A 57,671-nucleotide genomic window follows, 5' to 3' on the forward strand; every position below is an offset into this window, starting at 1 on the left:
ATGCCGCCCTGGACGATGGGATGATCGATGCCGAGCAGATCGGTGAAACGTGTCGAGAGCACGTGGCCTCCTGGTGATCGAGTGTGAAGAAGCAAAGGGACTTTTCGTTAAATCTATAGATATTAGATTAAACCTGTCAACAGCTCCGCCCGACTCGGCCCGGCCTCACTACCCAGGAACTCGTCAGCGACCCGAAAGGGAGCGGTCGTTGTCAAATCTAAAACCTTTAGTCTAATCTGGCGAAGTGCTGGGGCGCAGCGAAGCGCCCACTGACCCGACGGGGGAGAGATGACCGTTTCATCGGCGTACGCCATTGAGCATTGGTCCCGCATCGTTCCTGATCAGCCCGCGATCGACTTCGAGGATGACGTCGTCACCTACAGAGACCTCAACAACTGGGTCGATCGCACCGCGCATCTGCTCAGCGAGCGCGGGGTGGCACGCGGTGACCGGTTGGCGATCGCCGGCGGCAGCTGTCTGGAGTGGGCGGTGCTCAATCTTGCGATCCACCGAGTGGGCGCCATCGTCGTACCCTTCAACATCCGCCTGACGCCCTCGGAGCTGGGTGTCCTTGTCGAAGAATGCACTCCGGCCTTCGTCGCGTGTGATGACGAGCTGCGGCCGAGGCTCGAACAGGTGCATGCGAGCAATCCCACGTTCGAGTTGATCGACTTCGCCGACATCACAGGACTGCGCAGCGGGACCTGCACGGCGTTCCCCCAGGTGGAGGTCGAGTGGGACGATCCCGTGACACTCGTCTTCACCTCGGGAACGACCGGGCGACCGAAGGCCGTCATCTACACCTACACCTCCTTGGCGGCCAGCATGTACGAGGTCTCGCTGCTGCACGACGTCCGCAAAAACGATCACCGTCCTTGGTTGGCGCTGCCCCTGTACACCGCGATCGGGGTCATCTACAGTCTCGAGCGCACGATGCTCCACGGCGGCACTCTGATCCTGGACCGGAGCTTCCACCCCGAGAAGGCATTGCGGCGGATTCAGGACGCACGGGTGACCTTCATCGGGGCGCCCGCGATCGTCTACGACCAGATCGCCGATGCCCCGGACTTCGCTGACGCGGATCTGTCGTCCCTGCGCAACACCGACGTCGGCGGCTCCCGGGTCGAAGGCGACACGATCCAGAAGTGGATGCGCCACGGCGTGGTCATTCGGCAGATGTACGGGCAGACCGAGATCGGCGGCTATGGCACCGTCAACAGCGACTCGCTCGCCGTTTCCCACCCCGAGTACTGCGGAGCCGGCGGAGTCTTCACGCGGATCCGCGTCGTCGATCCCGAGGGCAAGGACTGCGCGCCCGGCGAGATCGGCCAGATCCTGCTCCGTGGCCCCGGGATGACCCCGGGCTACTGGGGGCGACCCGAGGCGACCGCCAGGACGATCATCGACGGCTGGATCCACACCGGAGACCTCGGACGCCTGGATCAGCAGGGCAACCTCACCTTCATCGACCGGATGAAGGACATGATCATCACCGGTGGGTTCAACGTCGCGCCGGTTGAGATCGAGACCGTGATCGAGCAGATCCCGGGCGTCCAGGAAGTGGCTGTGGTCGCGGTCCCGGATCCCAAGTTCCAGGAGACGCCCGCCGCGCTAGTGCGGGCCGACCGCGAACTGAGCCCGGATGAGGTCGTGGCCCACTGCAGCGAGCACCTCGCCGACTACAAGATCCCCCGCTATGTCGTGATGGTCGACTCCCCACTCCCGCGCACCGCGACCGGGAAGCTGGAGAAGAGCGTGCTGCGAGCTGAAGCGTACAGCGTGCCGGAGCTCCATCCGAAGCTGCGCTGAGGCAGCGGCGGTATCAGCGCGGATCTTCCCGGATCTGAACCCAGAGGCCCTGGCACTCGGTCAGCACCGTGCCGTCCAGGCACAGCTCGGAGCTGAGGAAGAGCTTCCTCCCCTCGACCCTCTTCACCCTGGCGAACACCTCGACCTCGGTGTCGACGGGAACTCCGGCTCGATAGTCGATGGTCAGATGCGCAGTCCGGGCGAAGGGCTTGCCGCTGGTCGTGGCCAGTCGCCCCATGATCTCGTCGAAGACCAACGGCAGCGCACCTCCATGCACGGTGCGGACACCGGCGTGGAAGCGGCTGAACGTCACTCGGCCGCGCGCGCTCGTCCCGTCGACGTCGTCGATATACAGCGGAGGGGCCAGCGCCTGCGCTCGTCCCGGCTCGTCCCACAGTCGGCCGGCCAGCTGTTCGCTGTCGGGAACTCCCTCGCCGAGCAGCTCGGCCGCCTCGCTCAGCAGCGCGGCCGCCCGGCGCGCCGCCGACTCCGACGGCCGGCTGCGGGTCACCGCCTCCTGTGCGTCGCGCAGCGCGTCGACCAGGGCGTTGAACGACCGGCGCTCGGCCGGTGACGCGATCGACAGGTCCGCATAGGACGGCAGCAGCCGCGAGTCCGCACTCATCTCAGTTCCATTCCGTTTCTCATCTTCGGTCGCCCGACCGCAGCACCACTGCTCCTGCCGACACAATACGGTTGCCCGCAGGACTGCACGCGAAGATGCGCGAGTCCTGCGGGCAGCGAGTGGTCGGTCGGCGGCGGCCGTCAGCCGGCAGTCGGACGATGCGGGAGGAAGAGCTCCTCGTACACCTTCTCGGAGAAGGGGTCCAGATCAACCGAGTCCGCGTCGAACCACGTGTCGAAGTCGCCCATTCCGCCATCATCGGTGTACCCGAGCTCTTCGGCGACAGCGAACCACCTGTCGTAGGCGTCACTGAGGGCGCCGGGGGCGTCCTCCGGCACCAGGCCGCTCTCCATCTGCTCCTCGATCAGCTTCGTCGACGCGTCGCCCAGATCAGCCTGCAATTCCGGTGACATCTCGTGGAACCCGCCGCCCGCGTCGCGGATCTGGCTGGCGGAATCGGCGAGTGACTGGAAGTCGGCAGAGCGCGAATCCCGGAACTGCTGCCCGGCGGTGTCGAACAGCAGCTGCTTGGCAGCCAGGGGCAGGGTGTCGTAGACCGAGCCGACCGCGATCGTCGAGGGTCCGCGGGCGATGCTCACCTCGGTCGGGTAGTTGATGTGCGGAGCGGCATCGGCGATGCCGGTGAGCGAGATCCCGAGGTAGGGGAACAATGTGCATTCGATCGTGTTCCGCTGGAGAGCTTCGAATACCTCGCTGATGGTCATCGTCGTCGGTGACGCGCCCATCCCTTCGATCTGCGCCATGTGAGTGGCCGAGGATCCCCTGACGAGCGCGCCGTCCCAATCGGACGGCTCGGTGAGCTCCGACTTGCACACCGCCGCCTGCTGTCCGGTGGGTTCGATCGGCAGGATCGGATGCAGGGAGTTCTCCTCCAGCTCCGCCAGGACCTCGGGCGAGTCCCACCACAGCTCGCTCATCGCAGCAGTCGCAGCGAGCTCGCCGACCAGGGGCGTGCCTTCCAGCTGCGTGGTCGTCGTCACCATGGCGTTGTACTTCGGGAACTCGTTGGGGTAGTACACGATCGGCACATTCGCCACGTCGACCCGCCCGTCGACCATCGCGTCGGGCAGCTCCTCGAAGGGGGCCACTGCCTGGCCCCAGACGATGTCGATGGTGATCTTTCCATCGGAGAGCTCCTCGACGGTCTCCGCGAAGGCGGTCTCCCTCTGCGAGGAGGCCTCGTTCGGTGACTGGGCTGCCGGCTGGAAGGTCAGCGTCACCGGCTCCATATCCGCGAAAGCCGCCTTGATCTCCTCATCGGAGGCACCGAATTCATAGCCCGCATCCGTGCCCCCGCCGGAGGGCGCTGCACTGCCTGCGCTTCCGGCGCACCCGGCGGCGATCACTGCCAGTGCGGTGAAGCCGGCAGCTCCGGCGCTGCGTCGGATCGCGCTCGTTCTTCTGCTCTGTCGCATGACCTGTTCTCTCTTCCTTGAGAAGTTCTCGGCCGGTCTCATCCTTGAGAGCGACCTCCCTTCGGCGTCTTCGCCGAAGGAATATGTGGGCTGTCTGCGCCCAGCGGTGGCTGAAAGCCGTGCGGCTTTCGGCCACCGCTCGGTCAGCGCACCTTTTCGAACTGCCCCGGGACATCCGCGTATTCGTCGCGGATTTCGAGCTTGGCGAGCTTTCCGCTGGGCAGCCGCGGCAGCGGCTCGTCGCGGATGATCACATAGCGCGGCAGTTTGTAATCCGCGAGCACCGCCTCGCAGTGAGCGACCACATCGGCCTCGCGCACATCACCATCGACGGTGATGATCGCAGCCGGAGTCTCTCCGAACTTGGCGTCCGGGGCTGCGATCACGACCACTTCGAGGACGCCCGGGATCTCTGCGATGACCTGCTCGATTTCGATCGGAGAGATGTTGATTCCCCCTGAGATGATGATGTCCTTGATCCGGTCGACGAAGGTCAGCCGGCCCTCTTCGTCCCGCACTCCCAGGTCGTTGGTGCACAGCCAGCCGTCCTTGAGGACCTCGGCGGTGGTCTCCGGGTCACCGTAGTAGCCGGGGGTGATGCCGGGTCCGCGCAGCAGGATCTCGCCCTGCTGTCCCGGCGCGCATTCGTCCCCGTTCGCATCGACGACCCGGACATCGGTGAAGACGGAGCCGATGCCGCAGGAATCCGGATGATCGCCGCTCTCCCGAGCGAGGGTGGCGGTCGACACTCCGCCGGCTTCGCTGCATCCGTAGATCTGCCGCAGCCGCACTCCCTTGGCGGCGTACTTCTCCAGCATCGGGATGGGGACAGCCGCACCTCCGACCCAGGCCGTCTTCAGGCTTACCAGCGATGCGCGTTCGAACTCGGGCGCCCGCGACAGCGCTTCCCATAGGAACGGCACACCGAAGAGCGCCGTCACCGCGTGCTCGTCGATCAGCCGGAGTGCCCGCGCGGGGTCGATCGTGCGCTCGATGATCAGCGTCCCGCCGAGCACGGTGGAAGTCAGCAGACCGGTGACCAGCCCGGGGGTGAAAGCGAGCGGCAGCAGCAGGAGCGAGGTCGCGCCGGTGCCGAATCCCGCTTCGGTCAGGGTGGTCTCGAAGACGATGCCCATGAGCGAGCGGTTGGTCAGCATCGCCCCCTTGGGAGTGCCCGTCGAGCCGCTGGTGAAGATGACTGCGACCATGTCCTCCTCGTCCGTCTCCACGACGAAGTCGTCGGGCGCCCCCGAACGCAGCGCAGCCATCTCATCCAGGGTGAAGGTTCGAAGTGCGGGTACCAGGTCGGCGACCTCGGCGAATTCCTCGGCGCTGCTGTCGGCGATCAGAGCCACACTGTCTGCCGAGTCGAGGACCTTGGCGACCTCGGCCGAGGTCAGTCGAGGATTCTGCGGGACGACGACCGCCCCGGCCTTGATGATGCCGAGAGCCGTCACCGCCCAGATGTGGGAGTTCCCTGCCTTGAGAGCCACGCGGTCGCCCTTGGCGACCCCGCCCTCGTGCAGGCGCCTCGCGATGCGCGAGCTCCATGTGTCGACCAGCTGGTAGTTGAGGCGATCGTCCTCGAAGATGAGCGCGTCGCGCTCTCCGGCGGTCTGCGACCACCAGCGCAGAGCCGATTGAACTGTCATTGCCATGAAGTCACACTCCGTCGTGTCCGGGTTCTTGTTGTACAGGTGGAGGCAGCTGGAGCGCTGCGCGCAGTCTTCCGACCAGAAGAGTCAGGTTCGGATCTTAAACCTACACCGAGTAGGTTTTAAATCTATGTGTTGTAGATTAGCGAGCCTGCCGGCTCCGGTCAACGCGATTCTGTGAGGATTTCGATCATTCGTTCAGGATTCAAGCGACGCCGGGCTATCCCGGTCGCAGCGCGAGCGGGGCGGGCACACCGGCGGGCATACTTCGGGCCGGGAAGGGCCCGAGCACAGCCGAACCTCGGGCCCTCCCGACGCCTCGATCAGCCCTGGGCGCTGAGGCTGAAGTGGTCCCGAATGATGCGCCGAGCGATCTTCCCGCTGGCCATCCGCGGCAGCGGCTCACCGGAGATGATGAAGTTCTTCGGTCGCTTGTAGCTGGCGAGCTTCCCTTCGATCGCCTGCGCGAGCATCTCCTCCGTCAGGCCGTCGGACCCGTGCACGATCGCTGTCGGCGTCTCGCCGAAGCGCTCGTCCGGAGTGGCGATCACGCAGACCTCGATGACGCCCGGCACCGCCGCGATCGCGTTCTCGATCTCGGCCGGCGCGATGTTGTATCCCCCCGAGATGATCAGATCCTTGAGCCGATCCACGATCTGCAGATTGCCGGTCTCATCGAGGCGGCCGAGGTCGCCGGAATGGAACCAGCCGTCCCGGAAGGCCTCCCTTGTCGCCTCCTCGTTCTCCCAGTAGCCCGAGATCACCAGCGGCCCTTTGACGAGGATCTCGCCGAGCTCACCAGGATCGCAGTCCGTGCCATCAGGGCGGACCACGCGATGCGTGGTGTACAGGGTGCCGCGGCCGCAGAACTCGGGCTTGTCCATCGCGTCTGCGACCGAGTTCACCGTCGACAGGCCGCTCGCCTCGGTCATACCGTACGACTGACGCAGGGAGACCCCTTTGGCCAGCCACGACTTGAGCACCTCGGGCGAGCAGCGCGCCCCGGCGATCGTCACGTACTGCAGCGCGGACAGGTCCGCCTCGGCGAACTCGGGCTGCGCCATCATCGCCTCGAACAGCAGCGGCACGCCCATCATCATCTCGATCTTGTCGTCGGCGAGGCGTCGCAGCGTGTTCTTCGGATCGAACCCCTTCTCGTAGTAGAGCGTCGCCCCGCGGTTGAGCGCCTGCAGGATATGGAACGGCAGTCCGGGAGCCCCGGACATGCCGAGCACATACAGCCACCGAGTGCCGGGACCGAGCACGGAGTTCGTCCGCGCATTCTCATTGATCATGTTCTGCAGGCTGTCATGGGTGTAGACCGCAGCCTTCGGGCGCGCACTCGTCCCGCTGGTGAAGATCAGGACGGCCGGGGAGGCGGAATCGACTTCCGGTCGCGCGAACTGCTGGTGCCCGTGCAGCCGCGGTCGCAGGTCGTTGAACTCCGCAAGGCGAGCAACCGGCACGCCGGCGAGTGCCCCCGTCTGCTCCGCCTGCTTCACGTGAGAATCGGCATGGAGGATGAGCGAGGCGCTGGTCCTGGTCACCATGTATTCGAGCTCTTGGGCGACGAACCGCTCATTGAGCGGCACGACGACTGCACCGGCCTTCAGCGCACCGACACCGGCGACGACCCACTCCAGGCTGTTGGTGCCGAGGATCCCGACCCGCTGCCCCATCTCCAGACCCAGGCCCCGGAGATGGTGAGCGGCGTTGTCGGTCCATTCGTCGATCTCCCGGAAGCTGACGACGTCCTGTCCGTCGTAGACGATGGCAGGTGCGTCGGGAGTCAGCCGAGTCCACCCGGCCAGCGCGTCGGTGATGAGTGGGTTCATGTGTGTACTCCTCGTTGAGTGTGCTGACCCTTGCAGGGGCCGGGGCCGAACCGGTGTGCTTCCGCCAGACCGCGTGAAGCGCGTACGTCCTCACAATGCGCCCCGGCAGCCTCGCCGATCTCTCGATCCACTTCTGAGTCATCACGAGGCCGAACCGTCCGCCCTCGTTAAACTATGAGCTTTAGATTATGGAGTCGGCCCCCGTCGGTCAAGAACTCTTCACTGCAATTCTCCGCCAGTCCACGGACCGCCTTCCGCCACCGGCCGCCGCTTCACGGACCGCTCGCCGATCATCACTTCCCGGATCACGCGCAACTCCCGGACCACCGCAGCCACCGAGTGGTCCGTCAGCGCCGGGCTCCGCGATTGACTCTGGTGATGCCGAGAGAGCTGATATACGCTCCCCTTAACGTTATCTAACGTCTTTAGATTGGAGAACCGGATGTCTGCAGTGTTCACGCAGGAGAAGTTCCGAGGCGGAATCGCCGCCGATGACAAGTACTGGGAAGCCCTGGCCGACGGCGAGTTCCGGCTGTGCCGGTGCGCCCAGTGCGGCACGTGGATGGTCCCGGCTCACTACCGGTGCGGCGCCTGCGGCTCCTGGGAGCAGGTTTGGCCGCTGGTCGAACCGCTGGGCACGATCTACTCATGGACCCGCACGCGCATGGCCTTCCCCCGGACCGAGGCGCGAGCTGACGACGTGCCCTTCGTCACCGCGCTCGTGGAAGTCGATGGGACAGACGGTGCACGGATCTTCGGGATCGTCGTTGACACCGGCACAGCACCGCACATCGGTGACCGAGTCCGCGGCGAGATCCGACCGGGCACCGAGAAGAGCTTCGGCTACCCCACGATCGAATGGCAGCTGGTCGATGCACCGACCCCAGCACCGGGCGCAGGATCCACCGAGGGGGCACGGGCATGAGCACTCTTCGCGGCAGCACCGCAGTTGCAGGCATCGGCATCACCCCGCACCACAAGCGAGGCACAGGCGGACCCGCTCTCAAGCTCGCCCTCGAGGCGATCGTCGCCGCCGCTGAAGACGCCGGCATCAGCCCCGCCGACATCGACGGCTTCGTCAGCTACGGTTCGGAGCGCAGCGAGGGCCAGAAGATGATGCCGGCCCTGGGGACCAAGGAACTCCGGTTTGCGGCGTTGGCATGGAGTCACGGGGGCGGAATCCCCGGAGCCCTGAACATCGCCGCGAGCGCGATCGCCACAGGGCAGGCCGAAACCGTCGTGGTCTATCGCTCCCTGTCCGAGTACGACGGCGCGCGGTTGCAGGTGGACGTCGCGCAGAACGACACCGCAGCGCAATTCCTGGTCAACGGCCTCGACTCCCCCATCCAGATGTGCGCGATCAACACCACGAGGCTGATCGAGGGCGAAGGAGTGCCGGCCGAGACGCTCAAGGCCATGGCCCAGGCGGGCTACCACCATGCGCAGCAGAACCCCGCTGCCGTCGGTCACGGCGTGCAGCTCACCGCCGAGAAGTACGAGAACTCCCGTTGGATCAGCGAGCCGTATCGTCTGTTCGACAGCTCCCGGGAGAATGACGGGGCGGCGGCGGTGATCCTGATGTCCGCCGAACGGGCCAGGGACCTCACCGAAAAGCCGGCATTCCTGCTCTCCGCACCGCTGGGCACACCTGCCGGCTGGGGCCCGCTCGAGGGCAATCAGAACCCCCTGTGGTCGTCCGGGTTCTCGTCCGTCGCCAAGCGGCTTTGGGCCGAATCGGGCTACGGACCGCAGGACGTCGATGTCGCCCAGATCTATGAGAACACCACCGGGATGGGGGTCGCGGCCATCATCGACCACGGCTTCTGCACGCTGGATGAGGCCGGGGAATTCATCACCTTCGACAATCTCATCGCTCCCGACGGCCGGCTGCCCATCAACACCGCCGGCGGAAACCTCGCCGAGGGCTTCATCCACGGTATGGGGCTGGTCGTCGAAGCAGTCCGGCAGATCCGCGGCACCTCCACCAACCAGGTCCGCGGCTGCTCGTTGTCGCTGATGACCGGAGGTCCCGGCGACGCCGTGGTCTCCTCAGCCCTGCTGGGGACGGAAGAAACGCTCTAGCCATCCAGGCGCCCACCGCAGATTGCGAGAGGACGCCGGTTCTGCGGAGCGCCCGAGGGACTTGCCACGTTAATCTATAGCCGTTAGATTAAGAGGCGAAGCAGCACCATACAGTCACAAGGAAGTGAGGTCGCCATGTCGTTCGACACGATCGAATACAACAAGCGAGTGCGGCGCGCGCTCGAACACGTCCGCAATTCGACCACCGACCATTACCCGGAGATCCGGCGCTTCGAAGCGGAGGATTTCACCGACCCCGCCCGCGCCAAGCTCGAGCGCGATCGCGTTTTCGGAGCAGTCCCCTCGATCGCGTGCCACAGCTCGGAGATCGCGAAGCCCAATGACTTCGTGACCATCCGCATGCCCCGGAACAACATCATCGTGGTGCGGCAGAAGGACGGCTCCGTCAAGTCCTTCGTCAACGCGTGCCGCCACCGCGGCTCACTCGTCGAGGCTCAGCCCTCCGGACGCGCTCGCCTGTTCTCGTGCCCGTACCACAGGTGGTCCTACGACACCGACGGCAAGCTGCGCGAGATCACCAAGGCCAACACCTTCGGAGAGGTCGACCGTGAGAAGCAGGGCCTCATCGAGATCCCGACCGAGGAGCGCCACGGCTTCGTCTGGGTCGTCGACCGCTTCGGCGCCGCGATCGACGTGGCAGCATGGCTCGGCGAAGAAGTGGATCGCATCCTCGCCGGATTCGAGCTCGACAAGCTTCTGAACGTGAAGTCCGGCGCATTCGAGTACGAGATCAACTGGAAGATCACTCAGGACGCCTTCCTCGACGCATACCACATCCAGTACGCCCACCCGAACACCGCCGCGAAGCACGTCCACACCAACGCGATCGCGGTGCAGGATTTCGGCCGCCACGCATCCTCGACGACCGCGCGGAAGACCATCGATCGATGGCTGGAGGAGGATCCGGGAGATATGGACCTCACCCCGTTCGTCACCGAGGCCTACTTCCTGATGCCCAATTCGACTCTTCTGCGCCAGCCCGATCACTTCGAACTGCTGACCTTCCGACCGGATCGGGAGAACCCCGAGCGCTCGACGATGGAGATGCGCGTGCTCGCCCCCAGCCTCGAGGACAGCGGGTGGACCGAGGAACGCTGGAACAAGGTGTGGGACAAGAACTGGAAGATCCTCATCGATGTCATCCAGCAAGAGGACATCCCGATCCTGTCGGGTGCCCAGAAGGCCATGCAGAGCGACGATGCCGGCACAATGCTCCTTGGCCACAACGAGTACATCAATCACGTCTTCCATCGGGAACTCGCCAAGCTGGTGGCGACGGAGCCGAAGGGCATCAAGCGGGCGGAGGATACGTCCGTCTCTGCGACCGCCCAGCCCCAGCCGGTTGCCGGAGGCTGACATGGCGATGATCGAATGGGCATGGTGCAGCGAGCTCTCCCGTGATGCGGACGCCGAGGTCCGGCAGCTCCTCGAGTCCGCCGAGGACTACGACCGCGAGCAGGGATTCTCCGTCGTCGACTACCGGGCGCTGCAGAACGACCTGGCTGATCCGGCCTCGCCCAACAAGGTGATGCTCGTCCACTACATCCCCTCGGAGCAGGCCGAGCGGGAACGCGACGACGTGCAGCGCACGCTCGCCGCAGTGCTCAGGGCCGAGATGTCGGAGGAGGGCGCTGCCCGGGTGTCGTACACGGTCGCACCGCACCTCCGATCCTTGGGAGTGACCACGCTGCTTGTCGAGGAGATCGGTCTGCCCGGTCAGGACGGCAGCGCGTGGAGCGCGGCGGGAATCAGGGAAGTGACTGCCTGGGCGCGCGGCAATCACCCGGCGGCCGACCGGCTGACTTCCCGCTTCGGGATTCCCGCGACGGACGAGGTGTGGCGACTCTTCCGGGAGCTCAAGGAGGAGGACCGCTCGCTTCCTGCGCACGAGTTCACCTTCCGGCCGGCCGCCGGCGACGTTGATCGCGCTTCGGTCCTCGACTACGAGAACCATGTCGAGGACACGCAGCGCCCGGCAATCGGACTGTCCCAGGACGTCAGCCGTCCGGATCGTCGCGTCCTGCTGGTCGAGGACACCGCCGGAGCCATTGTCGGAGCGGCGGCCATCGACCTGCGGACGACTTCCGATCTTGTCATCGGGCGCTGGGCGGACATCACCTATGCGAGCACCGATCCGACCGCGGACGAGCGGCTCATCCTGTGGTTGCTCGACGCCGCGGTGAAGGAGGCCCGCACCCTTCCGATGGACACCCTCATCCTCCACGTCGACCCGGACGACGAGGACCTGGTGCACGCGGTCCGCCTGCTCGGATTCGTCCACGAACGGACCGATGTCGCCTATCGGGCAGGAGTCGGCGCGGATTCGTCACAGGAGGAGCGCCTGCCCTCGCTGCCGACGGTCTGAACCTCACTCCAGATTCGCGGGCGGGGCCGGAATCAGCCGACTCGGAAGAGTTCGCCGGATTCCAGTCCCGCCCGCGCCATCGTTCCCACGATGAAGCTGCGGGCCTGCTCGCGCAGGAAGTCCTCGGAGTCGCGGAAGCTGTGGTCGAGAATCGATCTGAGCGTCGGGTACTTGTCCTCGTCGAGGTGCCCGAACCCGAGGTCGTCGGTGTCGGTGCCGCTCACAGTGCCCATCAAGGCAGAGGCAGTCGCCAAGCTCTCCACCCCGTCCAGCAGGAGCAGCACGAGTTCCTGCGGAATCCCGGCGTTCGACAGGATCGTCGCGCCCTTCTCATACAGGGAGGCGATCAAGCGCCGCGGAGTGTGGGAGACAAGCACGGCGGCGGCGTGGGGATGGGCCATCACGGCACGCCGGTAGCCGATGGCCATCTCCACCATCCAGTTCGCCCAGTCGTCGTCCTGCGCGAAGTTCGGAGGCTCGGCCTGCCTGATGACGGCTCGCGCCACCCCGGACAGGAGCTCAGACTTATCCGTGAAGTGGTAGTAGAGCGAAGCGGTCTTGACGCCCAGCCGCCGGGCGAGAGCCGGCATGCTGAACTTCTCCAGACCACTCTCGTCGATCATCGCCAGCGCCTCATCAACGATGCCCTTGCGCTGCAGAATCGGCGTCGATGGACGTCCCATACCGCTCCTCTCATGGACGGTGGCGAGTTCTGTCTCGTATCGACTGGGGACTTGTTCGTCGACTGCCAGACAGGTCTACAATAACTAAAGTCTATAGATAAAATCTCTGGAAAGCCGCTCATGACTGCTCAGACATTCGAACTTACCATCACCGATCTGCACCGACTCAAGCGGAACGTGCTCTGGGTGACCCTGAGCCCGCGGGAAGGCTTCGAGCTTCCGCACTGGTCCCCGGGCGCGCACATCGGAGTGCACCTGACGGACGACCTCATCCGCCAGTATTCGCTGTGCGGCGACAGCGACGACCAGACCGTCTATCGCATCGCCGTCCAGCTCGAACCGGAGTCACGCGGGGGATCGCAGTTCATCCACGAGAACTGGAAGCTCGGCCAGGCCGTCACGGTGGAGGCACCGCGCAACAACTTCGAGCTGGTCGAGGCCCCCAGCTATCTCTTCATCGCCGGCGGCATCGGCATCACTCCCCTGCTGCCGATGATCAAGAAGGCCGAAGACGAAGGCCGGATATGGGCCCTGAGCTACCGGGGCCGCTCGCGCCAGGACATGCCGTTCGCGAACTCACTCGTCAGGAACCTGGGCGACAACGTCACGATCCTCGCCAGCGACGAGGGCAACCGCCTGTCCGTCAAGGAGATCGTCGGGGAGCCGGTGCCGGGACGCGCAATCTACTGCTGCGGGCCGACAGCAATGCTCGACGACGCCGAGGCACTGGCCCGCAGCAGCAGCCTGGCGCCGGACGAGACGATGCACCTGGAGCGATTCGTCAACGCCCATGCCGTCCCGGATGACGGGGACCACGAGTTCGACGTCGAGCTGGCGCAGTCCGGGCGCACACTCACCGTACCCGCCGACAAGACGGTGATCGACACCCTCGAGGAGGCCGGCGTCGACGTGTCGTACTCATGCCGCGAGGGCACCTGCGGCACGTGCGAGACCGAGGTGCTCGAGGGCGAGGTCGACCACCGCGACTCCATCCTCGACGATGATGAGAAGGCCGCGAACGACTGCATGTTCATCTGCGTCTCGCGGTGCAAGGGGAAGAGGCTCGTGCTCGACCTGTAGGAGCTCGACAAGGAGCGACAGCGCGACCTGCAGCAGCTCGTGCTCGTCTTGGCGGGGAAGAAGAAAACTCGTCTCAGCCATTGCCTCCGACGTCCCCGCCTTCTAATGTCGCCTTATCGATCGTTTGAATGCCGCGAAGATGGGGCCCGCATGCTGCACAGTGAATTGACTTATGCCCGCATCGCCAACAGGGCGGTGCGCTGCTTCGCTCCGCGGACTGCTGTGATCGACGGGGGCTATTCGGCGACGTATGAGCAGCACTTCTCCCGCGTGGCGTCGCTCATCGCTGAGCTCGAAGAGCGCGGCATCCGGCGCTACGGCGTTCTCGCCTACAACGGGCACGAGTTCCTGGAGCTGTGGCACGCCGCCCTGTGCGGCCCGGGAACCATCGCTCCCCTGAACTTCCGCCTGGCTGCCCACGAGCTGCGTCAGATCATCTCCGACTCCGGAATGGACGCCCTGCTCGTCGACAGCTCCTGGCGACAGCTCGGGGCCGAGGCGGCGGAGGGCACGGGAGTCCCCCTCGTCGACATCCGCGAGATCTGCGGGACGGTCGTCCGGGACGGCACGGACGGCACCGCCGCGGGCGAGCCGAAGGGCTCCCCGGTCCGCTTCGACGAGCCCCCTGAGGACGGGATCGCAGCGCTGATGTACACCGGCGGGACCACCGGCACCCCGAAGGCCGCGGTCCTGAGCAACCGCGCGATGGTCCTCAACCTCCACCACATGGACAGGCTGCTCGACACCGGTCCGGACATGCGGTTCCTGCTGCACAGCCCGATGTTCCACGGCGGTCCAGTCTACGGCGTGATGAATCCGCTGGGCGCGGGCGGCTCCGTCGTCCTGATTCCGAAGTTCGACGTCGACGACTTCGGCGACGCGCTGCTGACGACCGGGGCCAACGCCACTCAGATGGGTCCGACCATGCTTCGGATGCTCCTCAATCGCTACTCCGACGACCTCACGCCGCTGCGGTGCCTTCGCACCCTGCTCTACGGCACCGCCCCCATCACCCGCGGTCTGGTCGAGGAGGTGCTCGAGAAGCTGCCCGACCTCCGGCTGAACAACGGCTACGGCATGACGGAGGCCACCTCTGCACTGACGATCCTCACCCACCACCAGCACGTCGCCGACGGCCTCAAGCGCGTCGACTCCGTGGGGCGGCCGTTCCCCGGGGTCGACATCAGGATCGTCGGGCTGGACGGCCGGGAGTGCGCCGCGGACCAGGTCGGGGAGATCCAGGTGCGGGCGGGCAATCTGATGGACGAGTACTGGAACCGTCCGGAGCTCACCGAGAAGGCCTTCGACGGCGGCTGGTACCACTCCGGGGATCTCGGCTTCCTCGACGACGAGGGATTCCTCTACGTCGTCGACCGGCTGGGGGACATGATCATCTCCGGCGGGGAGAACGTCTACTCCGCAGAAGTCGAGAACGTGCTGTCGCGACATCCCGCCGTCAGCCAGGTCGCAGTGATCGGCAGGGCCGACGAAACCTGGGGTGAGCGCGTTCATGCGGTGATCGTCCTCCATCCCGGCGTCGTCGCCACGCCCGAGGAGCTCGACAGCTTCTGCCGACCACATCTTGCCGGCTACAAGATCCCCCGCTCCTGGCAGTTCCGGGACGAGCCGCTGCCGGTCTCCGGCGTCATGAAGATCAACAAACGCGCACTTAAGGAAGAGAGCTCCCTCGATGTCGAGGCCTGACACCCGAAGCACCCGGAGCACCCGGAGCACCACTGATTCGACCGTCACGATGACCGACCTCGGAACCACCGCCCCCGCTGCGTTCGATCTGGAGCAGCACCGGGCCGACGCCGAGGCGATCCGCCGGTTCGCCGCCGATGTCCTCGAGCCGATCGCTGAGTCCGGTGACGCTCCCCAGACCACCGGTCCCATGCTCGCGGCGCTGACGGAGTTCGGGCTCATGGACCGAATCCTGCCGAGGAACGGCCAGACCTACTCGATCGGGTCGGCCCTCGACATCTGCCGCATCCGCAACGCCCTGGCGTACGGCTCGCCGGCGGCCGACTCGGTCTTCACCATGCAGGGCCTGGCCAGCTTCGCCCTGGTCTCGGCCGGCAGCGACGACCAGCGCCGCCGATGGCTCGAACCGGTGCGGACCGGCGCTGCCGTGGCGGCCTTCGCGCTCACCGAACCGGACGTCGGCTCCGATGCCGCGGCCCTCGGCCTCACCGCCACCCGGCAGGGCGACGGATGGGTGCTGCGCGGCACGAAGACCTGGATCACCAACGCGCAGTCGGCCGACGTGTTCATCACCTTCGCCCGGTCTGCCGATGTCCCGGGCAGCAAGGGCGTGTCCGCCTTCCTGGTCCCGGCGGATTCCCCCGGGCTGACCGTCACTCCGATCGAGATGATCAGCCCGCATCCGATCGGACGGGTCGACTTCGCCGACGTCGCGGTCCCGGCCACGGCGCTCATCGGAGAGCCCGAGCGCGGCTTCGCCACGGCGATGAAGACCTTCGACGTGTTCAGGCCCGGTGTCGGCGCCGCAGCCCTCGGCATGGCGCAGCGCGCGTTCGACGAGACCGTGGAACGCGTCAAGACGCGGAAGGCGTTCGGCGGTACCCTCTTCGACAAGCAGGCAGTCCGGCATGCGCTGGCCCGCGCCGCCGTCGACCTCGAAGCCGGCATGCTGCTCGTCGAGGAGGCCGGCCGCAAGTACGACTCCGCCTCCCCCGACCGCACGCAGGCAGCCGCCACGGCCAAGTACTTCGCGACGGAAGCCGCCCAGCGGATCGTGGATGCTGCAGTGCAGTTCCACGGCGCACAGGGGCTGGCACGCGGGCACGTCGTCGAATCCCTGTACCGCGAGGTGCGGGCGACTCGCATCTACGAAGGCGCCAGCGAGGTCCAGCTCGACATCATCAGCAGACGGCTCTGAGCGCCCACTGCTCCCCGCTTCTGCTCTTCAGACCCCGAACCCACAGATGTGTTCGGCCCACCCGGTGAAAGGAACACCATGGGAACATCACGCGTGCGCAGAATCTCTTCGCGCACTCGCACTCGCAGCACTGCCCTGATCGCGACGGCGAGCGCGGCTGTCCTCGGCATGTCGGCCTGTGCCGGCGGCGTCTCCGACGGCTCGGATGCCGACGCCGGGACCGGAGTGGAGGCGCGCGCCGACTTCTCCGCCTACCAGGAGGCGCTGGCCGACATGGAGCCCGTGACCCTGACCTATCAGCCCTCCGCGCAATCGGCCGACGCGATGGATGCCTACCGCGATGTCGACTTCAAGGAGAACGTCGAAGAGGCCTCCGGCGGCAAGATCACGATCGACATCGTCCACGCGCAGGCGATCGCGGGCTACCCCGAGATCCCGGATGCCCTGACCGACGGGCGCATCGACCTCGCCTACACCCTGCCGCTCTACGATCCCTCGCGCTTCCCGGTGAACTCGGCCCTGGTCGCCGGCTCGTCCCTGACCGGAGCCTCGCCGCGGGCCGAGGAGCTCGCCGCCAACGCCGCGATGCTCGATGTCGCGTGGAACACCCCGGAACTGCTCGAGGAGATGGAAGCCAACGGGATCGAGCCGCTCATTCCGTTCAACGCTGACGGCACCGTCTTCTCGATGTGTGCCGAACCGGGGAACTCGGCCGAGGACTGGGACGGACGCCAGGTGCGCATCTCGTCAGCCGCTCAGGAGAAGCAGCTGCCCGCGATGAAGGCCTCACCGGTGTCGCTGGAGTACCTCGAGACGTATGAGGCACTGCAGCGGAAGACGGTCGACTGCACCCTGTCGGCCGCCCTGCCCGCGTACAACGTCGGATTCCTCGAAGTCGCCCCCCACATCTCCTACTCGGAGAAGGCATCATTCGCCCGCGGCGCAGGAGCCATCGTCGCCGGCGCCGGATACCAGGAGCTGCCGCTGGCCGCGCGCCAGCTGATCTTCGATCAGATGGCAGAGGTCTTCATGCACTCCCGGCGGTCCAACATCAACGCCAACGCTGAGGCCGCGAAGGTCGCGCTCGAGAAGGGCGGCGGCTTCGAGAACATCGATGAGCAGACGGAACAGGCGCTGATCGAGGTGTCCAACGGCCTCGCCGTCGAACAGGTCGAAGCAGGCCTGGTGAGCGAGGGATTCGACCAGCAGATCACCGACGCTCTCGACAAGTGGCGTGGCGTCGTCGACGAGATGGGCCTGGCGGACGAGGGCGGATTCGAGGACCTCAGCGAATGGCACGACGACGAATCGGTCGACCTGATGCCCTTCTCGGAGCGCGTCTACGAGGAGGTCATGAAGGAGCACCGTCCGCAGTAGGGGCGCGAACCTGCCGGTCGAGCACGAGCGACAGCGCTGTCGCCCGGCAGACAACCGCAGTGTCTCCCCGGTCCCATTGCCGTCGCCGTCCGGCAATGGGAACCTGGAGACCTCAGGCCAGGGCCACCACCTGAGCCAGTTCGGAAGGACACGTCGATGGCACAGCTCATCTCGACCCTCTTCATCACCGCCGACAACATCCCGGAGATCGACTTCGCCTGGCACATGCCCTACTTCGACGAGCACATGAGCCGTGCCGTCGACGAGGACTACCGCACCAGCGACGTCCTGCTGTTCGGCCGTCACACGTACGACAGCTTCGCCGGCGCATGGCCCGAGCGCGAGGCGGCGGGTGGTGAGGATGCGGCGTTCGCCAAGCGGCTGGGCGACACCCGCAAGGTCGTGGTCTCGCATCAGCCCCTCGAGTTCTCCTGGCGCAACTCCGAGCAGCTGGCAGGCGAGCTGGTCCCGGCGGTCGGCGCGCTCAAGGCCGACCCGAACGTGCGCGGCATTCTCATTCCGGGGTCGATCTCGGTCGTCCATCAGCTGCTGGCAGTGGGGCTGATCGACGAGCTCCGCCTGCTCGTGCATCCGGTCGCGGCGCGCAAGGGCCGCAGGCTGTTCGACGAGGGCGAGCCGCCGTACCACTTCGCCGTCATCAGGGCGGAGGTGTTCCCGAGCGGCGTCATCCGAGTCATCTATTCGCCGACCCCTCCGCCAGTCGTCCGGTGAGCACCGCGCCGTCGGTGTCGACGAGCGTGTGCTGGAGCGGGCGGACCGCCTCGGCAGCGGCAACCAGCCGGCCGTCGACCACCCGGGCGACGGCCTCGGCGAGTTCGGGCGACTGGAAGCGGTCGGGGCCGGGACCCGGCACGGCTGTGCGCAGCTCGGCCACCAGCGCCGAGGTGACCGGCCCCGGCGCCTCCTCGCGCAGGTCCGCGGCACGGGCGGCGGCGCTGTACTCGATGCCGAGCACGCGGGCGAGGCCGGTGACCGACCTCCGCAGCTTGCGCGCGGCGGTCCAACCCATCGAGACGTGGTCCTCCTGCATCGCCGACGACGGGATCGAGTCGACCGAAGCGGGAGTCGCCTGCCGCTTCATCTCGGAGACGATGCCCGCCTGCGAGTAGTGCGCGATCATCAAGCCCGAGTCCACGCCGGGGTCCGCGGCGAGGAACGGCGGCAGGCCCTGGCTCCGAGCAACATCCATGAACCGGTCGGTGCGGCGCTCGGCGATCGAGGCGACATCCGCGGCGACGATCGCCAGGAAGTCCAGGGCATAGGCGAGCGGCGCGCCGTGGAAATTGCCGTTCGAGGACACCGAGCCGTCGTCGAGCACGACCGGATTGTCGATTGCGGCGCGCAGTTCGCGGGCAGCGGTCCGGGCTGCGAAGGCGGCGGTGTCGCGGGCGGCGCCGGTGACCTGTGGGGCGCAGCGCAGCGAGTACGCATCCTGCACCAGGTGCGTGGAGTCCTTGTGCGCAGCGACCATGGGCGAGCCCGCGAGCGCCTCCCGCATGTTCGCCGCGCTGGCGGCCTGCCCCGGATGAGGCCGCAGCGGCTCGTGCAGGTCGGGCATGAACACTCGGTCGGTGCCGCGCTGGGCCTCGACGCTCATCGCCGCGGTGAGGTCGGCGGCGGTGAAGAGGTTCTCGAGGTCGAACAGCGCCAGGATCAGCATGCCGAGCATGCCGTCGGTGCCGTTGACGAGCGCCAGCCCCTCCTTCTCCGCGAGCACTAGTGGCGTGATGTCGGCGGCGGCGAGCGCCTCGGCGGCCGGCATTTCGAACTCCCCTCCCGAGGCGCCCGCGGCAGCGTGGGAAGCGCCGCTTGCAGCGGCGTCGTCTCCCGGGCCCGAGGCGCCTCGCACCAGCACCGGGCCCTCCCCCATCGCGGCGAGCGCGCAGGCCGACAGCGGTGCGAGGTCGCCCGAGCACCCGAGCGATCCGAACTCGTGGACGACCGGGGTGATGCCCGCGTTGAGCATCGCGACATAGGTGTCGAGCACCTCGGCGCGCACGCCCGTCCGCCCGGTGGCCATGGTGCGAGCGCGCAGCAGCATGAGCGCGCGGACGACCTCGCGCTCGACCGGTTCGCCGACGCCTGCCGCGTGGGAGCGGATGAGCGATCTCTGCAGCTGGGTGCGGAGCTCGGCAGGGACCTGACGCTGGGCAAGAGCGCCGAAGCCGGTGGACACGCCATACACCGGTCGATTCGCGTGTGCGAGGGCGTCGACGGCCCGGCGGGAGGCCGCCACCGCCGCACGCACGTCGTCCGGGACGCGGACCCGAGCCTCATGACGGGCGACGGCGACGATGTCGGCGAAGGTCAGGGAATCTGGGCGCAGGTCGATGGGGACGCTCATGATGGGACCTTCTCAGCTCGCAGGTTGATTCGCCGCGATCTGCTCGCCGGCGCGGTACACCTTGGCGATCAGCTGCACCCCGGGCCGATAGGCCAGGTGCCGGTAGGACGGGGCGTCGAGAATGCTGAAGTCAGCCCGGGCGCCGACGGTCAGCCGCCCGATGTCCGCGCGGTCGAGGGCCCTTGCCCCGCCGGCGGTGGCCGCCCACACGGCCTGGTCGACGGTGAAGCGCATGTCGCGGACGGCCACGGCGATGCAGAACGGGATCGAGTTGGTGAAGCAGGACCCGGGATTGCAGTCGCTCGCTATCGCCACCGTGGCCCCGGCCGCGAAGTACCGGCGCGCATCCGGGTACGGCTGCCGGGTGGAGAATTCGACGCCGGGGAGCAGGGTGACGACTGTGCCGGCCGCGGCGAGCGCGGCGAGGTCCTCGTCCGAGGCGAAGGTCGCGTGGTCGGCGCTGACGCAGCCGGTGCGGGCGGCCAGCTGCAGCGCCCCGCCCGCGGTGAGCTGGTTCGCGTGCAGGCGTGGTCGCAGGCCGTGGCCCTTGCCGGCCGTGATGATCCGCTCCGCCTGCTCGACGGTGAATGCGCCTTCCTCGCAGAACACGTCGATCCACTTCGCCTGACCGGCGGCCGCGGGGATGATCTCCTCGATGACGAGGTCGACGTAGCCGTCCGGGTTGTCCAGGTACTCCGGGGGCACCACGTGGGCGGCCATGAGCGTTGACTCCTCGGTGTGACGGTTGATGATCCGCAGCGCGCGCAGCTCGTCGTCGAGGGTGAGCCCGTAACCGGTCTTGATCTCGAAGGTGGTGGTGCCCGAGCGCTCGGCTTCCCCGAGGAGCCGGACGAGGTTGGCCTCGAGCTCCTCCTCGCTCGCCTCCCGGGTAGCGGCCACCGTCGTGGCGATGCCACCTGCGGAATAGGGTTCTCCCGCCACCCGGGCGGCGAACTCCGCGGACCGGTCGCCGGCGAACACGAGGTGGTTGTGGCTGTCGACGAAACCCGGGATCACGGCGCGGCCTCCTGCGGAGATGTGGCGGACGCGAGGGGAGGCCGGATGTCCGGAATCGGCAGACGAGGCCTGGCCGCTGTCAGCCGGGACCGGCGGGACTCCTGGGACACCCGGGACAGCCGGGACAGCCTGAGAGTCGGCGACCGCCTCGGCGGGCAGGCGGGCCATCGGAAGCTCGGTCTGGGGCCCGGCCCAGATGACGCGGCCGCCCTCGATCAGCAGCGCCGCATCCCGGATCACGCCCAGGAGATCGGGTCGCGCGGGATCGTTTGTGACGAGTTCGGCGATCTCGGTGACGAGCAGTCTCATCCGGCTCACACCTCTCACTCCGCCGGCTCCGCGTAGTCGGCCTCGACGTAGTCCGCCTCGACCTCGTCGACATTTCGGACGTCGACTGCCACCTCCCGGTCGGCTGCAGGCCGCACGTCGAGCTCCGGGTCCATCGGGATCCGCACCCCCCGCTCGGCCGCCACCTCCCGCGCCCGGTAGTACCCCGCGTCCACGTGCCGGATGATGCCGGTGCCCGGATCGTTCGTGAGCAGCCGGGCGAGCTTGCGGGCGGCCAGCTCGGAGCCGTCGGCCACCGACACCTGACCGGCGTGGATCGACCGGCCCATCCCCACCCCGCCGCCGTGGTGGATGGACACCCAGGTGGCGCCGGAGGAGGTGCTGACCAGCGCGTTGAGCAGCGGCCAGTCCGCCACCGCGTCGGTGCCGTCGAGCATCCCCTCGGTCTCCCGATACGGACTGGCGACCGAGCCGGAGTCGAGGTGATCGCGGCCGATGACGATCGTCGCCGAGACCTTCCCCTCGGCGACGAGCTGGTTGAACAGCAGTCCCGCCTTCTCCCGCTCGCGGTAGCCCAGCCAGCAGATCCGGGCGGGCAGGCCCTCGAACTCGACGTGCTCCGCCGCCGCGTCGAGCCAGCGGTGCAGGGACTCGTTCTCCGGGAACAGTTCCTTGAGAGCGGCGTCGGTGACCGCGATGTCGGCCGGGTCGCCTGACAGGGCGACCCACCGGAACGGCCCCATGCCCTCGCAGAACAGTGGTCGGACGTAGGCCGGCACGAAGCCGGGGAATTCGAAGGCGCGCTCGTACCCGGCCTTGCGTGCCTCGTCGCGGATCGAATTGCCGTAGTCGAACACCTCGGCACCGCGGTCCTGGAATCCGACCATCGTCGCCACGTGCGTGGCCATCGATTCCTCGGCCCGGAGGGTGAACTTCTCCGGATCCTCCTCCGCCTCGGTCCGCCAGTCCTCGAACGCCACCCCGAGCGGCAGATAGGACAGCGGGTCGTGCGCAGAGGTCTGGTCGGTGACGATGTCGACTTCTGCCGCCTCGGGCCGGCCGAGGAGGGCGGGGAGGACCTCCGCGGCGTTGCCGACGAGCCCCACCGACAGCGGACGCCCTGCCCGCTTGGCCTCGATGACCCGGGCCAGGGCGCGCTCGAGATCATCGGCCACCTCGTCGAGGTAGCGCTTGGCCGCCCGCCGGTCGAGCCGGCGCCTGTCGACGTCCACGATGAGGCAGGTGCCCCCGTTGAGCGTGACCGCGAGCGGCTGCGCCCCGCCCATTCCGCCGCAGCCGGCGGTGACGGTGAGCGTGCCGGCCAGGGTGCCGCTGAAGCGCTTGCGCGCGACGGCGGCGAAGGTCTCATAGGTGCCCTGCAGGATGCCCTGGGTGGCGATGTAGATCCAGGAGCCGGCTGTCATCTGCCCGTACATCATCAGGCCCTCGGCCTCGAGCTTGCGGAAGTGCTCCCAGTTCGCCCAGTCGCCCACCAGGTTCGAGTTGGCGATGAGCACCCGAGGCGCCCACTCGTGGGTGCGCAGCACGCCCACCGGCTTGCCGGACTGGATGAGCAGCGTCTCGTCGTCCTCGAGGTCGTCGAGAGTGCGGACGATCGCGTCGAAGGCCTCCCACGACCGGGCGGCCCGGCCGGTGCCGCCGTAGACGACCAGATCGGCCGGTGATTCGGCGACCTCCGGGTCGAGGTTGTTCATGAGCATCCGCTTGGCGGCTTCGGTCTGCCAGGACTTGGCGGTGATCTCCGTGCCGCGTGGGGCGCGGACGGTACGGTCCGGATCGTGGCGGGTGAAGGACTGCTGGGCGGGCGACGACATCGTCATGGCAGCTCCTGCGCTGGGCCGGCACCTGGGGCGGGGCTCCCCTCGTTGGGCTCCACGCGGTCGGCCGGAAGTGGTAGGGCTCCCATTGTGTCCGACGCAGCGGACGCGGGTCGAGGGCCACGGCGGCTCTCCCGCCGGATCGGAGCCGGCACGAACCCAAGGAGCCGGCAGCAGGCAGCCGCGCAGCACGGTTGCAGGTGGACACCGAAGCCCCGAAGATGGGAAGTCCCGGGCCGATGACGACGTGGAGACCATCCGATGAACCGCAGGACTGCTTGGACCGGCCGCGACGACGGGCCCGGTCCCGCACACCGTCGCTTCTGGTCGACGATCACCGACTCGTCCTCGGATCCCGTCGATGCCGCGCTGATCGGGTTCGCCAGCGAGGAAGGGGTGCTGCGCAATCAGGGTCGAGCCGGTGCCGTCGCCGGTCCCGCGGCAATTCGCGAGGCGCTGGCCTCGTTGGCCGTGCACCGGCCCCTCAGAGTTCTCGACGCGGGCGACGTGCTCGTCGAGAATCACGACCTGGAGGGCGGCCAGGCCGAACTCGGCCGCCGGCTCGCCGAGCTCCGGACTGGTCGCGTTCAGAGGCCCGGCCGGTCACCGGATCCCGGCGCCAGCTCCCCTGATCACCCGCCCGGCGGCCCCCGCCCGCTCACCGGCGTGCTCGGCGGCGGTCACGAGACCGCGTGGGGCAGCTACCTCGGGCTGGCCGGCGAGTTCGCCGATCGTCGCCTGGGCATCCTCAACCTCGATGCCCATTTCGATCTCCGGCAGGCGGTGGCCCCCAGCTCGGGAACGCCGTTCCTGCAGATCGCCCTCGACCGCATGGTCCGCGGCGCGAGCTTCGACTACTCGGTGATCGGCATCAGCGAGCCGAACAACACGACGGCTCTGTTCGACACCGCCCGCCAGCTCCAGGCGACATGGCTGCGCGACATCGACGCGCAGACCGTTCCCGAGGCGGTCGCCCACGTCGACGAGTTCGTCGCCCGGGTCGACGACCTCTACCTGACCATCGACCTCGACGTGATGCCGGCGGCGCAGGCACCGGGCGTGAGCGCGCCGGCAGGACTCGGGGTGCCGGCACATGTGATCCTGGCGGCCGCCTCGGCGGCGGCCCGCTCCGGCAAGCTGCGCCATTTCGACATCGTGGAGCTCAACCCGAGCTGCGACATCGACGGGCGGACGGCGCGGATCGCCGCCCGCCTGGTGAACGAGATCCTGACCACGGCTGCCGGCAGACCAGCCGGACCCTAGACGCAGACCCTCACGCGTCGCGTTCGACGCCTGCGGCCGCCAGCTCCGGGCCGCGCTGCGCTGCCCGGTCCGGGGCCAGCACGCCGAGGACGAACACGCAGACCAGGACCGCTCCGCACACCACGGCAGCCGTCATGCCGCCGACCATCAGCGGGAAGTTCCACAGCGAGATCGCCAGCACGACGGACAGCCCTGCCGCGCCGAGGATCGTCGCCCACCGGACTCCGGCCGACAACGGCACGGCGTGCGGCGAGGCGACCCGTGCCTCGGCGGCGGACCATGCGTCCATGACTCGGACCCCGCGACTGCGCCGGTCAGAGCCGTAGACGAGGACCGCCACGCTGGTCAGCGCCATCATGAGGATCACGCCGACCGCTCCGGCGCCCGAATACCACGTGTAGATCTGGGTCACCGGATCCAGCTGCGCGAGCGCGGACACGACGACCACCCCGGTGGTCACAGCACTGGTCCACAGCGACGCGCGCGAGGGAGCGAGGTGTTCGGGGTGCACCTCGGCGAGGCCGGCCGGCAGCACGCCGCGCTGGCCGAGGGTGAACAGGTATCGGGTGACGATGTTGTGGAACGACAGCATGCAGGCGAACATGCTGGTGACCACGAGCACCTGGACGACGTCGGCGAAGATCGGGGCGACGACGCTGCCGGCGAGCGCGATCACGATGCTGTCAGGGTTCTCGCCGGCCGCGGCGACCGCCTGGTCCTCCCCGATTCCGGCGATGACCAGCCACGACGAGAGGATGTAGAGAACACCCACCGAGGTGACGGCGATGTAGGTCGCGCGGGGCACGGTCCGCTCCGGGTCGCGTGCCTCGTTGCGGAACACCGCCGTCGCCTCGAAGCCGAAGAACCCGAGGAATGCGAACAGCAGCCCGAGTCCCGGCGCTCCCGACAGCGCCTCGGCGGGGTTGAACGGCGCGGCGGTCAGCTCCCGGCCGGACAGCAGCACGCCCACGTCGATGGCGACCACGGCGACCACTTCGAGGACGAGGATGATGCCCAGGACCTTCGCGGACAGGTCGATGCGCCGGCAGCCGAGCAGGCCGACGATGAGCAGCATGATCCCGGAGACCAGCCACCACGGCAGCTGCACGCCGGTGACCAGCTCGAGGAGGTTGCCGGCCTGTACGCCCAGGTAGCAGGTCATCGACACGGTGAGCAGCACATAGGACATGAGCGCGATCGCGGCGGTGCCCCGGCCGGCCCGCCGGCCCAGTCCGCGGTCGACATAGGAGTAGAACGCTCCGGCGTCGGGGACGTGCGGGGTCATCCAGGTGTAGCCGGCCGAGAAGAGCAGCAGGATGACTGTCGCGGCGAGGATCAGCAGCGGGGCGCCCACGGAGCCCGATTCCATCAGGATGATCGGGAAGTTCGCGGCGACGACGGTGATCGGGGCGGCGGCCGCGATCACCATGAAGACGATCCCGGTGACCCCGAGATCGCGCTTGAGAGCGGTGTTCACATGTGTTCCTTAGACGACGGAATGCCGGCAGCCCGGGAGGGCCTCGGCATGACGAAGGAATTGTAGTGCGCCGGAATTCGGGGGATTTCGGCGGGCCTCGCCCGGCTCACCCGTCCCGGCCGCGTTCGGTCACGGCGCCCGGTTCCGTTCGCTCAAGGTGCCCTGCTGAACCGTTCGCCCGTCCGATCGGCCCTTCGCATCGCGACGCCCCCTCCCGGCCGAGGCGAATGCAGGCTAACGTGACACCCAGGACTTCCGTTCACACTGGCCGAGCGACAACACCGGCGGCGACCGCGTGCGGTCCCGGTCAACCCAGCTGAAAGGCACACCTCGTGACTCCACACCGCCGCACCGTCCTCGTCACCGGAGCGACCGGCTACGTGGGTGGGCGCCTGATCCCGCAGCTGCTCGCCGCCGGCCACCGGGTCCGCGCCCTCGTCCGCTCCCCCGAGAAGCTGGCACCGCTCGACTGGGCGGACCGGATCGAGATCGCGAAAGGCAGCCTCGACGACTTCGACACCGTGCGCGGCGCGTGCGAAGGAGTCGACGCCGTCTACTACCTGGTCCATTCGATGAGCGACTCCCGGGACTTCGCCGAACGGGAGAAGTCGATGGCGGAGACGACCGCCCGGGCCGTCGAGGAGGCCGGGGTGCGCCGGATCATCTACCTCGGCGGCCTCCACCCGGATGACGTCGAGCTGTCGGTGCACATGCGCTCGCGTGCCGCTGTCGGCGAGGTGTTCCTCGACTCCACGGTCCCCGCGGCGGTCTTCGAGGCCGGCATCATCATCGGCTCCGGTTCGGCATCCTTCGAGATGATCCGGCACCTCGCCGCGGTGCTGCCGGCCATGCCCGCCCCCAGCTGGGTGACCAATCGGATCGAGCCCCTCTTCATCCGCGACCTGCTCCACTATCTGGTCGCGGCCCTCGACCTGCCGGAGGACATCAATGAGCGCCTCCCGCTGGGGTGCGGGGAGGTCATGACCTACGCCGAGGCGATGAGCCGGGCGTCCACCGAACTCGGCCTGCCGAGGCGCCCCGTCGTCGCGCTGCCGCTGCCGGCCCAGCTGCTGGCCGGGTATTGGGTGAGCCTGGTGACTCCGCTGCCGCACGGGCTCGCGGTGCCGCTGGTCCAGTCCCTCCAGGACGACGCGGTGCGCAGCAGCCACCACGTCGACCAGCTCATCGATCCCCCGCCGGACGGACCCACCGGATACAGCAGAGCGATCGCGCAGGTGCTGGAGGCGGAAAACCGCCTCCTGCCGGACACCGCGATCCCGCTGCCCGACGGCTCTCCCCTCGCCGCCACTCCGACTCCCACTCCCCGGACCACGCATGGCCCCTCGCCCACCGATCCCCCATGGGCGGGGCCCACGGTGTTCCACTCCCAGCGCACACGCGTGGTGCAGGCGGACCAGGGCGAGCTGCGGCAGGCCGCCGAGGCGATCGTCACCGGACTCAAGCGCTGGTCCTTGGAGAAGCGCGAGCCCACCCGGCGGCTGCTGACCCGGCGCCGTGGGGAGCGGTTCGGGTCGGCGTGGCTGGACATCCGCCTCGGCGACGGGAATCCATCGGGTCCCTCGGATGTGCCGCGCGACTCGCATTTCCCGGACAACCCGGATGGGCTGCGCGACTCGGATGCGCCGACCGAGGAGAGGGCGAGTCGCGCCGCAACTCGCCTCACCCAGACGACTGTCTTCGCCCCGCGCGGTCTGCTGGGCGTGATCGCCTGGCACGCGTCCTCACCGGTGCGGGCGCTGAACAGCGCGCGAATGATCAGCAGGGTGCTGAGAAGCGGCACGCCTCGGGGCCGGGTTCAGCTCACTCGAAGACCGTCCGCGGTGCCGGCTGGCCGATCGACGCGACCAGATCGCCGGCCAGTTCCCGCACCTTGATGTTCCGGTTGCTGGCGGCGCGCTGCAGGATGGCGAATGCATCGTCCTGGCTGCAGCGGTTCTGGCTCATCAGGATCCCGACCGCCACGTCGATGACCGTGCGCGACTCCATCGCCCGGCGCCGGTGCTCAGCCTCCTCCGCGAGCTCAGCCACTCGGACCGCGACCCGCAGGGCCTTCGACGCCAAGGCTGCGTACCGCTGGGCCACCTCCACGGCGGCTTCGTCGAAGCATCCGGCGTGGTGGGAGTAGAAGTTGAGCGCGGCGGTGGCCGAACCCTCCAGTTGCAGCGGGACCCCCAGAATGCTGCGCAGACCGCGCTCCCGGACCGCTTCGACGTACACCGGCCAGCGGTGCTCGGATTCGACATCCGACACGCGGGTCACGGTCTGGGTCCGCATGGCATCGACGCAGGGACCTTCGTCGATGCCCGTCTGCAGCTCCTCGAGGCCTCTGGCCTTCTCGTCGCTGCTGCCGACCACGATCATCCGGTCGTTGCGCTGCAGGATGATGCCGGCGACGACGTCATGGCCTAACGAAAGGTGTGCGACCGAGAGCTGAGTGAGCTGATTGAGGAAGCCCGGCATATCGCTTTCGCTGGCCAGCAGCTCATAGAGATGATCTGCGGGCGAAGCGAGATCGTCCGTTGGTTCCACGTTGTCTTCCTTGCGTGAGGGGACCGAATGGCCGGCCGGAAGCCCTGCTTGTCCTCGGTACCATACTGCTTTCCGGACCGCCGTGCCCGACACCGCGGTTGACCAGCCGTTCTCCCGGCGGCTACAGTCGGGGTTCGAGTTCAGAAGCGGCTCCTCACCCTTTCCTATGGGAGTTGTCTTGAGCTCTGCATTTTCCGCGGAACTGCTGTCCGCCGCTTCACCTGAGCCCCTGAGCTTCTTCACACCGGTCGACCGAGGAGGAGCCTGATGGATCGCGACGCCGCTCTCGGCCGGATCCTTCGCTCGCTCCAGGATCTCGCCGAGGTATCCCTCGACATCGACGCTTTCGCGGACTCGCGCTACTCCGAGCTGTTCGAGGAGCACGGGGTCAGCGTTCCCCCGGAAGCCGCCGACGACCTGGGCCAGTGGCAGGAGGTGGCCGTCGGGATCACCCACCTGGCCCAGGAGCTCCGGACCGCGGTCAAGCGCGGAGACAACGACCTGCTCTTCACTCTGGGAGTCACGGCATCGGTCCGCAATCACGAAGTCGCACAGGCCCAAGCCGAGGGCAGAGCCCCCGAGGCGCCCACCGCCGGGGACGATTCCGCTGCCGAGCACGCCGTCTACGCCTGGTACAGCCCCGAGGATCAGTGGTGCTTCCTGGTGCCGGAGCTGGGGATCTGCGAGCGACAGCACCTGCAGCCGGGGGCGATCTCGACCTTCGCCCGGCGCGCTGTCGAAGACGCGACCGGTCACGAGGCACGGGTCGTCGTCCACGAGCTGCCGACCCCGCCGATCGTCGACCGGGACCGCCCCGACGCGCGGTGACCGGCGCGGCCCGGGTCAGGAATCGCTGACCGTGAACCGGGTCTTCACGTGCTGCGGATTCTCGATCTCGTCGAGGATGGCGACCGCCATGGTGCCCGACGTGGTATGTGACGTGCCGTCCGAGGCAAAGATGATCTCGTCGGTGCCAAGCACCGGAGTGCTCGCCTCGCCGGGAGAGAATTCGGCCTGCGGCGACACCCCCACCCAGTCGACCTCTTCCACGCGACGCAGATACTCGAGCTGCTTGAGTTGATTCTCCGGGATGGAAATCCAGGCTTCGGCACCAGGGGCCTGACGGATGTCGTCGACGAAGAGGTGCTTGTCCTCGCCGGTGGTCAGCGAGCCCGCGCCCAGGATGAACACCAGTCGCGGCTTCGACTCGCCTGCGGAATTCACCAGCAGCTGCGTGAGCTCGACGTGCTGGTGGGCCTGGTCAGGACTCGTGCCGAAGGCGTTGACAACCACGTCGAAGTCGGCGAGGTCGTCGGCGGTGAGCTCGAACGCATCCCGCTGGAGCACCTCGGCCGCTGTGCCAAGTTTCTCGGCTGCCTTCTGACGGTTCTGCACGAGCGCGATGACTTCGTGATCACGTCGGACTGCCTCGCGATAGATGTCCGATCCAGCCTTGCCGGTTGCTCCGATGATGCCGATGCGCATGGTGCGACTCCCGTTCCGACCCGCTCAGGCCGAACCGGGACTGAGCGGATCCTCGAACTCTGCAGTTGACGATCGAACAACGCGGGAGAGCGCTCCAGGATTCCCGTATCGGATTCCTACCGGTTCAGAACATCTTCGGCAGGACGAGGGCGCGACCAGCACTCCCGCCTACCGCCCCAGCAGATCGAGGCCGGCCCGAACGATCGACGCCTCGTCGATGCCGTGCAGCTTGTAGGCCTCCTGCACCGAGGACGCCTGCCCGAAGGACGTCACGCCGAGGTTGATGGTCCGGTCGCCGCGGATGCCCGCCAGGAATGCCAGCGTGTGGGGGTGGCCGTCGAGCACCGTGACAAGAGGTGCGGGTGAGTCGGGCGGGAAGAGCGCCTCGGCGATGGCCGACCGCTGTCCTGCCGCGACCCGGTGCCGCTCCTGCACCGACCGGAACAGCAGGTCGGGGCTGGTCAGGCACACCACTCCGGCGCGGATGCCGAAGGATTCGAGCTTCCGGGCCGCGCCGACGACCTCGGTCATCATCGCGCCCACCCCGACGAGGGTGACCTGGTCCTCCGACGCCGGATGGTCGCTGATCCGGTAGCCGCCGGCCACCACCTGCTCGCGGCGCCGCTCCAGCAGCACGGGATCCTCCGGAAGCCCGGCGATCGACTGGTCGACGGGCCGGGTGGACAGCCGGAAGTATGCCGAATGGCCATCGGGGCGGCCGATCGCGCGCATCGCCTCGAGCATCGTCCATTCCAGGTCCTGGGCGAATGCCGGCTCCCAGGACACGAGCTCCGGGACCTCCAGCGTCACCGACGGGGTGTTGAACGACTGATGCGCCCCGCCTTCGGGCGCGAGGCTCACGCCGGACGGGGTACCGATCATGATCGATTGCCCGCCGGCGTACATCCCGAAGTGCCACGGCTCCAGCGCCCGGTTGATGAACGGGTCGTACATCACGCCGATCGGGATCAGCGGCTGACCCCAGCGGCTGAACGTGCTGCCGAGCTCCCCGGCGAGGCTGACGAGGTTGACCTCGGCGATCCCGAGCTCGATGTGCTGGCCGCCGGAGACCTCCTGCCACTTGAGCACCCGCTCGCGGTCGTCGGAGAACCAGTCGTGCCGCCCGGCCAGCGACCACACTCCGGTCTTGTTGATCCAGCCGCCCAGGTTCGTCGACGTCGCCACGTCCGGGCTGACCGTGACCACCCGGTCGGCGATCTCGGGTGCACCGCGTTTGAGGTCGGACAGGAACCGGCCCAACGTGGCCTGCGTGGAGGTGACGGCCTTGTGCGACCAGCCGAGCGCCTCGGGAACCCCCTCGATCCGGGTCTGCTCGATCGGCTGCCGGCGCAGCCGCTCGCGGGTGGCGGCGCACAGCTGACCGGCCGGAGTGTCATCCGGGAACCGCTGCCACGGGTCCTCCAGGGACATGCCGGAGATCTCCGCGAGCTCGTGCATCTGCGATTCGGTGAGCTGGGCGGCGTGGTTGTTCGGGTGACCCTCGGTCGCCAGGCCGCGGCCCTTGATGGTGTAGGCGAAGATCACGGTCGGGCGGGTGTCGTCGATCCGGTCGAACGTCGCCATCAGCTGGGAGATGTCGTGTCCGCCCAGGTCGCGGACCACCTCGGCCAGCTCCCGAGGTGTCAGCGATTCCACGAGTGCGCGCAGTCCCGACTCCTCGGCGTCGGCGACGCCGGCCAGCACGCGCTCGGGCACCTCGTCCGGGTGGGAGCGCAGGATCCGCTGGTACTCCTCATTGGGCATGTCGGTCATCCGCTGCTCGAAGGCCGCGCCGCCGGGCCCGGCGAACAGCTGCTGGATGCGCGCACCCCACTTGCAGGTCAGCACCTGCCAGTCGGCGGCGGCGAACATGCCCTGGAGGCGCGCGATCTGCTTGTCCGGGATGATCCGGTCCAGCGACTGCCGGTTGAGGTCGACGATCCACACCGCCTCGCCGAGCTGGCGGACCTCCGGGTCGATGATCGCCTCCCAGACTGCGCCCTCGTCCATCTCCGCATCACCGAGCAGCGAGTAGAAGCGGCCGGCGTCGGGCGCCTGCGGGAAGTGCTCCTTGAGGTAGCGGTGCGAGAGCGCGGCCCACAGCGGGGCGGTCGCGCCGATGCCGACGGAGCCGGTGGAGAAGTCGACCGTGTCCGGGTCCTTCGACCGCGACGGGTACGGCTGCAGGCCGCCCTTGGAGCGCAGGGTGGTGAGGTACTTCTCGTCGAGGTCGCCGAGCAGGTAGTTGATCGCGTGGAGCGCCGGGGACGCGTGCGGCTTCACCGACACCCGGTCGGCGGCGGTGAGCTGCGAGAACCACAGCGCCGTCATGATGCCGGCCATCGAGGCGCTCGAGGACTGGTGCCCACCGACCTTGACCCCGTCGGGGTTCTCCCGCCCGCGGTTAGCGGCGTCGATGATCGCCGTCGACAGCCACAGCACCCGCTGCGCGATCTGATCGAGCACCGACTCGTCCGGGGAGGCGGTCGCGGTCAGCGGGCGCGAGTTCACGCTCGGCGGGCTGGCCTGCACCGCGGTCTCGAACTGCCCGGTCTCCCGCTCGTCGTGGTGCGAAGTCGTCATTGATGCTCCTCGGAATCCTGGCCGGCCGCAGCTCAGTGGACCGTTCATCCGCTCACGCTACTGCAGATGCAGGGATTTGGATGGCCAGAGCGCCTGTGACGGTAAAGGTGAGCATGGGATTGTGGAGGACGGACCACCCGCCACACAGTCGAGCAGAAGAGAGCACGAATTGATCACCGAGTCTCGCACGGACGAAGGCATCCTCACCGTCACCATCGACAACCCGACCAAGGCAAACTCCCTGTCCGCCGATATGCTCGAGCGCCTGGTTGCGGCTTTCACCGCTGCTTCGAGCGACCCGAGCCTCCGAGCCGTGCTGCTCACCGCGGCTGGAAACAGGGGTTTCTCCGCCGGCATGGACACTGCGCAGTTCGAGCACTCGAGCTCGACCCGCGCCTACGAGACGATCTCGCTGCTGGGACGGGTGTGCGAGGCGATCAAGGACTGCGACGTGCCGGTCGCCGCCGCGATCCGCGGCTACTGCGTCGGCGGGGCACTCGAGATTGCTGCCGCGGCCGACTTCCGGGTGGGCGGGGTGAGCTCGTGGTACTCGATGCCCGAGGTGCGCATCGGCATCCCCTCGGTGCTGGACGCGGCGAACCTCCACCGTGTCATGGGCTGGACCAAGGCCAGCGAGCTGATCCTCACCGCCAATCGCTTCAGTGCCGAAGACATGGACAAGTGCGGGTTCCTCAATGCGCTGGTCGAGGACGCGGAAGTCGAGGAGCGCGCGCTCGGCTACCTGCGCGACACGATGGAGTCCGACCGCGCGGTGATCGCCCAGCAGAAACGACTGTTCCGGACCTGGAAGAACTCCTTCGAGCGCGAGGCGATCGCCGACAGCAAGAAGGAGTTCGCTCTGGCCTTCGCACGGAAGAGTGATCCTGGCACGGAAGAATGATCCTGGCACGGAAGAATGATCCTGGATCCGCGTCAAATACAGCCGATCCATGACGAGAAGGGATATCGATCGTTGATTCCACAGCCACAGTCGACAGATGACAGCTTCGTGTTCATCGATTGCGACCTGAACCGTGATTCAGGGGCCGCAGCAATAGTGCTCAACAGACCGGAGAAGCGAAACGCCATCAACTTCTCGGTGATCCAGGAGCTGATTTCCGCGATTGAGGGATTCAATGCTCTGCCCGGCGTTTCCTCAATCACCATCACCGGCCGCGGAAAGGGATTCTGCGCTGGAGACGACATTGCAGGCATGGGAACCGACGAACACCCGTTGCCGGATGATCCTGTTGCTCGTGCAGGTCAAGGCTATGTCCGATTGATCAGGTCAGTGTGGACCAGCAGAAAACCTGTGATCGCAGACGTTCACGGGTTCGCCGCCGGTGCTGGTGCGATGCTGATGCTGGCTGCCGACATCATCTGCGTCGACCCGGACACGACGGTGTCATTTCCTTTCACGAAGCTGGGTATCACGGCAGGATCGTTGGTGGACCATCTCGGGATTCCCTTCCACCTCGCCAACTTGCTCCTGTACACCGGCTCGTCCCTGGGAGCATCGGACCTGGCACGGCTGGGCATCGCTGGATTTGTCGGTGACCCAGACGAACGTCGCCGCTGGGTCACTGAGACCCAACAGAGCATCAGTCGGGTGTCTCCCTCGGCAGTCCAGGCCATCAAGACAGCTCGGCGGTCTTCGCAGACGAGAACCGACTCCGCGCTGGTCAGAGAGCAGCTCCTGCTGGCCGCCGGCTATGGCCACTCCGACTACATGGAGGGAAAAAGGGCGTTCCTCGAAAAGCGCTCGCCGAACTTCCTCGAGGCGCATTCCTACGAATCCGACTGAGCTTGGTCGATTTCTGGGCGGTCTCGATTTCTGGGCGGTCTTTCCGTGAGCAGTCAAAAGTGTCCCATTCTGGACCACCTCCGTTCCCAGCCCGCGCCGCATACTCGTCATGAACGTCGCGGTCCTGGTGTGGATCGGGATGACCGCTGCACATGGAAGGGGTGCCAACAATGTCGGAATACAAGGACGTATCGCCGCAACGGATGCGCGAGGTGATGGGCAGCTTCTGCTCTGGGGTGACCGTGGTCGCGACGCAGACTGAAGACGGACCGGTCGGCTTCACGTGTCAGTCATTCACCTCGCTGTCGCTGGAGCCGGCGCTGATCACCTTCAACCCGTCGCGCACCTCGACGTCGTGGCCGCGGATTCGGGAGGTGGGACGGTTCTGCGTCAATATCCTGGGTGGAAAGCACCAGGAGCTCTCCGGCGGTTTCGCCCGGTCGGGTGCGGACAAGTTCGCCGGAGTCGCCCATGAACCCACTCCTCTGGGCAATCTCCGCCTCGTGGGTGCTCTCGCATGGATCGACTGCACGCTGCATGCCGAATATGACGGCGGTGACCACACGATTGTGGTGGGCCAAGTGCAGGCGATGGAGGCGGCCCAGCACATTGATCCGCTGCTGTTCTATCGAGGAAGGTACGCCGCACTGGCCGCTGCTATCGAGCTTGCCGCGTCGTGATCGTCAGCCCAGCACCTTGTATCGCTTCATCTTCCGGTACAGGGTGCTGCGGCTGATGCCCAGATAGTCTGCAGCGCGGCACTTGTTGCCGCCGAAATTGTGCAATGCGTCGACGATGGACTGCCGTTCCAGCGCTTCCAGATGCGTCAGGCTCGAAGCATGGACCGGGTCGGTCAGGAAATCGGGCAGCATCTCAGAAGTGATCCGCAGACCATCACTTGCGTCACCCTCGGCGACGCGCAGATGCGCGGTCACCGCGTCGACGACCGTGGCGAAGGTGCGGAAGTTATCGGCCCACCGGATGTGCCGGACGAGGTGCACTGCTGCAGGAGACAGCACGACTGGCTTCCCGACCTGGGCGCTGAGGGCTTCGGTGAGGAGATGCGGGAGAAGTTCCCGCAGGCGATCCAAGGAAACGGTCACGACCTGCACTGCACCGGTGACATCGCTCGCCGTCTCGCTGATGGCGACTTCTGGTGCCGGCTTCCCGAGGCGGTGAGCGTGCTCCCGGAGCGCCTGAGCAATCCGCCGCCGGCCGGTGTTGGGTTCGCCCCACACGACAACTCGGTCTGCACGGGCTGCGCGCTGGATATCGGAGCGGATCAAGGAGAACGGTGCCGTTGAGAGGAATCGGTCGAAATCGGCATCGTGAGCCTCGGCCTCCGGAGTACTGGGTGGAGTGTGCGGCCCTTCGGGCTGCCTCAGATCCACCCCACCAGCAGTCGGGGCGTGGTCGTGAGCTCCGGACTCGCGTGTGTCGACGGGGATGAGCCGGCAGAGCAGAATGCGTGTGCCTTCGCGGGAAGGGCCGGTGATGCTGACCGGAGTCTCGACGACGTCGGCGTGAACATCGAATTCGCCGCTGGACAACGTCATTCGCCCGACGAAGGGATCACGGTTCAGCGTGGTGCGCAATTCTCGCAGCCGGAACAGGTCCTGAGGTGTCAGCAGGAACGTCGCGGCGTTGTTGAGCAACGTGGTGTGGTCGTCGGTCACCATCCCGGGCACGATCTCGTGCTTGATCTCCTGATTGAAGATGCTCTGGGCCGGATCGTCCATGTTCACCACAAGCCGTCGGATCCGGTTCTCGATCTCGGTCGTGGCCTGCTTCAGCAGAGGCAGCGACAGATCATGCGCGTGCCCAGATGGCAGCACCAGTGACAATGAACCCAGGGTCCGGTTGTGCACCGGGCTGATCACCGGCACTGCGGCACACGTGAGGGTGTGCAGCCCATCGAGAAAATGCTCGGTCCCGGAGATGACGACCGGGCGACGCTCCTCGATCGAGGTGCCCAGCCCGTTCGTGCCGAGCGTGTCTTCCGAATAGACGAAGCCCTCTCCGGCGTTCATCGAATCCAGGCGGGCACGGACCCAGCCGTCAGTTCCGCGGCGTGCGATGATCCTGCCCCGTTCATCGCAGAGGATGAGCGCGGCAGGGGCGTCTGCAAGCAGTTTGGTGAGCTGATCGAGCACTCCGCCGGCCGACAGCGCCAGTGGTGATTCCGCGTCAAAGGAATCGTCATAGGCATCCGGAACCGATTCCGGCCGGATCCCGGCGCTCACGGTGCGACGCCAGGACCGTTGGACCACGTCGCGGATCCCGGCAGGACTCTGCCGAGCAGCGAGGAGCCCCCGCTCGAGAAGCTCAGCCCGGAAGCTCAACAGCGCGTCTGTCCGTTCTCGACCAGTCGGATCTGCGGCGCTGCCCGCGGCATGGTTCGTCTTCATAGTCTTCATTGACCACCGCCCTGTTGCTCGAAGGGTGTGCCGATCGTACTCGAAGAGTCCGATCGGCACACCCCTGATGCGACTGCTGACAGCTGCCTCGGATCTGCGTCGCTACTTCCTCTCGGCGAAGTGCTTATCGGTCGCGGCCTGCACTGCCTTCTCCACTCGGTCACCGAGCTCAGCCCACTGGTCGATCGACCGCTGCTCCGCAGCCCTGAGGCGGGTGGCTCGATTCTGGAACTGGGGCTTCACATGCTGAGCGAACAATTCATAGCTACGCCTGGTGGCAGCCGGATCAGCCCACTCGGCGTGCTGGATCAGATATGATCCGAAGCCGCCGTTGGACTGGGCCACCAGCCGCTCGATCTGTTCGATGGCATCATCCGGGGTGCCGATCACCCCGAGACCGGATTCGGTCACCCACGCCAGACGTTCCTCGAAGGTTCGCCCTGCCGCTCGGAAGTGGGGAACCGCCAGCACGTCCTGCGTGTACGCACACCAACTCTCAAGACCGAAGCGGACATTCTCGATCGCCTGTTCCCGGGTCTCCGCAATATGCATCGGTCCGACCAGGCGCCACCGCGATCGGTCGGCAGTGGTGCCGAACTCCGCGGCGCGCTCCTCCATCACGTCCCAATGTGAAGCCAGCACATCGAAGCCGGCCTTGGCCGTGGCGCCGATCGAGAGCAACGACAGACCGTGCTTGCCCGCGATCCGCGGACCCGTCGGCGAGGAGATCGCCGCGACTGCCACCTCGAGCTCGTCGTTGAAGGGCGAATACTGAGTCTGAGCGTTTCGCAGGCGATAACGCGGAGTGTCAGCAGTGACTGCCTCACCGGCCAACAGCCGCATCAGCACGTCCGTGTCCTCCTCCAGGGCTCCCCGCTGCTCCTCGATCTCCAGCCCGATCATCGTGGCATCCTGCGGCAGCGCCCCCGGACCCAGGCCCAGAATGAAGCGGCCACGCGTGAGGTGATCGAGGAACAGTGCGCTGTCAGCGACATGGAAAGGGTTGTGATACGGCAACGAGAGAACGCCGGTCGCAAACTTGATATTGCGAGTCTGCGGCGCCAGATGAGCGATGAACATCATCGGATCCGGAACGAGCTCATTGCCGGACGAGTGGTGCTCTCCAATCCACACCTCGTCGTAGCCGAGCTTGTCGAGCAGCTGGACCACCTCGATGTCACGGACGTACGCAGACGTGGGATCCTGACCGGCCGGGGTATGGAAGGGGGCCATGAAAATGCCGAACTTCATATTAGCCACCGGGGCTCTCCTTCGAGTCGATGCAACGTTGGCGCACCATTGCGCCACTGGTAGCACTCAGTATGGGAGAAATCTCCTGGTTCCAGATGTGTCAGTTTGGGACACTCCCGCCCCAAGCAGCCGGCGTCGACTTCGGCGGTGATTTCACTGCTCGCTTCAACTGGCGTTTCCGGTCATGACTCCCGGCAGTACCGTTGTGGCGTGGCTTCAGCGAAGGGGCGGCCGCAGGTCGTGCGAATGTTTCCAGACTACGCCGGCACCGTTCTATGGCTTGGTGACCCCGTTGCGTACGGCTCTTCCGGCCTTACCGACGGGCTGATTCGCGACCTGAAAGCTTGGGAGCAGTGCTACTACGACGCGTTGACCCCTGACCTGGAATGGAGATCGGCAGAACTGGCCCGCCAGTACACAGAGGAAGGCAACCAGTTGGCTGCGCGTGTGGCAGATGAACTGGGAGACGGATACGAAGTCGAGTTCCGATCCTTTGAGCCGGGCGCTGGGCGCCGCCGGTTCCATGGGACAGGAGCTGCGCTCAACGCCCGGGCCGCTGCCGCTTTCGCTGAACTCGCAGCCACCCTGAAAGCGGAGCAGGAGCAATCTGGCGGCGACGACGGCTACGCTTTCGCGCCTGTGTCCGGCAACATCTTCAAGCCGCCACGGGGACGAGTTGATCGTGGTTCTGAGAGCTGATGGGGGCAGGGGTCGCACACAGGTGTGAGGTCTTCCGGTGTTCTCAGGCGGCGTACCGCGCGTCGGCGCGCTCCAGGGCCTGGTACGTCGCCCGGAAGGCCTCGCAGACGTCTTCGGGGACGGCATAGTTCCGGGTCAGGGTCCGCAGTTCGTTGAACAGTTCAGCGGTGCGCGGGTCGGTGTTTGACTGCTGGAGCGTGAGCGTGATTTCTCGCACGCGGGTGAGCTCAGGGTGATGTGCTCCGTGGACGCGTTCGATGATGGGCGCGAGTTGGGCTGCTTGCGCCAGATTCTGGTCGGTCACTGGTCGTTCCTTTCGAGATGGCGATATCAGAGAGCTGCTTTGTGCGTCGGGATTGTCGTTGACGAAGATCCGTGGCGGAGATCACGACGCCCTGGCGGTGACGGTCGCGTGAGGACGCCGCGGGTGCCACTGCTGGGCGGTCACCTCGAACCCGGCACCCTTGAGCGCGTGGACCAGGGACGTCATCGGCCAGCGGTAGGCCGTCGCGGCTGGGTGCTGGAACGCCTCGATCCGAGGGCCGGAGAAGAATGAGGCGAGCAGTGAGCCGCCGTCATTGAGGACGCCGCGCAGGGTGGACAGTGCTGTCGGGAGCTCGTCGGGGCGCAGGTGGATGAGGGAGTACCACGCCAGGATCCCGGACCAGCGCTCGTCGGTGCCCTCGAGGTCGGCGAGGGAGGCGTGCCGGAACGGCACGGTGGGATGTGCGCGGCGGGCGAGTTCGACGAACCGGTCGACCGGTTCGAGTCCTTCGACGTCGTGCCCCAGGGCGGCGAGGTGACCGGTCCAGCGGCCGGTACCGGCGCCGACGTCGAGGATCGGGCCGGAGACGGTCCTGGCCCAGGGCTCGATCACGGCGCGGTCGGGGTCCTGGGGGGACACCTCGGTCCCGAGCACGCCGGCAAGCCTGGTCGCGTTGGTGCGGTATGCCTGTACAACTTCGTCCATCAGTGCCTCCGTCAAACGAGTCGATCCAGCCGTAGGGGTCAGCAGGTCGGCGCGGGGACTGCGCCCCGCTCCGACCAATGGCCATCCCCATCACATGAGCATCATGAGGATGAGGAACAGCAGGAAGCCGGCGGCTGCCATCGCGATGGTGCCCGTGCTCTCCTTGATCTCGTAGGCTTCGACGAGCAGCTCCGCGACCGCGGTGAACAACAGGGCAGCGGCACCGAAGGCGAGGCCGGTGACCAGCAGCGGGGCGGAGACCCCGGCGAAGACGAGGGCGCCCAGGACGGCGCCGAGCGGCATCATGACCGCCACGAAGGCGCCCACACCGATCGCCGAGCCGACCGACCCGCCGCCGGCACGCGTGGACCCGGCGATAGAGGCAGCGACGAACAACAACTCGATCGACAGCGCGACCGCGATCAGGAGAGCCGCGCCACCGCCGGCCGACAGTGCCACGCCGATGATGGCGCCGTCGATGAGGACAACGACGGCAAGCGCGATGGCCAGGCGCAGGTTCACACCGGTGGCCGCCTTGGTCTGCACGCCACCGTGACCGTGCTCCTCACCATGGGCGGGGCCGTGTTCCTCACCATGGGCGGGGCCGTGTTCCTCGCCGTGGGCGTGGCCGTGCCCGAACCGCGTCAGCAGCGCGCGCAGCGCCAGCATGAACGCCGTGCCCAGCACAAAGCCGAATATCAGCGGCCAGCCGGCACCCAGGTGCAGCGCCTCCGGAAGCAGATCCAGTGTCGCCGCGGCAATGATCAGACCCGCAGCGAAGTGCTGGACATAACTCGTCAGTGTCGAAGTCTGACTGCGCGTCGCGACAGCCGCGACCACCGCGCCGACAAGACCCGCCACCAATCCGATCGTGCCGAGTCCAAGTGCTTGCCCGAACACATCCATTGCTGTTCCCTCCCGGAATATCTGCTTACGTTGAGCGAGCCGGTCTGTCTCGGCCCTTCCACTTTCGAACATATGACATGGCAGGAATTCCGTAATTGATCTGGATCAAGAAGCGGAGCGGGAAGCTGAGAACTGCCGGGCTCGCGGACCAGGGAATCGAGAGTGTGCACCGAAGCAGAAGGCGAACCCCAACCAGACACAAGAACGGGGCCGGCAGATCCGAAGATCCACCGGCCCCGGCCCGAGCGGAAATCAGCTCGAAGCTCGAGTCATCAGTTCCGCAGCTCGGCGAGCTTGGCCTTCACCGCCGCCTGCGACGGGTTGGTCTGCGTGCTCCCGTCGGAGAACAACAGGGTCGGCACGGTCTGATTGCCGCCGTTGGCCTCTTCCACGATCGCGGCCCCGCCGTCCACTTCCTCGATGTTGACCTCGGTGTAATTGATGCCGGCCTGGTCGAGCTGCGGCTTCAGCCGCTTGCAGTATCCGCACCAGGTGGTGGTGAACATGGTGACCTCACCGGCCTCCGGCAGGAACTGATCGACAGTCGTGGGGGTGCTCATAGGGCTCCTCTTCGCTCTTTCGCAATGATTCCGGGGTCGCACTGCATGCGGTCGGCCCGCAGGTGCACCTGTCATGGGAACCCCGCGAGCGCCTCGGCTATTCCGCAGCCGCCTCTCCAGTCGGACCCCCCGACTGATCCTCAGCTGTCCCCCAATCGAAGCCCCCGCCAACCCGCTCCCGGTGGTGCGACAATCTCCACATGGCTGACTCCATCTCCACCCACCCCACCGATGTCGATCCGCGCGAGTACATCGATTCGCTCGAGACGCCTCGGCGCCGGGTTCACGGTCACCTGCTGCTCGACATCTTCTCCGAGGTCACCGGTGCGAACCCCGTGATGTGGGGCCCGACGATGATCGGCTACGGCTCCTACGACTACACCTACGACAGCGGCTGGTCGGGCACCTACTTCCGCTCCGGCTTCAGCCCGCGCAAGGCGGCGCTCTCGCTCTACGGCCTCCCGCCCGAATCGGCCGCGCCGGAGCTGTGGGCGAAGTTCGGCAAGCACCGCCGAGGCGCCTCCTGCGTCTACGTGAACAAGCCGGAGGACATCGACCTGGATGTGCTGCGCGAACTCATCGCGATCGGCTGGAACACGGACCCGACCGGCACGGACTGATCGCGACCGGAGCACACCGCGTTATGGGCGCGCTGACCTGGACAGCCCCGTCGGGCCGCGGCCTACGATGGAATATGGCTACCCAGCATTCCGAGACCGCCGGCAGCGCAGCCGGACCAGCCGGCGCTTCCGCACACCCCACCACCGGCGCCAACCAGGAGCTCCCGCGCGGCGGGCCTGAGCACTCCCGGCTGCCCACCGCAGCGACCGTGATCCTCGGGCCCCAGCACAAGTCGATTCCGCCGGCGCTCTGGGGCCGGCCCGGTTCTCAGGTCGGCACCGAGCGCCTGCCGCTGTCGACCTTCCCTACTCCCCTGTTCACGCTGTCGGACACCGCGATCAGCCGCAACCTGGAGCTGATGAGCCGCTACGCCCGCGACTCCGGGGTGCTGCTGGCCCCGCACGGCAAGACGACGATGTCCCCGGACCTGTGGCACCGCCAGCTCGACGCCGGCTGCTGGGGCATCAGCGTTGCAACCCCCTGGCAGGCGCAGATCGCCCGGCACGCCGGTGTCCAGACGATCGTCCTCGCCAATACTCTGCTCGACCCCACCGGCATCGCCTGGGTCGCCCAGGAGATGCGCGCCGACCGCGGCTTCCGCTTCGTCTGCTGGGTCGACTCCCCCGCAGGAGTGCAGCTGCTCGACCGGGTGCTGACCGACGCCGGAGCCGAGCGGCCTCTCGAGGTGATCGTCGAGGTGGGCGGCCCCGACGGCAGGGCCGGCGTCCGCTCCCAGCACGACGGGATCGCCGTCGCCGAGGCGGTCGCCGCCTCCCGGCACCTCCGGCTCCTGGGTGTGGGCGGGTATGAGGGGGTCTTCGCCCACGATCGGAGCGCTGACGACGTTCAGCGGGTCACGGACTATCTCGCCGGCGTCACCGAGCTGCACGCCCAGCTGGTCGGCCAAGGCCTCTACCCGGGGCAGGCGCTGCTCACCGCCGGCGGCAGCATGTACTTCGACCTCGTCGTGGACGCCTTCACGGACGCCGCCCGCACCGCCACCGCGCAGGGCGTGTCCACGAGCGTGCTCCTGCGTTCGGGTGCGTACCTGATCCATGACAGCGGGACGTACGACGAGGTGTCGGCTCTGGGATCTCTCCACGCCGCCGAGGCGCTCGCTCCGGGAATGCACGTGTTCTCGCGGGTGCTCTCCCGGCCCGAGCCGGGCCTGGCGATCCTCGATGCCGGCAAGCGCGACGTGCCCTTCGACTACGGCCTGCCGGTCCCGCTCCGGGTGCTCGGCGATGCATCACCTGAGACCGAGCAGGCGCTGGCCGCGGCGACCATGAGGACGCTCAACGACCAGCACCTGTTCCTCGACCTGCCGGCGGGCACCTCGGCGGCGGCGCTCCCGGTCGGAGCGGTGGTGCAGCTGGGACTGTCGCATCCGTGCACCGCCTTCGACAAGTGGCGGCTGGTGACCACCGTCGACGACGCGACGAGCGAGGAGCCGCACGTGACTGGCTTCCTCCCGACCTACTTCTGAGGGGCAGCCGACGAACCGCCGCCACCGGCGGACAGGCGGTCGCGCTGCGCCTTGCGGAAGCTGCGGCGGATCGTCGTCCGCTTGGCCCACGCCTTCGCACGCCGCTTCTCCTCGGAGGCGATCTGCTCGGGCGTCGGCTCATGGTCGCGCAGGCCGACCTGCAGATGCTCGGGCACCTGCTGAATCGTTCCGGTGTCGACCTTGACCTTGTGGCGCAGGATCTCCATCCGCAAGATCTTCGACAGGAAGTAGATCCCGAGCAGGTTCGGCACGCTCATGAGGAAGAACATCGCATCGGAGAACGCGATGACGCTGTCGAGAGTGATCGAGGCGCCGATCACGACTGCGATGACCCAGATCACCTGGAAGGCTTTCTGCGCGCGGCGGGACTCGCCCGTCAGGAAGCCGATCGCCTTCTGCCCGTAGTAGGCATACGACAGGATCGTCGAGAAGCCGAACAGCACAACCGAGATCGTCAGCAGGATCGGGAACCACGACGACACCGTGGCGAAGGCGTCCGCGGTCAGCGAGACACCGGCCGCGGTGGAGCCGTCACCGGCATCCGCGTCGTAGAGGCCGGTCGTGATGATCGCCAGCGCGGTCATGGTGCAGATGATCACGGAGTCGATGAGCGGCTCCCACATCGCGGTGAATCCCTCGGTCGCGGGCTTGGTGGTCTTCACGGCCGAGTGGGCCATCGCAGCGCTGCCGACGCCGGCGGCGTTGGAGAACAGCGCACGCTGGATGCCGACGATCGCCACACCGATGACACCGCCGGTCACGCCCTCGCCCGTGAAGGCACCGGCGAACATCAGACCGAAGGCTCCCGGGATCGCGGTGAAGTTGACGCCGAGGATGACCAGCACCGACCCCACGTAGAGAAGTGCCATGAGCGGGGTGATGGCCGAGGTCCACACGGCGATCTTCTTGATCCCGCCGAGGATGACGAGGGCCGCCACGGACGCGATGATCACGCCGATCAGCCAGAGCTTGTCGGCGAAGAAGCTGCTCTCGCCGCCGGTCGCGGTGACGATGATCGCCGCAGCCTGATTCGACTGGAACAGATTGCCGGCGCCGAAGACGCCGACCACCGTGGCGATCGCATAGAAGTAGGCGAGGAACTTGCCCAGCCGGGGCCGTCCGATCTCCCTCAGACCGTCGCGCAGGTAGTACATCGGACCGCCCGAGGTGGTCCCGTCGTCGGCGATCTGCCGGTACTTCACGCCCAGCGTCGCCTCGGCCATCTTGACCGTCATGGAGAAGAAGCCGAAGATGATGATCCACAGCGCGGCACCCGGGCCGCCCACGGTGATGGCCACTGCGACACCGGCGATGTTGCCCAGCCCGACCGTGCCGGACAGCTCCGTGGCGAGCGCCTGGAACGACGACACCTCACCGGGGTCGGTCTTGCGGGTGAACTTCCCGCGGATGATCGCGATCGAGTGCTTCAGGCCGGTGATCGGCTGGAACCGCAGATACACCGTCAGGAACACCGCGGCGGCGACCAGCCAGACCACGATGATCGGCAGTTCGGCCCCGAACACGGGGATGCCGAAGAAGACGACGGTCGAGAGGATGTCGGCGATCGGGGCGAAGACTGCCTCGACGGTCCGGTCGATTGCGGAGACCGGCTCGGCGGCCTGGGCGGAGATCAGTTCCGCTGCGGATGGACGTGGGGCGAGTGGTGACTCGATATTCATATGTCCCGGCGCGACATAGCTGTACCACCGGAGGGTCGGTCCGGTTCGGCGCCGTGCGGCACCTTAGCAAGTCGGTATGTGCTCAGCGACCGATCAGACAACGCCCAGCGTGCTTGCCCTCTCACTCAGCTGCGCGCTCCCGGAGCGCCCGGACCGCCGGTCGGCCAGCATCCCCACGGGATCGGCGGGTTCGGAGTGACTCCATCACCGAGGCTGGATACGTTGAGCCGTCTCTCAGGGAAAAGGTCGGAGCGACAGCCCTCTGAATGACTTCAGGCCCCGGATTCCTCCGGGGCCTGAAGCCGCAGTGTGCGCGAGGGGGGACTTGAACCCCCACGCTCTTTCGAGCACTGGCACCTGAAGCCAGCGCGTCTACCAATTCCGCCACTCGCGCAAGCGACAATAGAAGACTCTAACAGCAGCTGCACGGCGCAACAAAATCGAGTCGGCAGCCCGCCTCGAGCTCACGGCCCGCCCCCACGCGCTGACCGCCTGCCGGGACGTTCTGCCGGGAAGTTCTGCCGGGAAGTTCTGCTGGGACTTTCCGCCGGGTCACCAGGGAGAATCTCGCTCGACATGTGTTCCGAAGTCGCTACCGTTAGCATGGAGTGTTGGCAACGACTGCAAGTCGGACAGATGCGCGGCGGATCTCCGCTGCCGGAACTACGGCCCGAAGGAGGCGAACCATGGGCGTACTCGACCGCTTCGAGAAGGGCATCGAGCGCGTGGTCAACGGCGCCTTCGCCAAGGCATTCCGGTCGCAGGTGGAGCCCGTCGAGCTCGCCGGCGCCCTCCGCAAGGAGGCGGACACCCGCGCCGCGGTGGTCTCCCGCGGGCGCACGCTGACCGCGAACAGCTTCATCATCGAGCTCTCGCAGCACGACTACGAGCGCCTCCAGCCGATCGAGGCCGAACTTCGCGCCGACCTCCGACAGGTCGTCGGCGATCACGCGGTCGATCAGGGCTACAGCTTCGTCGGGCCGGTCATCGTGGCCCTCGAGGCCGCCGAGGACCTCGACACCGGCATGTACCGGGTCCGCGCAGCCACCAAGCGACCCGACGGCTCACCGGCCGCCCAGCCGCCCAGCCGTGGCGGCTACGACCCACCGTCGCGGGCCAATCCCGTCGTCCCCGAGGCCTACGCCCACACCCAGACCAGCCCGCGCCGAGTCGTCTCCCCGGCCGCCGGCGAACCTCCGGCGCGCGCTCCGCGTCGCCCGCCGGTCGACCTCCTGCCCACGATCGAGGTGGGCGGAGTTCCGCACCGCCTCTCCCAGGGCACGACCGTCTTCGGCCGCTCCTCCAACAGCGCCGACATCGTCCTCGACGACCCGGGGGTCTCCCGTCGTCACTTCGAGATCACCGTCTCCGGCGACCAGGCCGTCCTCACCGATCTCGGTTCCACCAACGGAACCTTGATCAACGGCCGCCGCGTCACCGCAGTCACACTGACGGACGGGGTCGCCGTCACCGCCGGGGACACCACTGTCATCTTCCGCGAAGCCGAAATGGGAGGCCGATGAGCGAGTTCACCGTCATGGTGCTGCGGTTTGCGTTCTTCGCATTGCTGTGGCTCTTCGTCTTCCTCATCGCCGGTGTGCTGCGTCAGGACCTCTTCGGACCGCGCCGTCGCTCGAATCGAGCGCAGCGCCGCCGAGGCGCCCGCGGCAGGCAGCCGGCACCGGCACCGGCACCGGCACCGGCACCGGGCGCAGCGCAGCCCCTGCCCGCTCCCATCCCGGCAGCCTCGCCTCCCCCGGCCCCGCAGGCGCCTCGGGAGCTGTACATCACGTCGGGTCCGCTCACCGGGATGGTGGTCGCCCTGCGCGGCGGGCCGATCACGCTGGGCCGCTCCGGTGACAACACCGTCGTCCTCGACGACGATTTCGCCTCGAGCCATCACGCGCGGATCCTGCCCAGCCAGGGACAGTGGTACGTCGAGGATCTGGGCTCGACCAACGGCACGTTCATCAACCAGCAGCGACTGACCGCGGCTGTGCCGCTGCGCATCGGCACCCCCGTGACCATCGGCCAGACGACCATGGAGCTGCGTCCGTGAGCACCGAGAACATCATGCTGCGATCGGCGGCCCGCTCCAACACCGGCCTGGTCCGCAAGAACAACCAGGACTCCGGCTACGCGGGAGCGAACTTCCTGCTGGTCGCCGACGGGATGGGCGGACACGCGGGCGGCGATGTCGCCTCGGCGATCGCCGTGGCCCGGCTGGCCGAGCTCGACCGCCCCGATCAGGGCCAGGACACCCTCGACGTCCTCCGCTCGACCATCCTCGACGCCAACGAGCGGATCGCCAACTGCGTGATCGAGCAGCCGGAGCTCGCGGGCATGGGCACTACCGTGACCGCGCTGCTGCGCACCGGCAATCGGCTGGCGCTGGCCCACATCGGCGACTCCCGGGCCTACCTCGTGCGGGACGGCGAGGTCACCCTCGTCACGCACGACCACACCTTCGTCCAGATGCTCGTCGACGAGGGCCGCATCACCGAGGAGGAGGCGGAATCCCACCCGCAGCGCTCCGTCGTGATGCGGGTGCTCGGCGACGTCGGCGCCTCCCCCGAGCTCGACCTCTCGCTGCGCGACACCCGGATCGGTGATCGCTGGATGCTGTGCTCGGACGGCCTCACCGGATTCGCCGCGTCCGCCGACATCCGGGAGACGTTGACCTCGATCGCGGACCCGGACGCGTGCTGCGAGCGGCTCGTCGACCTCGCGCTGGCCGGCGGCGGTGCCGACAACATCACGGTGGTGATCGGCGACGTCGTCGAAGCCGATGAGAGCGTCCTGTCCGGGGCCGCGGCCCTCGGCGAGGAGGTCGGCTCCGTCCGGATCAACCCCCAGTACTCGATGCTCGGCCGGTCCGAGGTGCCGACCGAGGCGGTCCCCACCGGTCCGCTCGACGTCGTCACCGCCTCCGACGAGGCCGACACCGCAGAGCTCACCACTGCCGCGGACGCCGCCGCGGAGCCCCGGGCCAGGACCCGCCGAGGCGACCGGGCGGAGCACCGCGAACGCTCGCGACGGGCCGAGGACGCCGAACAGGTGGACACGCAGCCGCTGCCCCCCGGCTATCACGGCCGGACGACCGACGCCTCGGGGGCCGACACCGCCGCAGCCGGTGCCGCCGGTGCCACTGCCACGACGACCGCACCCGGCGAGCGCACGTCGGCCGACCACGCCTCCGCCACCGGTCGGACGGCCCAGGAGGACTACGACGACGAGTTCGGCGGCTGGGGCGAGGAGCCCACCCCCCGCCGGCGCCGCCCGATCGTGACCCTGGTCATCACGCTGCTGGTGCTCGGCGCCATCGCGCTGGCCGGCGTGATCAGCTGGAACTTCATCCGCAGCCAGTACTACGTAGGCGCGGAGACCGGAGTCGTCGCGATCTACCGCGGAATCCCGCAGACCTTCGGGCCGATCGACCTCGGCACCCTCGAGGAGACCACCGACGTCCAGGTCGACCAGCTGTCGACCTTCTCGCAGAAGCGCCTCGAGGAGACCATCCCCGCCGGCAGCCGCGAGGCCGCCGCCGACGTCGTCACCACCCTGCGCCAGGAGGCGGAGTCCAACGCCCGCGCAGCCGACCTGCAGGGCGGCGCCGCAGACGCCACCCGATCGCCCGACCCCGCGCCGCCGGCGCCGGAATCCGGCGAGAGACCCACGCCCGACGAGCAGTCGCTGCGAGCGCCTGCTGCCGGCGCGGAGGCGCGCCGATGACCTACTCACCCGAGCTCGCTCCGGCGCAGAGCCCGAGCGAGCAGCCTGAGGCGCGGGGTCCGCGCACCTATCGCATCGCCGAGCTGCTGCTGATCCTGCTCGCCGTCGTGATCTCCGCCGGCGCCTATGCGCTGGTGGGTCTGGGCGTCCGGGACACCGTGCCGGGCAATGTCTACGGCTACACCATCTGGCTGGCCGTCCTCGGCCTGGGCCTGCACGTCGTGACCTGGTGGCGGGCCAAATACGCCGACCCCATCCTGGTTCCGGTGGCGATCCTGCTCAACGGCCTCGGCCTGGCGATGATCTACCGGATCGACCTGGCCAAGGAGTCCTCGACCGCCACCTCGCAGCTGGTCTGGATGACGCTGGGCACTGTGCTCGCCGCGCTCGTGGTGTTCTTCGTCCGCGACCACCGGCTGCTGCGCCGCCTGACCTACACGTGCGGCCTGGCCGCCATCGTGCTGCTCCTGCTGCCCCTGATCCCGGGCCTGGGCACCACCATCAACGGCGCCCGGATCTGGATCCGCCTGGGCCCCTTCTCGTTCCAGCCCGGTGAGATCGCCAAGATCCTGCTGGCCGTGTTCTTCGCCGGCTACCTCGTCAGCTTCCGCGACCAGCTGGTGCTCGCCGGCCCCAAGATCCTCGGCATCCGGTTCCCGCGCCTGCGCGACCTCGGCCCGATCATCATCGCCTGGGTCGCCAGCGTCGGCATCCTCGTGTTCCAGCGCGATCTGGGCACCTCGCTGCTGTTCTTCGGGCTGTTCGTCGCCATGCTCTACGTGGCCACCAACAAGAAGACCTGGATCTTCCTCGGACTGGGCATGTTCGCGCTCGGCGCCGTCGCCGCGTCCTTCATGTTCAGCCACGTCCAGCAGCGCATCGACGGCTGGCTGGGCGCGCTGACGCCTGAGGAGTACAACAAGTCCCCGGGCGGCTCCTACCAGCTCGTGCAGGGCATGTTCGGCATGTCCAGCGGCGGCCTCACCGGCACCGGGCTGGGCGAGGGCCGACCTCAGGTGGTGCCTTACTCCGAGTCGGACTTCATCTACGCCTCGCTCGGCGAGGAGCTGGGCATGGTGGGACTGTTCGCCATCCTCATGCTGTACGTCATCCTGTTCGAGCGTGGCATGAAGATCTCCTCCCGCGTCCGCGACGGCTTCGGCAAGCTGCTGACCGCGGGCCTGACCTTCACGATCGCGCTCCAGGTGTTCATCGTCATCGGCGGCGTCACCCGGGTCATCCCGCTCACCGGCCTGACCACCCCGTTCCTGGCCGCCGGCGGCTCCTCGCTGATCGCGAACTGGATCATCATCGGCCTGCTGCTGCGGATCTCCGACGCCGCCAGGAGGCCCGCGGAGGAGTTCCAGACCGGCGTCCTCACGGTCGTCGCCGACGACTCCGACGACCCCGAGTCCCACAACCGCACCGCACGGCTGGGCAGGCGTCGCGACACAGCGGAGGACGCCGAGGCGCCCATCCCGTGGGGCGACGCGCCCGCCCGGCAGGACAGCGGCGCCCAACAGCCCGGCCCCCGCATCTCGCAGGACGACGCCCCGACCACTGCACAGCCGCCCATCCGCCCCACCCGGCCTCCAGGAGGTGAACAGCGATGAACAAGCCCCTGCGCCACGTCGCCCTCGTCGGCTTCGTGATGTTCGCCCTGCTGTTCGGCTCGACGAGCTGGATCCAGTACTTCCAGGCGGAGAACCTGCGCGAGCACGAGCTCAACAACCGCACCCTCATCGAGGAGCTCTCCCGCGAGCGCGGGCCGATCCTCGTCGACGGCACGCCGATCGCCTACTCCGTGCCGGTCGACGACGTCTACGAATTCCAGCGCACCTACGGCGCCGACGGCATGTCCCCGGAGATGTACGCGAACATCACCGGCTTCTTCTCGGTGACCAATGGCGCGACCAACCTCGAGAAGACGGAGAACAGCCTGCTCGCCGGCACCGATGACGCGCTGTTCTACGACAAGATCACCAACTGGCTCACGGGCCGCCAGCCGATGGGCGCCGCGATCGAGATCACCGTCGACCCCGCCGCGCAGAAGGCCGCATGGGATGCGCTCGGCGGGCAGAAGGGCGCTGCCGTGGCGCTCGACCCGAAGACCGGCGACGTGCTCGCGATGGTCTCCACCCCGGGCTGGGATCCCAACGCGCTGGCCACCCACGACCACAGCGCGGCCCAGGACGCCTACGACCGGCTCATCGCCGACGAGGACAACCCGGCCTACAACCGCGCCATCGGCGGCAATCTCTACCCGCCGGGCTCGACGTTCAAGATCGTCACCGCGGCCGCCGCGCTCGAGTCCGGGGAGTACGAACCGGACACCATGCTCGACGGCCCGGCGGAGCTCGACCTGCCCCAGACCACCGCGACCATCCGCAACTCCGGCGGCGGCGCCTGCGGCAGCGGGACGATCTCGCTGGCGGATTCGCTGCGCATCTCCTGCAACACCTCCTTCGCCGACCTCGGCATGACCCTGGGCCAGGACGCGATGGAGACCCAGGCCCGGGAGTTCGGCTTCGGCGAGGACATGGAGATCCCGCTGCGCGTCAGTGCCTCGAGCTTCCCCGCCGACACCAATCCGCCGCAGCTCGCACAGTCCGCCCTCGGCCAGTTCGAGGTCCGCTCCACCCCGCTGCAGATGGCCATGGTCTCCGCGGCGATCGCCAACGACGGGAAGCTCATGCACCCCCAGCTCATTGACCAGGTGCGCAATGCCCGCACACTCGACCTCATCGAAGAGCCGTCCCCGCGCGAGTTCTCGCGACCGGTCAGCGGTGAGACCGCTCAGGAGCTGACTGACATGATGGTCAGCGTCGTCACCGACGGCACGGGCTCGGCCGGACAGATCCCCGGGATCGACGTCGCGGCCAAGACCGGCACCGCGCAGCACGCCGAGGGCGCGGCACCCCACGCCTGGTACACATCCTTCGCTCCGGCGGACGACCCGCAGGTCGCGGTCGCCGTCGTCGTCGAGAGCGGCGGCCGGGCCGGCAGCGAGGCCTATGGCGGCAGCACGGCCGGACCGATCGCGAAAGCAGTCATGGAAGCGGTGATCAAGGAATGAGGCCCAACGCAGGAACCTTGCTGGGCAACCGGTACGAGCTCACCAGCCGGATCGCGATCGGCGGCATGGGTGAGGTGTGGCGCGGACGCGACACCGTGCTCGCGCGCGAGATCGCCGCGAAGATCATGAAAGAGGAGTATCTGAGCGATCAGACGTTCCTCGACCGGTTCCGCGCCGAGGCCCGCAGCATGGGAGCCGTGTCAGATCCGGGCATCGCCGGGGTCTTCGACTACGGCGAGGAGAACGGCTCGCCGTACCTCGTGATGGAGTACGTGCCCGGCGAGGCGCTGTCGGCGATCCTCGACCGCAACGGCGGCATGCCCGAGCGGGACGTGCTCGACATCGGCGCGCAGGCGGCGCAGGCGCTCAACGCCGCCCACCGCGCCGGCGTGGTCCACCGCGACGTCAAGCCCGGCAACATCCTCGTCACCCCCGATTTCCGGGTCAAGATCACCGACTTCGGCATCGCCCGCGTCGCCGATCAGGCCCCGCTGACCCGCACCGGCCAGGTCATGGGCACAGCCCAGTACCTGGCGCCGGAGCAGGCCACCGGCAAGGGCTCCACACCCAAGTCCGACCTCTACTCGCTCGGCATCATCATGTACGAGGCGCTGGCCGGGGAGCGTCCCTTCACCGGGGAATCCCAGGTGGAGATCGCCATCGCGCAGGTCAACCGCGAGCACCCACCGCTGCCGGACACGATCTCCGAGCCCGTGCGGCGCCTCGTCGACTCGATGCTCGCCAAGGATCCGGATGCCCGGCCCGACAACGGGCAGGCCGTCGCCACGGCTGCCCGCGCGCTGATGGCCGGGGACGTCGCGGCGGCCGAGGCGGCGGTCCCCCAGATGGCGGCCGGTGCCACTGCGACCGAGGCGGTCACCCGCGTCTTCAACCAGTCCGACGACTCCTCCACCCGGGTGATGCCGGCGGCGGCAGCCGGCGCCGCAGGTGGTGCCGCGGCCGGAGCGCTGGCAGGCGCACACGGCGCGCAGGCGGCCGAGGGCGGGGCCGACGGCTACCACGACCCGACACTGGCGGCCACTGCCGAGGGCAACGGCGACGACGAGCTCACCGCGCCGGCGGACCGGAAGCCCAAGGGCCCGAAGATCGCCGTCGGCATCCTCGTGGTCCTCGCCCTGGTCGGGCTCGGCTGGGTCCTGTGGCTGTTCCTGGGCCCCCAGCTCGACCCCGCGCCGGTCGAGACGACCTCCTCCTCGCCGTCGGAGACCGCGGAGACGATCACCATCGATCCGGACGACTACATCGGTCTGAGCGAGAGCTCCGCGACCCGGAACCTCGAACGCCTGGGTCTGGAGGTCGAGACCGTCACCGTCGACTCCGAGCGCGCCTCGGGAACCGTCGCCGATGTCCGCGAGGGCAGCAACGGCTACGAGTTCTCCGAGGGCGACACCGTCACCCTCGAAGTCTCCGGCGGACCCGCCGAGGCGCCCGTCGAGGAGCCCGCGCCGGATCAGCAGCCCGAGCCCGACCAGGGCGATGGCGACACCGCACCGCAGCCCCAGCCTCCGGGCGGCGACACCGACACCGGAGACGGCGGCGACACCGGCGGCGGTGGCAGCACCGGCGACGGCGGCGGCCAGGACACCGCTCCCGACGGCAACGACGGCCAGGACGGCGGCCAGGACGGCGGCCAGAACGAGCCTCCCGCCGACGACGGCGACAATCCCGCCGACGGCGCGCAGAGCGGCCAGGGCGAGAACCCCGGCCGCGGCCAGGGCGGCGGCAGCACCGGCGGCGCTCTCGGCCAGGTCCCCGACCCCCAGAACCAGAGCAGACTGATGAGCGGCGGCGGGAGCCTCGATGAGCATGCCGCCGCCCCCGATGGAGAGAATAGATGAGCGCACTGCGGATGCTCTCCGGACGCTATGAGGTCCGGGAACTGCTGGGTCGCGGCGGAATGGCCGAGGTCCACGAGGGGATGGACACCCGGCTCGGCCGGCGCGTGGCCATCAAGCTACTGCGCTCCGATCTCGCCCGCGACCCGTCCTTCCACGCCCGCCTCAAGCGCGAGGCGCAGTCGGCGGCCGGGCTCAATCACCCCGGCATCGTCGCCGTCTACGACTCCGGTGAGGAGACCGGTGAGATCGGCGGCGCCGTCGTCCACGTTCCCTTCATCGTCATGGAGTACATCGAGGGGCAGACGCTGCGCCAGGTCCTGGGCGACCACGGCACCCTCACGGTCCGCGAGGCGCTCGACGTCACCGCCGGCGTCCTCGCCCCACTCGAGTACAGCCATCGCAACGGCATCGTCCACCGCGACATCAAGCCCGCCAACGTGATGCTGACGCCGGAGGGCGACATCAAGGTGATGGACTTCGGGATCGCCCGCGTCCTCGAGGACACGGGCGGCCTGACCCAGACCCAGTCCGTGATCGGCACCGCCCAGTACCTGTCCCCCGAGCAGGCCCGCGGCGAGATCGTCGACGCCCGCTCCGATCTCTACTCGACCGCCTGCCTGCTCTACGAGCTCCTGGTCGGCCGGCCGCCGTTCGTCGGCGACTCCCAGCTCGCGGTCGCCTACCAGCACGTCGGCGAGGACCCCAAGCCGCCCTCCCACTTCAACCCGGAGATCCCGCCGGCCGTCGACCGGCTGGTGCTCCACGCGCTCCGGAAGGACCGCAACGACCGCTACCAGGACGCCTTCACCTTCCGCGAGGATGTGCTCGCGGCGCGCGACGGTCGCCCGCTCAGCCTCGACGGCGGTGACACCGCCGCCACCCAGGCCTTCGGCAGCGTCGCAGGCTTCGGTGCCGGGGCACTGGCCGGTGGGGCCGCCGGTGCCGCCGCGGCAGCCGTCTACCCGCATGACGGGGCGACGATCGCCCAGCCGCACCTGGCACACCCCGCGCAGCCGCACCTGGGTGATCCCACCCAGGCGATGGCGCAGGCGCCGCAGACCAATGCGATCGCCACTCTGGCTCGGGACGAGTCGCCGGAGGACCCCCGGGACTCCCGGAAGAGCACCTGGATGTGGGTTGGCAGCGCGTTGCTCGTGCTGGTGCTGGCCGGTCTGGGCCTGTGGGTGTACACGCTGTCCAAGGAGCCGGAGATCGTCACCTTCGAGCTCGCGGAGCTGCGTGACCGCAGCGCCAACGACGCCGAGTCCTATCTGCTGCAGCAGGGCCTGACCGTCGACCGGGAGGAGACCCCCGACGACGAGGTCGCCGAGGGCAATGTGGTCGGCACCGACCCGACCGCCGGCTCCCAGGTCCAGGAGGGCGACCTGATCACGCTGTACGTGTCGACCGGACCGGAATCGGTCGAGGTCCCCGACGTGTCCGGTGACTCCGAATCCCGTGCCCGGCAGCTGCTCGGCGACGCAGGGCTGACCGCCGGCAACAACATCAGCGAGAACTCCCCCGATGTCGAGGCGGGCAGCGTGATCGAGACCCGTCCGGAGGCCGGGACCACGGTGGCCGTCGACTCGAACGTCGACATCGTGCTCTCGACCGGGCGCGTCGACGTGCCGGACCTGCTCGGCATGACCGAGGAGGAGGCGTGCAGCACCCTGGAGAGCGCGGACCACCAGTTGAAATGCTCCGTCGAGGAGCAGGAGACCGGTGAGCACGAGGCCGGTGAGGTCTTCGAGCAGAGCACCCCGGGCGGCGGCGAGGTCGAGCAGAGCGCGACCATCACCATCACGGTGGCCACCGCCCCGGAGACCCCGTCCCCGAGCCCGACCAGGACCGCCCCGTCCCTGCCCAGCCCGGGCGCCTCGGGCAGCGACGGGAGGCCGGACAGCCGACCTGGAGGCGACGGCGACCGGAACAGCGGCCGAACTCGCGACGACATCCCGAACCCCCGGGATCGCGGCGATGACGACTGAGCCATAATCGCACTGTGCAGTCGTCCCCCCTCGTAATCCCCCATCCCCCCGCCCCGGCCGCCCGCGCCACCGAGCTCGCTCCCGGACGTGCCGACGACCCCGGCGAGCAGCCGCTGCCGTGGTCGGTGGTCGTCTACATCGACCTGGTCCTGTTCGACGCGGCCGCGCTGTGGAAGGCCGTCAGCCGGCAGGTGCTGTCCGACTACCGCGTCGAGACCCCCGACCGGCTGCCCGATGCCCTCGTCCTCGCCCTCAGCACCGGCGATCTGCAGCAGATCAGCACTGCGCTGACCGACGCCGTGAGCGCCCGCACCGGCACCCGGGTGACCGCAGAGCTCATGCGGCTGCGGATCCACAGCCATCTGATCCGGGCGCTCGACGGGATGACCCTGCACCCGTCGGCCCGCACGTTCCTGCATCGGGCGCTGAGCTCGGGGGCGAAGGTCGCCTTCCTGTCGTCGATGCCGCGCAGCTGGGTGCGCCGGCTCTGCGAGGTCATGGTGCTGCCGCGCCCGCATCTGCTGCTCACCGGCGACGAGGTCTGCAGAGGGCGGCCCGACCCCTACGGGTACCTGCTCGCCGTCCACCAGCTGGGGATTCCCGCGCGCTACGGCGTCGCGGTCGACAGCGGAGCAGACGGGATCAAGGCGGCGATGGCGGCCGGCTACAAGGTCATCGCGCTGGTGCCCAAGGACATGACCGGCGGCTCGGGACGGCTGCGGCTGGTCGGCGACCTGGCGGAGATCGACCTCGGCGCGGTCCGCTCGGCGCTGCTGCGCACGTGGCAGCAGGAGCTGGCGGAGAAGTCCGCGGAGGAGTCCCGCGGGCTCAGCCCCGCAGGTCCGCCGAGGCGATCGGCGAGCGGCCGTGAGCGGCCCGTGCCGCCTCGGGCATCCCGCACTGGGCGAGGAAGTTCCCGAGCATCTGATAGCCGTCCTGGGTGAGGACGGACTCGGGGTGGAACTGGACCCCGGCCAGCGGTGCGCTGCGATGGGCGATGCCCATGATCACGCCGTCCACCGTCTGCGCGGTGACTTCGAAGGCGTCGGTCGGCACTGTCGAGTCGACCACCGCGAGCGAGTGGTAGCGGGTGGCGATCAGCGGGTTGCGGCAGCCGGCGAAGATCCCGTCCCCGGTGTGGGTGAGCTCCGAGGTCTTGCCGTGCATGAGGGTGGGCGAGTGATCGACGGTGGCGCCGAACACCGCTGCGAGCGTCTGGTGTCCCAGGCACACGCCGAACAGCGGCAGCGAGCGCTCGGCGCAGTGGCGGACGATGTCGGGGCAGATCCCCGAGCCGGCCGGTGTGCCGGGGCCTGGTGAGAGCAGCACCCCGTCGAAGTCGGCGAGGCGGGCCGGAAGCTCGGCGGCTGTGAGGTCGTCGTTGCGCAGGACGGTCGTCTCCGCCCCGAGCTCGCGCAGGTACCCGACGAGGGTGTAGACGAAGCTGTCGTAGTTGTCGATCACCAGGATCCGCGCCGCGGTCATGCCGGGCCTCCGTCGTCTGTCACGGTTGCCTCGTTGAAGGGCATGTAGGGGGCGACCGCGGGGAACACGAACTCCATGAGCAGGAACACCGCCGCGGCGATGAGCACCAGGGCGAACAGCAGCTTGACGAACCAGTTGCCGGGCAGGTGCCGCCAGATGAAGCCGTACATCAGGCCTCCCCTCCCGTGGCCTTGGCGAAGGCCGGTGATTCGCTGATGCTCTCCGGGGCACCCTCGGCGGCGGGCTGCCAGTCCGTGAGCTCGGCGTACGCGATGTAGCGCTCCCGCGCGGAGAACATCGGGTTGCATGCGGTCAGGGTGAGGATCCGGTCCTTGCCCTTGAACTCGGGCATCGACGGCACGGGGGCGATCACCTCGGTGG

At 68.0% G+C, this 57,671-nt stretch carries 49 protein-coding genes and 1 tRNA gene (1 of these 50 running past the window's edge); 27 read left to right on the plus strand and 23 right to left on the minus strand.

Annotated elements, in window-relative coordinates:
• Positions 1–288: 288 nt before the first annotated feature.
• Entirely contained in the window at positions 289–1,809 is a 1,521-nt protein-coding gene (locus LXN01_RS12550; RefSeq protein WP_236865685.1) for a class I adenylate-forming enzyme family protein, read from the plus strand.
• Between the two features lie 13 nt (positions 1,810–1,822).
• Here LXN01_RS12550 and LXN01_RS12555 read toward each other — a convergent pair whose 3' ends face one another.
• The 4 genes from LXN01_RS12555 to LXN01_RS12570 all read right to left on the minus strand — a co-directional run bounded on the left by LXN01_RS12555 (position 1,823) and on the right by LXN01_RS12570 (position 7,360).
• Positions 1,823–2,434 (minus strand): PaaI family thioesterase, encoded by a 612-nt coding sequence (locus LXN01_RS12555; protein ID WP_236865687.1) that lies wholly within the window; start codon positions 2,432–2,434, stop codon positions 1,823–1,825.
• Between the two features lie 140 nt (positions 2,435–2,574).
• The gene (locus LXN01_RS12560; RefSeq protein ID WP_236865689.1) at positions 2,575–3,870 is read right to left on the minus strand and encodes a type 2 periplasmic-binding domain-containing protein; all 1,296 of its coding nucleotides are present in this window, start codon (positions 3,868–3,870) and stop codon (positions 2,575–2,577) included.
• Positions 3,871–4,013: 143 nt separating this feature from the next.
• The gene (locus tag LXN01_RS12565) at positions 4,014–5,528 is read right to left on the minus strand and encodes a class I adenylate-forming enzyme family protein (RefSeq protein ID WP_236865691.1); all 1,515 of its coding nucleotides are present in this window, start codon (positions 5,526–5,528) and stop codon (positions 4,014–4,016) included.
• Positions 5,529–5,848: 320 nt separating this feature from the next.
• A complete protein-coding gene (locus LXN01_RS12570) occupies positions 5,849–7,360 on the minus strand; it encodes a class I adenylate-forming enzyme family protein (protein WP_236865693.1) in 1,512 nt (503 codons plus the stop codon).
• A 442-nt stretch (positions 7,361–7,802) separates the two neighbouring features.
• Between LXN01_RS12570 and LXN01_RS12575 the strand changes: the two genes are divergently transcribed.
• The 4 genes from LXN01_RS12575 (at position 7,803) to LXN01_RS12590 (ending at position 11,828) form a co-directional block, all read left to right on the plus strand.
• The gene (locus LXN01_RS12575; protein WP_236865695.1) at positions 7,803–8,285 is read left to right on the plus strand and encodes a Zn-ribbon domain-containing OB-fold protein; all 483 of its coding nucleotides are present in this window, start codon (positions 7,803–7,805) and stop codon (positions 8,283–8,285) included.
• Complete coding sequence (locus tag LXN01_RS12580; protein WP_236865697.1) at positions 8,282–9,442, plus strand: thiolase C-terminal domain-containing protein; 1,161 nt, start codon at positions 8,282–8,284, stop codon at positions 9,440–9,442. Before LXN01_RS12575 ends, LXN01_RS12580 begins: the two co-directional genes overlap by 4 nt.
• Positions 9,443–9,577: 135 nt before the next feature.
• Positions 9,578–10,819 (plus strand): aromatic ring-hydroxylating oxygenase subunit alpha, encoded by a 1,242-nt coding sequence (locus LXN01_RS12585; protein WP_236865699.1) that lies wholly within the window; start codon positions 9,578–9,580, stop codon positions 10,817–10,819.
• Position 10,820: 1 nt separating this feature from the next.
• On the plus strand, positions 10,821–11,828 hold the full coding sequence (locus tag LXN01_RS12590; RefSeq protein ID WP_236865701.1) for a hypothetical protein: 1,008 nt from the start codon (positions 10,821–10,823) through the stop codon (positions 11,826–11,828).
• A gap of 32 nt (positions 11,829–11,860) precedes the next feature.
• Here LXN01_RS12590 and LXN01_RS12595 read toward each other — a convergent pair whose 3' ends face one another.
• Entirely contained in the window at positions 11,861–12,511 is a 651-nt protein-coding gene (locus LXN01_RS12595) for a TetR/AcrR family transcriptional regulator (protein ID WP_236865703.1), read from the minus strand.
• 120 nt (positions 12,512–12,631) lie between these two features.
• Here LXN01_RS12595 and LXN01_RS12600 point away from each other — a divergent pair, with 120 nt between their 5' ends.
• From LXN01_RS12600 to LXN01_RS12620, 5 genes are all read left to right on the plus strand, one after another.
• Positions 12,632–13,591 (plus strand): PDR/VanB family oxidoreductase, encoded by a 960-nt coding sequence (locus LXN01_RS12600; RefSeq protein ID WP_236865705.1) that lies wholly within the window; start codon positions 12,632–12,634, stop codon positions 13,589–13,591.
• A gap of 150 nt (positions 13,592–13,741) precedes the next feature.
• On the plus strand, positions 13,742–15,295 hold the full coding sequence (locus LXN01_RS12605) for a class I adenylate-forming enzyme family protein (protein ID WP_236865713.1): 1,554 nt from the start codon (positions 13,742–13,744) through the stop codon (positions 15,293–15,295).
• A 49-nt stretch (positions 15,296–15,344) separates the two neighbouring features.
• Positions 15,345–16,493, plus strand: a complete 1,149-nt coding sequence (locus LXN01_RS12610; RefSeq protein ID WP_236865715.1) for an acyl-CoA dehydrogenase family protein — start codon at positions 15,345–15,347, stop codon at positions 16,491–16,493.
• Positions 16,494–16,571: 78 nt separating this feature from the next.
• Positions 16,572–17,870 carry a type 2 periplasmic-binding domain-containing protein gene (locus LXN01_RS12615; RefSeq protein ID WP_236865717.1) on the plus strand — a complete coding sequence of 433 codons (1,299 nt, stop codon included), beginning with the start codon at positions 16,572–16,574 and terminating at the stop codon, positions 17,868–17,870.
• A gap of 156 nt (positions 17,871–18,026) precedes the next feature.
• Positions 18,027–18,602, plus strand: a complete 576-nt coding sequence (locus LXN01_RS12620; protein WP_236865720.1) for a dihydrofolate reductase family protein — start codon at positions 18,027–18,029, stop codon at positions 18,600–18,602.
• Here LXN01_RS12620 and hutH read toward each other — a convergent pair.
• The 3 genes from hutH to hutU are packed head-to-tail and all read right to left on the minus strand — an operon-like array spanning position 18,565 to position 23,381.
• The gene (hutH, locus tag LXN01_RS12625; RefSeq protein ID WP_236865722.1) at positions 18,565–20,235 is read right to left on the minus strand and encodes a histidine ammonia-lyase; all 1,671 of its coding nucleotides are present in this window, start codon (positions 20,233–20,235) and stop codon (positions 18,565–18,567) included. The two genes, LXN01_RS12620 and hutH, sit on opposite strands and share 38 nt — an antisense overlap.
• 12 nt (positions 20,236–20,247) lie before the next feature.
• Positions 20,248–21,561: an imidazolonepropionase gene (gene hutI / locus LXN01_RS12630; protein WP_236865724.1), complete on the minus strand. Its 1,314-nt coding sequence runs from the start codon at positions 21,559–21,561 to the stop codon at positions 20,248–20,250.
• Positions 21,562–21,575: 14 nt separating this feature from the next.
• Positions 21,576–23,381, minus strand: a complete 1,806-nt coding sequence (gene hutU, locus LXN01_RS12635) for a urocanate hydratase (RefSeq protein ID WP_236865726.1) — start codon at positions 23,379–23,381, stop codon at positions 21,576–21,578.
• 258 nt (positions 23,382–23,639) lie between these two features.
• On the opposite strand from hutU, the gene LXN01_RS12640 reads away from it, so the two are divergent.
• Entirely contained in the window at positions 23,640–24,641 is a 1,002-nt protein-coding gene (locus tag LXN01_RS12640; protein WP_236865728.1) for an arginase family protein, read from the plus strand.
• Positions 24,642–24,651: 10 nt separating this feature from the next.
• Here the strand turns inward: LXN01_RS12640 and LXN01_RS12645 are convergent, their stop codons facing one another.
• Entirely contained in the window at positions 24,652–26,118 is a 1,467-nt protein-coding gene (locus LXN01_RS12645) for an APC family permease (RefSeq protein WP_236865729.1), read from the minus strand.
• A gap of 332 nt (positions 26,119–26,450) precedes the next feature.
• On the opposite strand from LXN01_RS12645, the gene LXN01_RS12650 reads away from it, so the two are divergent.
• Positions 26,451–28,013: an NAD(P)H-binding protein gene (locus LXN01_RS12650; protein WP_236865730.1), complete on the plus strand. Its 1,563-nt coding sequence runs from the start codon at positions 26,451–26,453 to the stop codon at positions 28,011–28,013.
• On the opposite strand, the gene LXN01_RS12655 is transcribed toward LXN01_RS12650, so the two are convergent.
• Complete coding sequence (locus tag LXN01_RS12655; protein WP_236865731.1) at positions 27,940–28,668, minus strand: ANTAR domain-containing protein; 729 nt, start codon at positions 28,666–28,668, stop codon at positions 27,940–27,942. The two genes, LXN01_RS12650 and LXN01_RS12655, sit on opposite strands and share 74 nt — an antisense overlap.
• 267 nt (positions 28,669–28,935) lie before the next feature.
• On the opposite strand from LXN01_RS12655, the gene LXN01_RS12660 reads away from it, so the two are divergent.
• Complete coding sequence (locus tag LXN01_RS12660) at positions 28,936–29,496, plus strand: hypothetical protein (protein ID WP_236865732.1); 561 nt, start codon at positions 28,936–28,938, stop codon at positions 29,494–29,496.
• A gap of 15 nt (positions 29,497–29,511) precedes the next feature.
• Here the strand turns inward: LXN01_RS12660 and LXN01_RS12665 are convergent, their stop codons facing one another.
• Together LXN01_RS12665 and LXN01_RS12670 are read right to left on the minus strand one after the other, a co-directional pair.
• Positions 29,512–30,153, minus strand: a complete 642-nt coding sequence (locus LXN01_RS12665) for an NAD(P)-dependent oxidoreductase (RefSeq protein WP_236865733.1) — start codon at positions 30,151–30,153, stop codon at positions 29,512–29,514.
• A 168-nt stretch (positions 30,154–30,321) separates the two neighbouring features.
• Positions 30,322–32,736, minus strand: a complete 2,415-nt coding sequence (locus tag LXN01_RS12670) for a thiamine pyrophosphate-binding protein (protein ID WP_236865734.1) — start codon at positions 32,734–32,736, stop codon at positions 30,322–30,324.
• Between the two features lie 169 nt (positions 32,737–32,905).
• On the opposite strand from LXN01_RS12670, the gene LXN01_RS12675 reads away from it, so the two are divergent.
• The 3 genes from LXN01_RS12675 (at position 32,906) to LXN01_RS12685 (ending at position 35,220) form a co-directional block, all read left to right on the plus strand.
• Positions 32,906–33,637, plus strand: a complete 732-nt coding sequence (locus tag LXN01_RS12675) for an enoyl-CoA hydratase/isomerase family protein (protein WP_236865735.1) — start codon at positions 32,906–32,908, stop codon at positions 33,635–33,637.
• 15 nt (positions 33,638–33,652) lie between these two features.
• Positions 33,653–34,540: an enoyl-CoA hydratase/isomerase family protein gene (locus tag LXN01_RS12680; RefSeq protein ID WP_236865737.1), complete on the plus strand. Its 888-nt coding sequence runs from the start codon at positions 33,653–33,655 to the stop codon at positions 34,538–34,540.
• Positions 34,541–34,692: 152 nt separating this feature from the next.
• Positions 34,693–35,220, plus strand: a complete 528-nt coding sequence (locus LXN01_RS12685; protein ID WP_236865739.1) for a flavin reductase family protein — start codon at positions 34,693–34,695, stop codon at positions 35,218–35,220.
• 3 nt (positions 35,221–35,223) lie between these two features.
• On the opposite strand, the gene LXN01_RS12690 is transcribed toward LXN01_RS12685, so the two are convergent.
• Positions 35,224–36,948, minus strand: coding sequence for a helix-turn-helix domain-containing protein (locus tag LXN01_RS12690; protein ID WP_236865740.1), 1,725 nt, complete (start codon positions 36,946–36,948; stop codon positions 35,224–35,226).
• A 111-nt stretch (positions 36,949–37,059) separates the two neighbouring features.
• Positions 37,060–38,208 carry an LLM class flavin-dependent oxidoreductase gene (locus LXN01_RS12695; protein WP_236865800.1) on the minus strand — a complete coding sequence of 383 codons (1,149 nt, stop codon included), beginning with the start codon at positions 38,206–38,208 and terminating at the stop codon, positions 37,060–37,062.
• A gap of 210 nt (positions 38,209–38,418) precedes the next feature.
• Between LXN01_RS12695 and LXN01_RS12700 the strand changes: the two genes are divergently transcribed.
• Positions 38,419–38,907: an immunity protein CdiI family protein gene (locus LXN01_RS12700; protein WP_236865742.1), complete on the plus strand. Its 489-nt coding sequence runs from the start codon at positions 38,419–38,421 to the stop codon at positions 38,905–38,907.
• A 43-nt stretch (positions 38,908–38,950) separates the two neighbouring features.
• Here the strand turns inward: LXN01_RS12700 and LXN01_RS12705 are convergent, their stop codons facing one another.
• From LXN01_RS12705 to LXN01_RS12720, 4 genes are all read right to left on the minus strand, one after another.
• A complete protein-coding gene (locus LXN01_RS12705) occupies positions 38,951–39,211 on the minus strand; it encodes a hypothetical protein (RefSeq protein ID WP_236865744.1) in 261 nt (86 codons plus the stop codon).
• 81 nt (positions 39,212–39,292) lie between these two features.
• On the minus strand, positions 39,293–39,877 hold the full coding sequence (locus LXN01_RS12710; RefSeq protein ID WP_236865745.1) for a class I SAM-dependent DNA methyltransferase: 585 nt from the start codon (positions 39,875–39,877) through the stop codon (positions 39,293–39,295).
• A gap of 90 nt (positions 39,878–39,967) precedes the next feature.
• A complete protein-coding gene (locus tag LXN01_RS12715; RefSeq protein WP_236865746.1) occupies positions 39,968–40,783 on the minus strand; it encodes a ZIP family metal transporter in 816 nt (271 codons plus the stop codon).
• 272 nt (positions 40,784–41,055) lie between these two features.
• Positions 41,056–41,343, minus strand: coding sequence for a mycoredoxin (locus tag LXN01_RS12720; protein WP_236865747.1), 288 nt, complete (start codon positions 41,341–41,343; stop codon positions 41,056–41,058).
• A gap of 200 nt (positions 41,344–41,543) precedes the next feature.
• On the opposite strand from LXN01_RS12720, the gene LXN01_RS12725 reads away from it, so the two are divergent.
• Positions 41,544–41,963 (plus strand): DUF1801 domain-containing protein, encoded by a 420-nt coding sequence (locus tag LXN01_RS12725; RefSeq protein ID WP_236865748.1) that lies wholly within the window; start codon positions 41,544–41,546, stop codon positions 41,961–41,963.
• Between the two features lie 74 nt (positions 41,964–42,037).
• Positions 42,038–43,450, plus strand: coding sequence for an alanine racemase (locus tag LXN01_RS12730; protein WP_236865749.1), 1,413 nt, complete (start codon positions 42,038–42,040; stop codon positions 43,448–43,450).
• Here LXN01_RS12730 and LXN01_RS12735 read toward each other — a convergent pair.
• Both LXN01_RS12735 and LXN01_RS12740 read right to left on the minus strand, forming a co-directional pair.
• Complete coding sequence (locus LXN01_RS12735; RefSeq protein WP_236865750.1) at positions 43,441–45,150, minus strand: alanine/glycine:cation symporter family protein; 1,710 nt, start codon at positions 45,148–45,150, stop codon at positions 43,441–43,443. The genes LXN01_RS12730 and LXN01_RS12735 overlap by 10 nt on opposite strands.
• A 310-nt stretch (positions 45,151–45,460) precedes the next feature.
• A tRNA-Leu gene (locus LXN01_RS12740) sits at positions 45,461–45,544 on the minus strand.
• Positions 45,545–45,836: 292 nt separating this feature from the next.
• On the opposite strand from LXN01_RS12740, the gene LXN01_RS12745 reads away from it, so the two are divergent.
• From LXN01_RS12745 to LXN01_RS12780, 8 genes are read left to right on the plus strand one after another with little or no spacing between them, the layout of a single operon-like run.
• Complete coding sequence (locus LXN01_RS12745) at positions 45,837–46,673, plus strand: DUF3662 and FHA domain-containing protein (RefSeq protein WP_236865751.1); 837 nt, start codon at positions 45,837–45,839, stop codon at positions 46,671–46,673.
• Positions 46,670–47,209, plus strand: a complete 540-nt coding sequence (locus LXN01_RS12750) for an FHA domain-containing protein FhaB/FipA (protein ID WP_236865753.1) — start codon at positions 46,670–46,672, stop codon at positions 47,207–47,209. Before LXN01_RS12745 ends, LXN01_RS12750 begins: the two co-directional genes overlap by 4 nt.
• On the plus strand, positions 47,206–48,882 hold the full coding sequence (locus LXN01_RS12755) for a PP2C family protein-serine/threonine phosphatase (RefSeq protein WP_236865755.1): 1,677 nt from the start codon (positions 47,206–47,208) through the stop codon (positions 48,880–48,882). The genes LXN01_RS12750 and LXN01_RS12755 overlap by 4 nt, the downstream gene beginning before the upstream one ends.
• Positions 48,879–50,495, plus strand: coding sequence for an FtsW/RodA/SpoVE family cell cycle protein (locus tag LXN01_RS12760; RefSeq protein WP_236865756.1), 1,617 nt, complete (start codon positions 48,879–48,881; stop codon positions 50,493–50,495). Before LXN01_RS12755 ends, LXN01_RS12760 begins: the two co-directional genes overlap by 4 nt.
• Complete coding sequence (locus tag LXN01_RS12765; protein WP_236865757.1) at positions 50,492–51,958, plus strand: peptidoglycan D,D-transpeptidase FtsI family protein; 1,467 nt, start codon at positions 50,492–50,494, stop codon at positions 51,956–51,958. The genes LXN01_RS12760 and LXN01_RS12765 overlap by 4 nt, the downstream gene beginning before the upstream one ends.
• Positions 51,955–53,817 (plus strand): protein kinase domain-containing protein, encoded by a 1,863-nt coding sequence (locus LXN01_RS12770; protein WP_236865758.1) that lies wholly within the window; start codon positions 51,955–51,957, stop codon positions 53,815–53,817. The genes LXN01_RS12765 and LXN01_RS12770 overlap by 4 nt, the downstream gene beginning before the upstream one ends.
• The gene (gene pknB, locus LXN01_RS12775) at positions 53,814–55,805 is read left to right on the plus strand and encodes a Stk1 family PASTA domain-containing Ser/Thr kinase (RefSeq protein WP_236865759.1); all 1,992 of its coding nucleotides are present in this window, start codon (positions 53,814–53,816) and stop codon (positions 55,803–55,805) included. The genes LXN01_RS12770 and pknB overlap by 4 nt, the downstream gene beginning before the upstream one ends.
• 14 nt (positions 55,806–55,819) lie before the next feature.
• Positions 55,820–56,749, plus strand: coding sequence for an HAD family hydrolase (locus LXN01_RS12780; protein WP_236865760.1), 930 nt, complete (start codon positions 55,820–55,822; stop codon positions 56,747–56,749).
• Here LXN01_RS12780 and LXN01_RS12785 read toward each other — a convergent pair.
• The 3 genes in view from LXN01_RS12785 to LXN01_RS12795 are tightly spaced (each overlapping or abutting the next) and all read right to left on the minus strand, a layout consistent with a single transcriptional unit that may run on beyond the window.
• Positions 56,634–57,290, minus strand: coding sequence for an anthranilate synthase component II (locus tag LXN01_RS12785; RefSeq protein WP_236865761.1), 657 nt, complete (start codon positions 57,288–57,290; stop codon positions 56,634–56,636). The two genes, LXN01_RS12780 and LXN01_RS12785, sit on opposite strands and share 116 nt — an antisense overlap.
• On the minus strand, positions 57,287–57,460 hold the full coding sequence (locus LXN01_RS12790; RefSeq protein ID WP_236865762.1) for a hypothetical protein: 174 nt from the start codon (positions 57,458–57,460) through the stop codon (positions 57,287–57,289). The genes LXN01_RS12785 and LXN01_RS12790 overlap by 4 nt, the downstream gene beginning before the upstream one ends.
• On the minus strand, positions 57,460–57,671 hold the end of the coding sequence (locus tag LXN01_RS12795; protein WP_236865764.1) for a class E sortase. Its footprint extends 898 nt past the window's final position; only the last 212 of its 1,110 coding nucleotides appear in the window; the start codon falls outside the window, past its right edge — the gene reads right to left on this strand; it ends in the stop codon at positions 57,460–57,462. Before LXN01_RS12795 ends, LXN01_RS12790 begins: the two co-directional genes overlap by 1 nt.

This window comes from Brevibacterium daeguense (genome assembly GCF_021729135.1).
In the GTDB taxonomy this organism is placed as follows: Bacteria; Actinomycetota; Actinomycetes; order Actinomycetales; family Brevibacteriaceae; genus Brevibacterium; species Brevibacterium daeguense.

Bases quoted from the DNA above. Each gene is read 5' to 3' on its own strand.
- LXN01_RS12785 (WP_236865761.1), bottom strand. From the start codon at position 57,290: ATGACCGCGGCGCGGATCCTGGTGATCGACAACTACGACAGCTTCGTC.
- LXN01_RS12580 (WP_236865697.1), top strand. From the start codon at position 8,282: ATGAGCACTCTTCGCGGCAGCACCGCAGTTGCAGGCATCGGCATCACC.
- LXN01_RS12555 (WP_236865687.1), bottom strand. From the start codon at position 2,434: ATGAGTGCGGACTCGCGGCTGCTGCCGTCCTATGCGGACCTGTCGATC.
- LXN01_RS12660 (WP_236865732.1), top strand. From the start codon at position 28,936: ATGGATCGCGACGCCGCTCTCGGCCGGATCCTTCGCTCGCTCCAGGAT.
- pknB (WP_236865759.1), top strand. From the start codon at position 53,814: ATGAGCGCACTGCGGATGCTCTCCGGACGCTATGAGGTCCGGGAACTG.
- LXN01_RS12735 (WP_236865750.1), bottom strand. From the start codon at position 45,150: ATGAATATCGAGTCACCACTCGCCCCACGTCCATCCGCAGCGGAACTG.
- LXN01_RS12680 (WP_236865737.1), top strand. From the start codon at position 33,653: ATGATCCTGGATCCGCGTCAAATACAGCCGATCCATGACGAGAAGGGA.
- LXN01_RS12585 (WP_236865699.1), top strand. From the start codon at position 9,578: ATGTCGTTCGACACGATCGAATACAACAAGCGAGTGCGGCGCGCGCTC.
- LXN01_RS12770 (WP_236865758.1), top strand. From the start codon at position 51,955: ATGAGGCCCAACGCAGGAACCTTGCTGGGCAACCGGTACGAGCTCACC.
- hutI (WP_236865724.1), bottom strand. From the start codon at position 21,561: ATGAGACTGCTCGTCACCGAGATCGCCGAACTCGTCACAAACGATCCC.
- LXN01_RS12560 (WP_236865689.1), bottom strand. From the start codon at position 3,870: ATGCGACAGAGCAGAAGAACGAGCGCGATCCGACGCAGCGCCGGAGCT.
- hutU (WP_236865726.1), bottom strand. From the start codon at position 23,381: ATGACGATGTCGTCGCCCGCCCAGCAGTCCTTCACCCGCCACGATCCG.
- LXN01_RS12695 (WP_236865800.1), bottom strand. From the start codon at position 38,208: ATGAAGTTCGGCATTTTCATGGCCCCCTTCCATACCCCGGCCGGTCAG.
- LXN01_RS12730 (WP_236865749.1), top strand. From the start codon at position 42,038: ATGGCTACCCAGCATTCCGAGACCGCCGGCAGCGCAGCCGGACCAGCC.
- LXN01_RS12745 (WP_236865751.1), top strand. From the start codon at position 45,837: ATGGGCGTACTCGACCGCTTCGAGAAGGGCATCGAGCGCGTGGTCAAC.
- hutH (WP_236865722.1), bottom strand. From the start codon at position 20,235: ATGAGCGTCCCCATCGACCTGCGCCCAGATTCCCTGACCTTCGCCGAC.
- LXN01_RS12590 (WP_236865701.1), top strand. From the start codon at position 10,821: ATGGCGATGATCGAATGGGCATGGTGCAGCGAGCTCTCCCGTGATGCG.
- LXN01_RS12725 (WP_236865748.1), top strand. From the start codon at position 41,544: ATGGCTGACTCCATCTCCACCCACCCCACCGATGTCGATCCGCGCGAG.
- LXN01_RS12595 (WP_236865703.1), bottom strand. From the start codon at position 12,511: ATGGGACGTCCATCGACGCCGATTCTGCAGCGCAAGGGCATCGTTGAT.
- LXN01_RS12565 (WP_236865691.1), bottom strand. From the start codon at position 5,528: ATGGCAATGACAGTTCAATCGGCTCTGCGCTGGTGGTCGCAGACCGCC.
- LXN01_RS12610 (WP_236865715.1), top strand. From the start codon at position 15,345: ATGACCGACCTCGGAACCACCGCCCCCGCTGCGTTCGATCTGGAGCAG.
- LXN01_RS12710 (WP_236865745.1), bottom strand. From the start codon at position 39,877: ATGGACGAAGTTGTACAGGCATACCGCACCAACGCGACCAGGCTTGCC.
- LXN01_RS12760 (WP_236865756.1), top strand. From the start codon at position 48,879: ATGACCTACTCACCCGAGCTCGCTCCGGCGCAGAGCCCGAGCGAGCAG.
- LXN01_RS12685 (WP_236865739.1), top strand. From the start codon at position 34,693: ATGGAAGGGGTGCCAACAATGTCGGAATACAAGGACGTATCGCCGCAA.
- LXN01_RS12575 (WP_236865695.1), top strand. From the start codon at position 7,803: ATGTCTGCAGTGTTCACGCAGGAGAAGTTCCGAGGCGGAATCGCCGCC.
- LXN01_RS12790 (WP_236865762.1), bottom strand. From the start codon at position 57,460: ATGTACGGCTTCATCTGGCGGCACCTGCCCGGCAACTGGTTCGTCAAG.
- LXN01_RS12670 (WP_236865734.1), bottom strand. From the start codon at position 32,736: ATGACGACTTCGCACCACGACGAGCGGGAGACCGGGCAGTTCGAGACC.
- LXN01_RS12615 (WP_236865717.1), top strand. From the start codon at position 16,572: ATGGGAACATCACGCGTGCGCAGAATCTCTTCGCGCACTCGCACTCGC.
- LXN01_RS12550 (WP_236865685.1), top strand. From the start codon at position 289: ATGACCGTTTCATCGGCGTACGCCATTGAGCATTGGTCCCGCATCGTT.
- LXN01_RS12765 (WP_236865757.1), top strand. From the start codon at position 50,492: ATGAACAAGCCCCTGCGCCACGTCGCCCTCGTCGGCTTCGTGATGTTC.
- LXN01_RS12605 (WP_236865713.1), top strand. From the start codon at position 13,742: ATGCTGCACAGTGAATTGACTTATGCCCGCATCGCCAACAGGGCGGTG.
- LXN01_RS12715 (WP_236865746.1), bottom strand. From the start codon at position 40,783: ATGGATGTGTTCGGGCAAGCACTTGGACTCGGCACGATCGGATTGGTG.
- LXN01_RS12620 (WP_236865720.1), top strand. From the start codon at position 18,027: ATGGCACAGCTCATCTCGACCCTCTTCATCACCGCCGACAACATCCCG.
- LXN01_RS12720 (WP_236865747.1), bottom strand. From the start codon at position 41,343: ATGAGCACCCCCACGACTGTCGATCAGTTCCTGCCGGAGGCCGGTGAG.
- LXN01_RS12750 (WP_236865753.1), top strand. From the start codon at position 46,670: ATGAGCGAGTTCACCGTCATGGTGCTGCGGTTTGCGTTCTTCGCATTG.
- LXN01_RS12640 (WP_236865728.1), top strand. From the start codon at position 23,640: ATGAACCGCAGGACTGCTTGGACCGGCCGCGACGACGGGCCCGGTCCC.
- LXN01_RS12600 (WP_236865705.1), top strand. From the start codon at position 12,632: ATGACTGCTCAGACATTCGAACTTACCATCACCGATCTGCACCGACTC.
- LXN01_RS12690 (WP_236865740.1), bottom strand. From the start codon at position 36,948: ATGAAGACGAACCATGCCGCGGGCAGCGCCGCAGATCCGACTGGTCGA.
- LXN01_RS12570 (WP_236865693.1), bottom strand. From the start codon at position 7,360: ATGAACCCACTCATCACCGACGCGCTGGCCGGGTGGACTCGGCTGACT.
- LXN01_RS12665 (WP_236865733.1), bottom strand. From the start codon at position 30,153: ATGCGCATCGGCATCATCGGAGCAACCGGCAAGGCTGGATCGGACATC.